Below are 47,326 nucleotides of genomic sequence, written 5' to 3'. Positions count from 1 at the left end.
TGCCGTTCGTGACGGCGCAGATCCGGTCTCCCTCGACGATGAGGCGGTGGTCCTCCACGACACCGCCGGGCAGCACGAGTCGGGCGCCGGCCAGGGCAGTTCGGTCACGGTCCGCGGTGGTCACGCGGTCACCTCCATGGTGAGCAGATCCCAGGCGAGCAGGCCGGCGCCCAGGGACGCGGCGGTGTCTTTGAGCATGGCGGGTACGACCTTGGGGGGCATCTGGAAGGTCAGGCGCTCGGTGACGGCCGCGCGCAGCGGAGTGAAGAGGGTGTCGCCGGCCTCGGCCAGCCCGCCGCCGACGATCACCGTGGACGGGTCGAGCAGGCTCTGGGCGAGGACGATGCCGTCGGCGAGGGCGTCGACGGCGCGCTGCCAGACCGCGAGGGCGCGGTCGTCCCCGGCGTCCACCGCGGCGGCGCAGGATGCCGCGTCGGCGTCGGGGTCGCCGCTGGCCCCGGCCCAGGCACGGGAGACGGCGGAGGCGGAGGCCAGCGTCTCCAGGCAGCCGCGGGCGCCGCAGCCGCACTGCGGGCCGCCCGGGCGGACCACGACGTGGCCGATCTCCCCGCCGTAGCCGTGCGCGCCCGCCTCGATCCGGCCGTCGATGCCGATGGCGCCGGCGATGCCGGTGCCCAGGGCGACGAACAGGAAGCGGTCGACGCCCCGGCCGGCGCCGAGGCGGCCCTCGGCCAGGCCGCCCGACCGCACGTCATGGCCGAGGGCCACCGGCATCGCGACGCCGTCGGGGCCCGCCAGGCGCTCGCCGAGGAGCCTGCGCAGGGGCAGTTCCCGCCAGCCGAGGTTGGCGGAGAAGACCGCGATCCCGTTCTTCTCGTCGATCGTGCCCGGGACGGCGACGCCGGCCGCGAGCGGGGCGACGCCGAAACGGCTGCGGCCCTCGTCCGCCAGGTCGGTGGCGAAGTCGAGGATGGCGGTCACGACGGCGTCCGTGCCGTGCTCCCGCCCGGTCGGTCGGCGTGCCTCGAACAGCACGGAGCCGTCCTGGGCGAGCAGCGCGGCCTTCATGCCGGTGCCGCCTACATCGAGTGCGATGACGTGCTTCACGGAGGACAGTTTCCCTTGGGTGGGTAGAAGAGGTCTAGTCCAGTTGTCGGATTGGTCTGGTCCATGTGGGGTGAGCTTTGTCGCAGCTGCGGCGGTGTGCGGCGCTTTGGGGTGGGGCGTACGGGGGGTGTCCCGGGGTGGTCCGGGGGTTGCCCCGGAGACGATCCCGGCGTGCGCGGTTGCGCATCGTGCAACGACCCGGGGCACTTCGGTAACTACTGCGGCGGGGTGCCCCAGTGGTGTGGACCAGTGGTCGGCAGGTTTGACAGTGTGGCGCCTCCCCCCTGCCGGAGTCCCTCGTTCCGGCGGCAGTTCTTCCCCTAAGGCGGTACCCGCGTTGAACAGGCGCGTCCACGTTCCCACCCGTGTGCTCGGTCGTGTGCTGGCCGGAGCACTGGCACTCACCGCGGTCGGCGCGTGCGGCGGGCAGGGCGAGGGGACCGTCACCCTCAAGCTGGTCGCCGCGGACTACGGGGAGAACCAGGAGACCGGCTCCGCGCACTACTGGGACGCGGTGGCCAGGGCCTTCGAGGCCGCCAACCCCGGGATCAAGGTCAGCGTCGAGGTGGACGGCTGGACCGAGATCGGCAAGAAGGTCGAGGACATGATTGCGGCCGGGAAGTCCCCGGACCTGCTGCAGACCGGCGGCTTCGCGGACCAGGTCGCCGCGGGCCGGCTGTACCCGGCGTCGGACGTCCTCTCGGTGGATACCCAGGCGAACTTCCTGGACACCTTCGCGCACGCCGGCCAGGTGCTCGGGACGCAGTACGGGATCCCGTTCGTGTCCTCGTCCCGGGTGCTCTTCTACAACAAGGCGATGTTCCGGCAGGCGGGGATCACGCAGCCGCCCGCCACCTGGAACGAGCTGAAGCAGGACGCGGAGAAGATCAGGGCCAAGGTGCCGGGCGTGACCCCGTACGGTCTCCCGCTCGGGCCGGAGGAGGCGCCGGCGGAGTCCATGCTGTGGACGCTGAGCGGCGGCGGGAGCATCTCCGACGACGTCGGCAACTACACCATCGACAGCGCCCAGAACCAGGCCACCTTCAGCTGGCTGAAGAGCAACCTGGTGGCGACCGGGCTGACGTACCCGGACCCGGGGAAGATGAACCGCACCCCGGTGTTCCAGGACTTCGCGGCCGGCAAGGTCGCGATGCTCAACGGGCACCCGACGCTGCTGCGGATGGCGACCGCGGGAAACATCGACTTCGGGACGGCGCCGATCCCGAAGAAGGACGGCGTCGGACGGACCGGGAGCCTCGGGGTCGCGGACTGGATGATGGCGTTCAAGGCGAACGGACACAAGAACGAGATCAAGAAGTTCCTGTCGTTCGTCTACAACCGGGACAACCAGCTGAAGTTCGACGAGCGGTACAACCTGCTGCCGGTCACCCAGGACGCGTTCGACCAGATGTCGACGGACCCGAAGCACGCCGACCTCAAGCAGTTCGCGGTCGGGCTGGCCAACGCGAGCTTCTACCCGTTCGGGGACCCGGCGTGGGGCGAGGTCAGCAATCGGATCAAGGCCGGGATCGGGCAGGCCGTGACGGGCGACCCGAAGCAGGTGCTCGGGGGGCTGCAGGACGCGGCGGTGAACGAGGCGACGCGGGTCCGCAAGTAGCGTCCGGCCGTGGGGCCCGGTCCCGGGGGTTCCGGGGCCGGGCCCCTGCGCGTCCGCGTCCGCGGGGGGAACGCGCTCGGGGGAACGCGTCCGGCGGGAGCGGGGAGCGTGATCAGGGGGAACGCGCTCAGGGGAGCGTGATCGCGTAGGCCTTGCGGAGCGTCTCGTGGACCGTCCAGGTGGTGCGGTCGCCCTCGCGCAGCACCGCGCAGTCGCCCGGACCGACCTCCAGGGTCGAGCCGCCCTCGACCTCGATGGTGGCCCGGCCGCTGAGGACCACGAACATCTCGTCGGCCTCGACGTCCGTGACCACGCCGGGGGTGATCTGCCAGATGCCGCGCAGCTGTCGGCCGTCGGCGGACTCGGAGAGGACCCGGCCGGTGACCTCGGGCGTGCCGGAGACGATCTGCGCGGGGTCGAGCGGGTCGGGTTCGAGGTCGGCGGCGGGGATGTGCACGGCGAAGCTGGGCGTGGTCATGGGGATGACGCTAGCCGGGCCGACGAAGCGGTGGGGCGAGCACTGTGTGTCGGGGTCGCGCGGGAGAATGACACTCCGTAGTGGCGGGCGGAGGTGTGCGCGGTGGGCGAGCTGAGCGAGCGGGATCGGGCGGTGCTGGCGCTGGAGGGGCGGCAGTGGCGAACGGCGGGGGCCAAGGAGCGGGCGATCAGGGAGGAGCTGGGGCTTTCCTCAACCCGGTACTACCAGCTGCTGAACGCGCTGCTGGACCGGGAGGAGGCGCTGGCGCACGCCCCGGTGCTGGTGAACCGCCTGCGGCGGGTGCGGGCCGCCCGGCGGGAGGCCCGCTGACGCGGGCGTTCGACGCGGGCGTTCCGCGCCGGGACCGGGGGTAAGGGCCTCGGTATGGGATTCGAAGAGACGTGGGTGCCGGGGACCGAGGCCGGGCGGGACGGGGTGCGGGCGATCCTGCGGGCGCCCCGGGACACCGTGATCGGCCTGGACTTCGACGGGACCCTGGCACCGATCGTGGCCGACCCGAGCCTGGCCCGCGCGCACCCCGGGGTGGCCGGCGCGCTGCGGGTGCTGGCACCCGAGGTGCGGGCCGTGGTGGTGGTGACGGGACGGCCTGCGGCGCTGGCCGTGGAGTACGGGGGACTGGCCGGGGTGCCCGGGGTCGTGGTGCTGGGACACTACGGCGCCGAGCGGTGGGAGGACGGCGAGCTGACGGCGCCGCAGGTGCACCCCGGGGTGGCGGGTGCGCGGGAGGCGTTGCCCGGGGTGCTGGCGCGGGCCGGGGCGCCCGAGGGCACCGGCCTGGAGGACAAGGGCCGTTCGGTCGCCGTGCACACCCGGCGGACGGCGGCGCCCGAGGAGGCGCTGGAACTGTTGCGGGCGCCGGTCGGGGAGCTGGCGGCCGAGCACGGACTGGTGGTGGAACCCGGCCGGCTGGTGCTGGAACTGCGGCCGCCGGGCGTGGACAAGGGGGCGGCGCTGACCGGCTTCCTCCGGGAACGGGCCGCCGGATCGGTGCTGTACGCGGGGGACGACCTGGGGGACGTGGCGGCCTTCGCGGCGGTGGAGAAGCTGCGGGGCGAGGGGATGGCCGGGCTGCTGGTGTGCAGTGCGGCGGTGGGGGACGCACCGGTGCGCGAACTCGCCGACCGGGCGGACCTGGTGGTCCCGGGCCCGGCCGGCGTGGTGGAACTGCTGGAATCGCTGGGTCAGGCGCTCACAGCGCGTTGAGCTGGTCGAGGAACCACTGCTGCGGGGGGAGCGCGGTGGCTGCCGCCGCGAGGCGCTTGGTCCGGTCGGCGCGTTCCGCCTCGGGCATGGTGAGGGCGGTGTGCAGCGCGTCGGCGGTGGCGATGACGTCGTACGGGTTGACCGTCAGGGCGTTGTCGGCGAGTTCCGCGTAGGCGCCGGCCTCCCGGGAGAGGACCAGGGCGCAGCCGCGGTCGGAGACCACGGGGACCTCCTTGGCCACCAGGTTCATGCCGTCCCGGATGGGATTGACCAGGGCCACGTCGGCCAGGCGGTAAGCGGCCAGGGAACGCGGGAAGTCGTCGTCGACGTGCAGGATCAGCGGCTTCCAGGTGGGGGTGGCGAACTCGGCGTCGATCTCCCCCGCGAGGCGCCGGACGGCCGCCGTGTAGTCCCGGTACTCGGCCAGGTCGGTCCGGGACGGGTAGGCGAACGCGATGTGGACCACCCGGTCGTGCCACTCGGGGCGGGTACGGAGCAGGTGCCGGTAGGCCTGGAGGCCGCGGACGATGTTCTTGCTCAGCTCGGTGCGGTCGACCCGGACGATGGTGCGGCGGTCGCCGACGGCCTCGCGCAGGATGGCGAGGCGCTCGTCCACGTCGGGCCGGCGGGAGCGTTCGCGCAGGAAGTCGGCGTCGGCACCGAGGGCGTGCACGCCGAGGCGGGTGGTGCGGCCGTCGAGGGTGACGGTGAGCGCCTCGTGGTCGACGGCGGCGCCGAGCAGGTCCTCGCAGCAGGCGGCGAAGGCGCGGGCCCAGCGCTCGGTGAGGAAACCGGCCCGGTCGGCGCCCAGGATGCCGGTGAGGACGTCACGGGCGACGTCGTCGGGCAGCATCCGGTAGTAGTCGGGCGGGGCCCACGGGGTGTGCGAGAAGTGGCCGATCCGCAGGTCGGGACGGGCGGCGCGGAGCAGGGCCGGGGCCAGGGAGAGGTGGTAGTCCTGCACGAGCACCGCGGCGTCCGGGGCGGCTTCGGCAGCCAGCGCCTCGGCGAAGGCAGCGTTGTAGGCCCGGTAGGCGGCCCACTCGGTGCGGAACCCGGCGTCGAAGGCGGGCGCGGTGGGGGTCGCGTAGAGCAGGTGGTGGACGAACCAGAGGGTGGAGTTGGCGACGCCGTTGTAGGCGCGGGCGAAGGTCTCGGGGTCGATGTCCAGCATCCGGACGGCCTGCCCGCCGACGTCGTGGCCGGCCAGGTCGAGGCGGCCGTCGGGGGCCTGCGCGGCGGCTCTGCGGTCCGCGGCGTTGAGGGCCGCGCAGACCCAGACGGCGTTCGGGTCGTCGATCGCGGAGAGGCCGGACACCAGCCCCCCGCCGCCGCGCCGCAGAGTCAGTGTGCCGTCGTCGGCGGTGCTGAAGGACACCGGTCCCCGGTTGGAGGCCACCAGGACGGGGGCGGTGCCGGTCGCACTCGAACGTTCGGTCGTGAGATCGCCCATGGTTGGGATGTTGCCGGGGCTCCGGCGTGGCAAACCCCTCAGTGCCGGGTGGCGTATTCGGGGACGGTGTGCATCGGGGGGCGTTCCAGGGCGGTGATCTCGTAGGTGCGGGGGGTGAAGATGGGGGTGTCCCCGGCCGGGGGCCGGGGGCGGGGGTCCGGGTCGCGGGTGAACTGGGTGAGCTGTGGGTGGACCAGGTCGGCGGAGGCCTTGAGCCGGTGGGCGCGGTCGAGGCGTTCGAGGGCGGTGCGGTAGATGGTGGCGGCCATCCGGCCGAGGGCCTGGCCGTCCTGGTGGCGGTGGTGCCGGACGCCGACGTCCACCTGGGCCAGGGCGTCCAGGCCGACCAGTTCCAACGCGTCCACCAGCAGGCCGAGTTCGACGCCGTACCCGGTCGGGAAGGGCAGCCGTTCGAGCAGTGAGCGGCGGGCCGCGTACTCGCCGCCGAGGGGCTGGACGAACCCGGCGAGCTCCGGCCAGTGGAGGTTGAGGAGGGGGCGGGCGACGAGTTCGGTGACGCGGCCGCCGCCGGCCGGGACGACAGCGCCGGACTCCGTCTCCAGCGGGCGGTCGTACATGGCCTTGACCAGGTGGATGGACTCGTCGGTCAGCAGGGGGCCGACGATGCCGGAGACGAAGGCCGGGTCGAACTCGCGCAGGTCGGCGTCCACGAAGCAGACGATGTCGCCGCGGGTGACCAGCAGCGACCGCCAGAGCACCTCGCCCTTGCCGGGGGCGGCGGGCAGCCGGGGCAGGATGGCGTCGCGGTGCTCCACCCGGGCGCCGGCCTCGGCGGCTACGGCGGCGGTGGCGTCGACGGAGCCGGAGTCGACCACGACGAGTTCGTCGACGAGCGGGAGGCGTTCCATCAGTTCGCGGCGGACGGTGCGGACGATGTCGCCGACGGTGGCCTCCTCGTCCAGGGCGGGGAGGACCACGCTGACCGTGCGCCCGGTGCGCTCCTTGGCCGCGAGGAGGGTGTGGACCGGCCGGTCGGCCGCGCTCCAGGATCGGCGGCGCAGCCAGGACGCCGCCTGCGGGAGCAGTGCGGGAGTCGGTTCGGCGGGCACGGAAGTCTCCTCGGCGGGTCGGGTGGGACGGGTCATCTCGCGTGGCGGACGGTCCCGTTCAGGATTGACGCCTTCGGATACAGTCTTCGTACAGCGGTCGGACCTTTGCACGCCGGGGTCACCGCTGAGCGCCACCACAATTTCACAAGCTCATCCAGAGGGACTGAGGGAACGGCCCGTTGACGTCCCGGCAACCTTCTCGCGCGGCTGTCGTCATACAGGCCCCGGCGGGACAGGTGCCAATTCCGGCCTGTGGCGCGACCGCGCTACGGGGAAGATGAGGAGAGAGGCCTCGCCATCATGGCTATCGACACTGTCGCACCTGTTTCCGTGGACCTCGGCCCGGCCGCCGCGCTGTCCTGTCGCGAGTGCGGCACCCGCTTCCCGCTCGGCCCCAGCTTCGCGTGCCTGGAGTGCTTCGGCCCGCTGGAGATCGCCTACGAGTTCGGCAGCGAGGGTGCGGAGGAGCTGCGCAAGCGGATCGAGGCCGGTCCGACGTCCGTCTGGCGCTACGCGCCGCTGCTGCCGGTGCCGGCCGACGTGGCGTCCAAGCCGAACCTGAACCCGGGCTGGACCCCGCTGGTGAAGGCGGACAACCTGGGCCGGGAGCTCGGCTTCACCGCTCAGCTGCACATCAAGGACGACTCCGGGAACCCGACGCACTCGTTCAAGGACCGCGTGGTGGCGTGCGCCATCGAGGCGGCGCGGGCGTTCGGCTACACCACGCTGTCCTGCTCCTCCACCGGCAACCTGGCCGGCGCGGTGGGCGCGGCGGCCGCCCGGGCCGGGTTCCGGTCCTGCGTGTTCATCCCGCACGACCTGGAGCAGGGCAAGGTCGTCATGGCCGGGGTGTACGGCGGCGAGCTGATCGGCATCGAGGGCAACTACGACGACGTGAACCGCTTCTGCTCGGAGTTGATCGGCGACCCGGCCGGGGAGGGCTGGGGCTTCGTCAACGTCAACCTGCGGCCGTACTACGGCGAGGGTTCCAAGACGCTGGCGTACGAGATCTGCGAGCAGCTCGGCTGGCGGCTGCCGGAGCAGATCGTGATCCCGATCGCCTCGGGCTCGCAGTTGACGAAGATCGACAAGGGGCTGCAGGAGCTGATCAAGCTCGGCCTGGTCGAGGACCGGCCGTACCGGGTCTTCGGCGCCCAGGCGGAGGGCTGCTCGCCGGTGTCGGCCGCCTTCAAGGCCGGCCGGGACGTGATCCGACCGGTCAAGCCGGACACCATCGCCAAGTCGCTGGCGATCGGCAACCCGGCCGACGGCCCGTACGTGCTGGACATCGCCCGCCGCACGGGCGGCGCGGTCGAGGACGTCACGGACGCCGAGGTCGTGGCGGCGATCCGGCTGCTGGCGCGGACGGAGGGCATCTTCGCCGAGACCGCGGGCGGGGTGACCGTCGGCGTGCTGAAGAAGCTGGTCGAGACCGGGCAGCTGGATCCGGCCAAGGAGACCGTCGCGATCAACACCGGCGACGGCCTGAAGACCCTGGACGCCGTCTCCGACGCCGGGATGACCGCCGTCATCCGCCCGACGCTGGACTCCTTCCGCGCCGCCGGCCTGGTGTCCGCCTGAACCTCCCCCGTCCCGGCCCCGCCACCCGGGGGCCTCGCCCCGCAAGGCCCCACCCCGCTAGGAGAGCCATGAGCGCCAACGTCCGCATCCCCACCATCCTGCGCACCTACACCGGCGGCGCCGCCGAGGTGACCGCCGAGGGCGCGACCCTGGCCGAGGTCATCGCCGACCTGGAGAAGAACCACGCGGGCATCGCCGCCCGCCTGCTGGACGACACCGGCAAGCTGCGCCGCTTCGTCAACGTCTACGTGAACGACGACGACGTGCGCTTCGCCGAGGGCCTGGCGACCGAGATCAAGGACGGCGCCGGCGTCTCGATCATTCCGGCGGTGGCCGGCGGCTGCTGAGCCGCGACTTCCCGCCATTCGGCCGCCCGTGCGTACGGAATTCCGTTCTCCGTACGCACGGGTGGCCGGTTGCATTCCGGCTGGAATCTTTCCGAGTCGAGTCGGAGTAGAGTGTCGCTCGGTTGGGAACAGGGGTTCCCTCTCGACCGCCCGCGCTGTTCAGCCCGGGCGCGTCCGGCCGGTGAGACCGGCCCGGCAATCATGTCAGGCCGATGTCAGAATTACCGCGGGGATTTGGGTAATTCGTCCGCTATGTCCGGCGTGAAATGCCGATATTTTTCCGATTCGGCCCGTCCTGTCCCTTGATCGGGCAGTGGAATTACCGGCGGCTGACCCTGTTGCAGAGGGCGTCGGTCCGGATACATTCAGCGGCGGTCGACGCAGTCACCCGCTCACCGGACGCCGTTCGGCGCCCCGCGCGGAGGGCTGCGGCGTGCACGGCTGCGCCCAGGGGGGGTTCCCCGGGCCGGCCTTCAAACCAACCCGGGCCCGCGACCTGCGGGCACGTGAAGGGCCAGCACAGCACTAGGGGAGTTCGGAATGGCTCAGGGCACCGTCAAGTGGTTCAACGCGGAGAAGGGCTACGGCTTCATCGCGGTCGACGGTGGTGCGGACGTCTTCGTCCACTACAGCGCGATCCAGATGGACGGCTACCGCACCCTCGAGGAGGGCCAGCGGGTCGAGTTCGAGATTTCCCAGGGACAGAAGGGCCCGCAGGCGGACATGGTTCGCGCGGCGGTCTGACCCCTTCCGACTCCAGGAGCTCGGCCCGGCCCAGGGCTGGTGACCACTCGCTTCTCGACGGGCCCGCACGACACGCGTCGTGCGGGCCCGTCGGCGTTCCCGGGTGTTCCCGGCGTTTCCGGCCGTTCCCGGACGGCCCCGGGGCGGGCTCCGTGGCGGCTCGCGGGTCGGCGGCGGGGCTTGCACTCGACCACCCGGAGTGCTAATCATTGGCGTTAGCACTCACAGCGTGAGAGTGACAGCGGACCGGGTCGGTGAGGCCCCCGGGAGCGGTAGGGGAAAAGACCCCCGCACACCAGGGCCGTCCGTCGCGGGCACCCCTTGGTCCGAGCAGTCGACCGTGTCCCGGAGGACCACTTCTGATGGCCAAGATCATCGCCTTTGATGAGGAAGCTCGCCGCGGCCTTGAGCGTGGCATGAACCAGCTCGCCGACGCGGTGAAGGTCACGCTCGGCCCCAAGGGCCGCAACGTCGTGCTGGAGAAGAAGTGGGGCGCCCCCACGATCACCAACGACGGTGTCTCCATCGCCAAGGAGATCGAGCTCGAGGACCCGTACGAGAAGATCGGCGCGGAGCTCGTCAAGGAGGTCGCCAAGAAGACGGACGACGTCGCGGGTGACGGCACCACCACCGCCACCGTGCTCGCCCAGGCCCTGGTTCGCGAGGGTCTGCGCAACGTCGCCGCCGGCGCCAACCCGATGGCCCTGAAGCGCGGCATCGAGAAGGCCGTCGCCGCCGTCTCGGACCAGCTGCTGGCCCAGGCCAAGGACGTGGAGACCAAGGAGCAGATCGCCTCCACCGCCTCCATCTCCGCCGCTGACACCCAGATCGGCGAGCTCATCGCCGAGGCCATGGACAAGGTCGGCAAGGAAGGCGTCATCACCGTCGAGGAGAGCAACACCTTCGGTCTGGAGCTTGAGCTCACCGAGGGCATGCGCTTCGACAAGGGCTACATCTCGGCCTACTTCGCCACCGACCTGGAGCGGATGGAGGCGACCTTCGAGGACCCCTACATCCTCATCGCCAACTCCAAGATCGGCTCGGTCAAGGACCTCCTGCCGCTGCTGGAGAAGGTCATGCAGAGCGGCAAGCCGCTCGTCATCATCGCCGAGGACGTCGAGGGCGAGGCCCTGTCGACCCTGGTCGTGAACAAGATCCGCGGCACCTTCAAGTCCGTCGCCGTCAAGGCCCCGGGCTTCGGCGACCGCCGCAAGGCCATGCTCGGCGACATCGCCATCCTCACCGGTGGCACGGTCATCTCCGAGGAGGTCGGCCTCAAGCTGGAGAACGCCGGCATCGACCTGCTGGGCACCGCCCGCAAGGTGGTCATCACCAAGGACGAGACCACCATCGTCGACGGTGGCGGCGAGAGCGACCAGGTCGCCGGCCGCGTGAACCAGATCCGCGCCGAGATCGAGAACAGCGACTCGGACTACGACCGCGAGAAGCTCCAGGAGCGCCTCGCCAAGCTGGCCGGCGGCGTGGCCGTCATCAAGGCCGGCGCGGCCACCGAGGTGGAGCTCAAGGAGCGCAAGCACCGCATCGAGGACGCCGTCCGCAACGCCAAGGCCGCCGTCGAGGAGGGCATCGTCGCCGGTGGTGGCGTCGCCCTGCTGCAGGCCGGTGTCGCCTTCGACAAGCTGGAGCTGGAGGGCGACGAGGCCACCGGTGCCAACATCGTCAAGGTCGCGCTGGAGGCCCCGATCAAGCAGATCGCGACCAACGCCGGCCTGGAGGGTGGCGTCGTGGTGGAGAAGGTTCGCAACCTCCCCGCCGGTCACGGCCTGAACGCCGCCACCAACGAGTACGTCGACCTGGTCGCCGTGGGCATCATCGACCCGGCCAAGGTCACCCGCTCCGCGCTGCAGAACGCCGCCTCCATCGCGGCGCTGTTCCTCACCACCGAGGCCGTCATCGCCGACAAGCCGGAGAAGGCCGCTGCGGCCGCCGGCGGCGGCATGCCGGGCGGTGACATGGACTTCTGATCCTGATCGTTCCGATCGGATCGGTGGTACCTCGTCCGCGTGGGCGGTTCCCTTCGGGGGGCCGCCCACGCGGCGTTTCGGCGTTGCGACGTGTCGACGGAGAATGGACGGATGGCTGCTGACGACATCGAGACCGCCCTGCACAACGCGCGGGCACTGATCCTGGCCGACCTCACCGCGCGGGACGTGGCGGACGCCGCCGTCGTCTCGCTGGTGGAGCAGGCCGTGACGCACCGCCGCTGGTGGCTGGAGCAGTGGCCGGACGGCACCGAGTACGTGCTCGGACTGGTCGCCCAGGACGTCCAGGACGCGCTGCTGGAGGCGTACGGGCGCTGGCCGCTGTGCAGCGAGTGCGCGGCCGACGGGGACCCGCACGCGCTGGGCGTGGAGCCGGAGCTGGGGCCCGATCCGCACTGGGTGTGCGGCAAGGAGGGCGCGGTGGTGGCGCCGGTCGGGAAGCTGCCCTAGGTCAGGCCTGGTCCTCCAGCCGCCGGAGTTCGGCCGTCAGGTTGGCGCGGGCGGCGTCCGTGAAGCGCTCGTGGGCGGCGGGGGTGCGGTAGAGCGCGGGCAGGGCCAGGAGCCCGCGCAGGACGGCGGCGCGGCCGGCGCGGAAGTCCGGCTCCGGGACGAAGCCGTACTCCTCCCGGACGGCGGCCGCGTACGCCGCGTACGCCTCGGGGGTGCCGCCGAGGACGGCGAGGTCCGCGTCGCAGAGCACCTCGCCGTCGCGGTCGCCGGGGGCCGGGTCGTGGCCGACGGTGAGCAGGACCAGTCGCTCGACCTCGGCGACCCGGGCGGCGGGCAGACCGGCGGCGGTGAGCGCGCGGACGGCCAGGGCGGCGCTGCGCTCCTCGTTCTCGGTGCGGTCGGGGCGGTAGACGGCGTCGTGGAACCAGGCCGCGAGGCGGACGGCGTCCGGGTCGGAGGCGTGCCCGGCGAGGTCGTCGACGTGCCGCAGGACCGCGCTCAGGTGCTCGGGGGTGTGGTAGCGGCGCTGGGGTTCCGACCAGCGGCGCAGCAGTTCCCGGCCGTACGGCCCGGGGTCGTCGGCGGCGCCGCAGCGGTGCAGCAGGGCGGTCCAGGCGGTGAGCAGGTCGTCGTCGGTGGGCATGACGGCCATTGTGGTGGGTCGGCCCGGGACTGGACCTATAGGTAGGTTGACGATATATGTAGTCGTATGACAGAACGCTCCATGCAGGAGCCCACGCTGCTGCTGCTCACCGCCCTGGCCGACGCGCCGAGACACGGCTACGCGCTCATCCAGGAGGTCGCCGCGATCTCGGACGGCCGGGTCAAGATGCGCACCGGCACCCTCTACGGCGCCCTTGACCGGCTGCTCGGTCAGGGCCTGATCGAGGTCGCCGCCGAGGAGGTGGTGGACGGTCGCGCCCGGCGCACCTACGCGCTGACCGGCGCCGGGCGGGAGGCGCTGGCCGCGGAGGCCGGGCGCCTGCGGGCGGTCGCCACCGAGGCCGAGCGCCGGTTGACGAAGATCCGGGCGATGCTGCCGGGGAGTGCCGGGTCGCAGGGGCGGCCCGCGTCGGGAGGAGGACTCTCATGACCATGCCGGTGATCGGTGCCGCGCCCTCGGTGGTGCTGCGGGCCGCGCTGCAGCTCTACCCGGCGCAGTACCGCCGGGAGCGCGGCGAGGAGCTGACCGAGGTGTTCGCCGACACGACGGCGGAGGGCGGTCGCGCGGCGGTCGCCCGGGAGGTGCTCGGCCTGGCCGTGTACGGGCTGCGGGTGCGGCTCGGGCTGACCGGCGCCTCGGCGGCCGGCCGGCTGCTCGCCCTGGCCGCGCCGATGATCGCCGGCGCGGTGGTCGGCGCCACGATGGTGCCCTGGCTGGCCACCGTGGACCGGACCACCAGCTGGCTCGCCTGGGACGACTCGTTGGGGAACCAGGTCCGGGCGTTCGCCCCGCCGGTGGCCGCGCTGCTGCTCGCGGTGGCGGCCCTGCTGGGGCGCTGGACGGCGGTGCGGGCCACCGCGCTGGTCCTGGGCGTCATCGGGCTGAGCCAGCTGGGCGAAGCCGTGTTCACCTCGCACTTCGACCTGTGGTGGGTCGGCTACGTCGGGATGGCCTCGCTGCCCTTCGTGGCGGCCGCGCTGCTGCTGGTCGCCGCGCCGACCGACCTGCTGCCCCGGCCGACCGGGCGGACGGCCGGGCTGGTGCTGGCCGCGGCGGTGGCGGGCGGACTGCTGGAGGCGGCCCAGAACTGGGACGACACCACCTTCCCGCTGGACCGGGGGTGGGTGGTGGTGATGCTCGTCGTCCCGCTGCTGCTGACCTTCGCCGGGCTGCGCGGCCGGACGGTGCCGACGGCCGTGGGGGTGACGGTGCTGGTGGTGACCGGGCCGGGGTGCCTGTTCAACATCTGGCGTGAGGCCCACGGGGTCTCGAACCTGCTCCCGGTGGCGGTGCCGGTGCTGGGACTGCTGGTGCTGGTGGCATTGGCGGTGCACCGGTCCGGCCGGCGGCCGGCCGTCGCGGCGGCCCACGGTCCGGCCTGACGGGGGTTGCCGGGGCCGGGGTGCGGGGGTAGGGGTGCGGTCTCGCCGGGCCCGGCGGCATGTGGCAACCTACTGATATGTCTAGACCAATTTTCGAAGTCATCGCGCTGACGCCCCAGGACGCCCAGGCCGCCGAATCGGGTGGCGCCGACCGGCTCGAACTGGTCACGGACATGGCCGCCGACGGACTCACCCCGTCCGTCGAGGACTTCGCCCGGATCCGGGCTGCCGTCGGCATCCCACTGCGCGTCATGCTCCGGGTCCGGGACGGCTTCACCCCCGGCGACCTGGACGAACTGTGCGCCCGGGCCGCCGCGCTGCGGGCCGAGGGCGCCGAGGAGTTCGTCCTCGGCTTCCTCGACGCCACGGGCGCCGTCGACCTCGCCGCCACCGCGGCCGTCGCCGAGGCGGTGGCCGGCTGCCGCTGGACCTTCCACCGGGCGATCGACCACAGCGCCGACCGGTCCGCCCTGCGGGCCGCCGTCGGCGCACTGCCCGGGCTGGACACCTTCCTCACCTCGGGCTCGGCCGCCGGGGTGGACGCCGGGCGCGCCGTGCTGTCGGGCGAACTGGCCCGGGCCGGCGAGCCCGGGTACCGGCAGCGGATCCTGATCGGCGGCGGCCTGCGGGCCGAACACCTGAAGGAGCTCCGGGCGGAGGGCTTCGACGCCTTCCACGTCGGCGGCGCGGTGCGGGCCGACGGCTGGCGCTCGCCGGTGGATCCGGCCAAGGTCGCCGAGTGGCGGGCTTCGATCGACGCCTGAGCGCCCACCGGTGGGGCCGGTCCCGCGGCGCGGGACCGGCCCGTCGTCGTCAGCGCAACTGCTCGGGCAGCGGTTCGCTGTGCAGCACGGTCAGCCCGGAGACGGCGCGGGTCAGCGCCACGTACAACCGCCGCAGTCCGGTCCGCTCGTCCGGCTCGCCGGCGATCACCGCGGCCGGCTCGTCCAGCACCACGTAGTCGTACTCCAGGCCCTTGGCCAGCGAGGCCGGGACGAGGGTCAGCCGGGCGTCGGCGCTGGTCTCGGTGCCGGGGGCGAGGTGCGGCAGGCCCGCCGCGGCCAGTGCCTCGGCGAACACCGGGATCCGGGCGTCGGCGGCGATCAGGCCGGTCGAGCCCTCGTGCTCCAGTGCCTCCCGGCAGGCGGCGACGACCGCCTCGACCGCGTCGGCCGGCTCCCCCTCGGCGATCCGGCGGATGGTCAGCGAACCGGGAGTGTCGCGGACCGAGGTGGCCGGGGCCAGGCCCGGGGCGATCGCCGGGAGCAGCCGGGAGGCGTACGCGATGACCTCCTCCGGCACCCGGAAGCCCTTGGTCAGCTCCTCGACGTGCGCCTCCGGCTTGCCCAGGTGGTGCAGGGCGTCCGGCCAGCTCGCGGTCGCCCACGGGGTGGTGCCCTGGGCGAGGTCGCCGAGGACGGTCGCCGAGCCGGTGGTGCAGCGACGGCCGACCGCGCGGTACTGCATCGGGGAGAGGTCCTGCGCCTCGTCCAGCACCACGTGGCCGAGCGAGGGCGTGCGCTGCACCAGGTCGTTCGCCTCGTCCACCAGGACGGCGTCGGCCTGCGTCCAGCGGGCGGTCTTCACCGAGCGGCCGGGCTTGGGCCACAGCACCGCCTGCTGCTCCTCGGGCGTCAGCACGCCCTCGGCGCAGGCGGCCAGGAACTCCGGGTCGGAGAGCAGCCGCAGCACCAGCTTCGCCGGGTCGACGGCCGGCCAGCACTCCTTGACCACCGCCTTGACCGCGGTGTTGCGGGCCACCGCGTCCTGCACCCGGTCGTCCGGGGCCTCGCCGCCCTGCTCCATCTTCAGCAGCACGGCGTGCGCGATGCGCTGCGGCAGGGCGTCCCTGGCGGCGCCGTAGCGGACCTCACGGGCCTTCAACTCCTCGATGATCTCGATGAGTTCGTACACCGGGACGCGCCAGCGGCGGGAGCCGCGGACCACCACGCAGGGCTCGGTGGGCAGCGCGATGCCCGCCCGCACGGCCCGGCGCAGCACCTCGGCCATCCGGGCGTCGCCCTTCAGCCGGGCCGACTCCGGGCCGTCCTCGCCCCGGACCTCGACGTGCCCGACCAGCTGCTGCACGGTCGCCTGGGCGACGTCCAGCTCGCCGAGGGCGGGCAGCACCTGCTCGATGTAGGACAGGAAGGCGTTGTTCGGCCCGATCACCAGGGTGCCGGTCCGGGCCAGGCGTTCGCGGTGCGCGTACAGCAGGTACGCGACGCGGTGCAGGCCGACGGCGGTCTTCCCGGTGCCCGGCGCGCCCTGGACGCAGATGGTGCCCGTGATGTCGGAGCGGACGATCTCGTCCTGCTCGGGCTGGATGGTGGCCACGATGTCGCGCATCGGGCCGACGCGGGGCTTCTCGATCTCGGCGGCGAGCAGCGCGGAGGAGGTGTCGGTCTCGGCCGGGTCGGTGAGGTGCTCGTCCTCGTAGGCGGTGAGTTCGCCACCGGTGTAGCCGAAGCGGCGCCGCCGCTCGACGTCCATCGGCTCGGTGCGGCTGGCCCGGTAGAACGGCTGGGAGACCGGCGCCCGCCAGTCGATCACCATCGGGTCGCCGTCGGCGTCGTGGACGTGGCGGCGGCCGATGTAGAAGTTCTCCCCGCCCCCGCCTTCGGAGAGCTCCTCGCTGATCGGGTGCAGGTAGTCGAGGCGGCCGAAGAACAGCGGGGTGTGGGAGAGGTCGGCCAGGGCGGCGATCCGGGCCTCGATCTGGTTGTGGAGGACGGCGGCGGACACCCAGGTGCCGGTCACGTCGCGCAGGTCGAGCGACTCGACGTCCTCACGCATCGCTCGCAGCGCGGCCCGGGACGAGGCCAGGTGGTCGCGTTCGCGCTGGAGGGGGTCGGTGGTGGTGGGGGTGGCGGGCACAGCGAACCTTTCCGGCTGTCCCGGTGGCGGGCGCAGCGGATCGATGGAGCTCACGGTGGGGTACGGCCGACCGGTTGCCGTACGGTCGGCGCCTCCCCCGGCTGCCTGCGGGACTTCAGCAGGTACCACGGTTCGGGAGGGGGCAGACGGACGATCTTAGACCTGTCGGGCCCGGTGTTCCAGCTCCGCAGGTCAGGGTCGGGGGCGGGCGGCCTCGGGGTTCGCCCTCCGGGGTCCCCGGGGGCGCCGTACATCCTGAGGACGAGCCCCGCTGCGGCGGATACGGCCTTTGGAGTGATGCCGGCGGCCGGTCGGGTGCCTACCGTTGAAGACATGAGCACCCAGAACAGAAACCCCCGGACCGGTCCGGCCGGCGCCACCGCCGCCGCCGGGCGCCACCACAACCGGCTGAGCACCGCCGTCCGCAACGTCGGCATCGCCCTGGACACCGCCGCGCGCGTGATCTTCCTCGGGCGCGACGGTGTCCGCTACTGAGCGTTCCCCCGGTTGCGGCCCGTCGGCTACAGCACGTCGTCCGCGTCGATGATCCGGTACGCGTAGCCCTGCTCGGCCAGGAAGCGCTGCCGGTGGGCGGCGAAGTCCTGGTCCACGGTGTCCCGGGCGACCACCGAGTAGAAGTGGGCCGAGTGGCCGTCCGCCTTGGGGCGCAGCACGCGGCCGAGGCGCTGGGCCTCCTCCTGGCGGGAGCCGAAGGTCCCGGAGACCTGGATGGCCACCGTGGCCTCGGGCAGGTCGATCGAGAAGTTCGCGACCTTGGAGACCACCAGGACGCCGATCTCCTTGTTCCGGAAGGCGTCGAAGAGCTTCTCGCGCTGGGCGTTGCTGGTCTCGCCCTTGATCACCGGGGCGTCCAGGGCCTCACCGAGTTCGTCCAGCTGGTCGATGTACTGGCCGATGATCAGCGTCTGGTCCTTCTCGTGCTTCTTGACCAGCGCCTCCACCACCCGCCGCTTGGTCGCCGTCGTGGCGCAGAAGCGGTAGCGCTCCTCCGGCTCGGCGGTCGCGTAGGCGAGCCGCTCGGAGTCCGTCAGGGTGACCCGGACCTCGCAGCAGTCGGCCGGCGCGATGTAGCCCTGCGCCTCGATCTCCTTCCACGGGGCGTCGAAGCGCTTGGGACCGATCAGGCTGAACACGTCGCCCTCGCGGCCGTCCTCGCGCACCAGCGTCGCCGTCAGGCCGAGCCGGCGGCGGGCCTGCAGGTCGGCGGTGAACTTGAACACCGGCGCGGGCAGCAGGTGCACCTCGTCGTAGACCACCAGGCCCCAGTTGCGGGCGTCGAACAGCTCCAGGTGCGCGTAGACGCCCTTCCGCTTGGTGGTCATCACCTGGTAGGTGGCGATGGTGACCGGGCGGATCTCCTTCCTGGTGCCGCTGTACTCGCCGATCTCCTCCTCGGTGAGCGAGGTGCGCTTGACCAGCTCGTGCTTCCACTGGCGGGCCGAGACGGTGTTGGTGACCAGGATCAGCGTGGTCGACTTGGCGTGCGCCATCGCGGCCGCGCCGACCAGCGTCTTGCCGGCACCGCAGGGCAGCACGACCACGCCGGAGCCGCCGTGCCAGAAGCCCTCGACGGCCTGCGCCTGGTACGGGCGCAGCTGCCAGCCGTCCTCCGCCAGGTCGATCGGGTGGGCCTCGCCGTCCACGTACCCGGCGAAGTCCTCGGCGGGCCAGCCGAGCTTGAGCAGCACCTGCTTGATCTGTCCGCGCTCGGAGGGGTGCACCACCACGGTGTCCGGGTCGATCCTGGCGCCGACCAGCGGGGCGACCTTCTTCGAACGCAGCACCTCCTCCAGCACCGGCCGGTCGGTGGTGGCCAGCACCAGCCCGTGCGTCGGGTGCTTGAGCAGCTGGAGCCGCCCGTACCGGCCCATGGTGTCGGCCACGTCCACCAGCAGTGCGTGCGGCACCGGGTAGCGCGAGTACGTCACCAGGGCGTCCACCACCTGCTCGGCGTCGTGCCCGGCCGCCCGGGCGTTCCACAGCCCGAGCGGGGTCACCCGGTACGTGTGCACGTGCTCGGGTGCCCGCTCCAGCTCGGCGAACGGGGCGATGGCGCGACGGCAGTCGGCGGCCTTGGGGTGGTCGATCTCCAGAAGAAGAGTTTTGTCGCTCTGGACGATGAGCGGTCCGTCGTTCACGCGGGGGAGCCCTCCACTGGCTGACAGGGTGGTTTGACGCAGACCCTCCAGTGTCGCGCATTCCGCCGCCGTCGTGGAGGGACCGTGTGGAAGGGCCGTGTGGACGGGCCGTGTGGACGGGCCGGTGTGGGGCTACTTCCACTCGTAGAAGGTGCCGGTGGACTTCCCGCTGGCGTCGGTGTCGAACTCGAAGACGCCGGCGATGCCGTTGAGGCGTTCGAGGGCGGGGGAGACGGTGGCGAAGAAGAGCGCGCCGCGGAAGCTGGTGCCGCCGTCCTTCGTCATGTGGCCGACGCCGCTGCCGTGCCAGGTGACGGTGTCGCCGTCGGCGGTCATGTCGATGCCCTGGCCCTCGCCGTAGAGCGTGCCGTCGGGCCGGGCCTCGGCCTCGTAGGTGCCGAAACCGCTGACCGCGGTGCCGAAGTAGTCGCCGGTGCCGCGGAACGAGACCTCGACGGTGACGTGGCCGTCACCGGCGGAGAGGACGCGTCGGCCGGTCTCCTGGCTCGCTGTGTCGCCGATCTTGTCGCCGAGCATGGGTTTCCTCCTGTCGGGATCCCCCTGTTCCAGACTGCGCCGGGCGCGGGCGGCGGGCAACGGCGCGCAGTGACCACCGTGCGTGCTCGCTCGTTGAGCAGGTCATGAAGAAGTCGAAGCGCGTTCTCACCGCACTCGCCCTGATGGGTACGGCCTTCGCCGCCACCGCCTCCTCCGCGGGCTCCGCCCACGCCCTCGCGGGCATCGGCGAGGGGCCCGGCGGCCTGCTCGCGGCGCCCGGGTTCCTGATCGCCGACCAGGTCGGCGGCGGCTCGCTGCCGATCGGGCAGGGGGAGATCGGCAGCCTGGCGGACAAGGCGGTCCAGGAGAAGATGAAGGAGTCGAAGGGGCACTGACGCCCCGTCATCACCCTCCCCGTCGCCCCGTCGCCCCTGCGCTCCGGTGCGCGTCGGCTACTCGTCGAGTTCCGCGACGCCGGTGATGCGGTGGAGGGCGAAGGTGCGCAGTTCGTCGGCGTGGTGGTCGAAGGCGGTGACGAAGCCGCCTTCGACCTTGACCGGGTCGATGATCCGCTGGCTGGCGATGCCCTCGGCGTTGAGGTAGCCGATCCACATGCGCTCGCCGAGCAGGACGGCCGTCTGCAGGGAGGCCAGCGTCTCGGCGGCGGCGGTGCGGGGGAGTTGGCGCGGGTCGGCGGTGGGTTCGCGGCGGGTGGCGGTGGCGGCGCGGTCGCCGGCCCGGATGGCCTTGACGGCGGCGGCGAGGAGCACGTCGTCGGGGGTGGGCGGGCCGTCGGGGACGGGGACGGGCGCGCTGCGGGGCGGGGTGCGGTGGCTGTCCGGGCGGGTGATCAGCACGTCGCCCTCGGCGGACTCGGCGGCCGGTGCGTAGCCCATGGTGCGCAGCGTGGTGAGCAGGACGTCGGGGGCGGCCTGGGCGGCGAGGACGGTGGGGGCGAGCAGCCGTAGCCGCAGCTCGGCGGAGCGGCGGTCGGCGAGGACCTCGTTCAGCAGCGACGGGTCGTCGCAGCGCAGGTAGGAGGAGGCGGAGCCGACCCGCAGGATGCCGTGCCGGCGGGCGACGTCGTCGATCAGGTACGTGAGCGGCTGGGGGACGGGCGTCCGGCTGTGCTGCTCCAGGAAGGTGCGCAGGTCGGCGGCGGTGCGTCCGGCGTCGAGGGCGCGGCGGACGGACACCGGGGTGAAGCGGTAGACGGTGGCGCCGCCCTTGGACTCGATGTCGGCGCACAGCGCGAGGGCGTGGGCGAGCGGGGTGAGCAGCGGGCCGGGGGCGACCGCGGTGAGGTCCGGCTGGAGGATCACGTGGTCCAGCGGCCGGGGGAGCAGTGGGGCGAGCACCGCGGCCGGGTCGGCCTCGGCGGTGAGCAGGGCGCGGGCGGGGGCGGCGAGGGCGCCGCGGCCGGTGACGCCGAGGAGTTCCGCCTCGTCGAGGGTCCAGCCGGTGAGTTCGTCGCGCAGTTCGCGGCCGTCCGGGCCGGTCGGGCCGCCGCGCAGCGGGCGCTGCCACCGCAGGGTGGGGAGCAGTTCCGCGGCGGTGGCCGGGGTGCCGGGCGGGAGTTCGGCGAGCAGGGCGAGGGCGGCGCGGCGGACGGACGGGGCGAGGGTGCGGTCGAGTTCGGGGCCGAGGGCGGCGCGCGCCCTGCCCTTGCCGTCCGGGGTGCCGGCGAGGGCGGGGACGCGGGTGGCGGCGAGCCAGGCGGTGGCCAGGACGGTCCACCGCTCGGCGGTGTCCAGCTGCAGCCAGGCGTCGTACCCGGGAGTGGGGGCCCAGCGTTCGTCCACCTCGCCGTCGGGGGCCAGCAGGCCCGCCGTGTAGGCGAGTTCGAGCCAGAAGGCGGCCTGCTGCTCGGTGGTCTCCAGGGCCTGGGCGGCGCGCTTGAGGTCACGGACGCCGAGGCCGCCGGCGCGCAGGGTGAGCGGCGGGGTGAGGCCCCAGCCGTCCAGCAGTTCCTCGACGGTCCGGACGGCGGTGTGGGCCTGGCCGGCTGCGGCGCCGTCCACAGCCTGTGGATCGCGCGGGGTGGCGGCGGGCTCGGGCTCGGGCTGGGCCGGTTCGACGGTGCGGTGGGTGCGGCCGCCGCGCAGGTGGAGGGCGAGTTCGCGGGGCAGCACGACACTGCCGGGGCTGGTGGGCAGCAGCAGGCCGCGGGCGAGCAGCCATTCGACGGGGCTCTGCGCGTCCTCGGCGGTGACCGGGCGGGCGGCGTCGGGGACGGTGCCGGTGGGCGGGCCCCAGACCAGCCGGTCCAGCAGCCGCAGCGCGGGCTCGGGGGCGGTGTCGAGCAGGGCGGCGCAGCGGACGCGGTCGGTGAGCAGCGCGGTGAGCGCGGCGATCGCGGTGACCGGGTCCGGGGTGGGGGGCTGGCCGGCCGAGGCGAGCAGCTGCTGCAGCCGGGCCGGGGACATGCCCACGGTGGCGTCGGCGAAGGTCGGGCCGAGGCCGGTACGGCCGGGGTTGGCCGCGGTCGGGGCGAGCGCCTCGCGGACGGCGAGGACCAGCCGCAGGCCGTTGTCCGGGCCCCAGAGCAGCGACCGGTCGCGCAGGGTGGCGATCGCGCGGGGCAGCGCGGCGGCGACGGCGGACCGGTCGGCCGGGGTGAGCGGGGTCGCGCCGGGGTGCGGCCTGACCTTGGCAGGGCCGGTCAGCAGCGAGCGGACCGTGCTCACGGAGGTGCCGTCGGGGGCGGTGGCCAGCGCCTCGGCGGCCTGCAGGGTGAAGCGGTCGAGCCGCTCCAGGGCGCGCAGCGCGGAGGCCCGGGAGGAGAGCCGGGCGGACAGCTGGGTCAGGTCGCCGGGGACGGGGTTCAGCAGGTCGGGACGGGAACGGAGCAGGGCGGCGAGCGCGTCGTCGGGACGGGCGCGCAGCTCCTCGGCGAGGGTGCGCGGGCCGGTGGCGGACCTGCCCCGGCGTTGGGGGCCCTGCTGTGTGGTCATTCGACCTAGGTTAGTCGGGCGGGCGGACGGCGAGGTGTCCTCGTGCCGCCCGGGACGGGCCCGGCATCCGGGACGGGCCGCCGACCCGCGCCGGTCGGCCCTGCTCCGCACTGGGGCGGCTCTGCTCCGGTCCGCCCTGCTCCGCCTCGCTCCGCCCCGCCCGTCGGACTCGCGTGGTCGGGGGCGGGGTGGGTAGCGTCACGCCGAGGGCGGTTCGGTGGGCGGCCGCGCTCTTCATGGGCGGGCCGGGCGAGGCGGGGTGTCGGTGATGACGGACGGTGAGTGGTGGCGCAAGAGCGGGCCGTGGAGCGAGCGCTCGGTCGGGGGCGCGGAGGACGGTGCCGCGCGTGGCGGTGCCGCGCACGGGGCTCCGGCGGGCGCCCGGGACGACGCTGGCGCCCCTTCCGCACCTCCGGCGCCGTCGGCACCGCCCTCGTTCGTCAAGGACCCTGACAGCGTGTACGACCCGCCCGCGCCGAGTGCGGGTGGGATCCCCTCCGTCCCGTTGAACCCGCCGGACGCGGTCGACGCCGAGGCGCGGGCGGCCGCGATCCCGCCGCCGACGGTGAGCAGCACCGGCCCGTGGACCATGACGGTGTTCGACTTCTCGGACGGGCCGGAGCCCGCGCCGCAGCCGGTCCCCGAGCAGCGTGCGGGGGAGGCGGCGGCCGTGGCCGGGGAGGCGTCCGGGACCGCCGGGCAGCCGGTGCAGCCCGGGGCGGACCGGAAGGCCCAGGGGAAGTCGAAGAAGCTGCGGAAGGCCAGGGGCAAGGCGGCTCCCGAGGCCCCCGCCGCCGGGGCGAGGGGCGCGGCAGGGAAGGCCGGGGCAGGGAAGGGGGCGAAGGGGAAGGGGGTGGCGAACGACGCGGGGGCCCGCAAGCCTTCCCCGCTGATCCTGCTCTCCAGTGCCCTGTTGGTCGGCGGCGCCGTCTCCGGCTTCTTCCCGGTCATGCTGGCGGGCTGGGGTCTCGGCTATCTGTCCCGCCAACTCTCCGACCTGACCCGCAAGTTCGTGATCCTCGGGATCCCGCTGATCACGATGAGCGCGACCACGCTGATCGCCATGCAGCACGCCAAGCAGGGCGGCGCCCAGGGCGGCGGACTGCAGTCGGGTTCCCCGCTGGGGCAGATCGGCTGGTCGTCGGCCCCGAACGTGCTGCGGGTGTCGGCGGTGATCTCCGCGGTGGTTCTGCTGCTGGTCGGTATGCGCCGCCGTCCGCCGCAGCAGGGCTGAGGCGGGGCGGCGGGCGGGCGTCGGTCCCCCGTCTCAGTCGTCGGCGAGGTGGACGAGGCGGCGGAAGGTGTCCGGGTCGGCGAGGTGGTCGGTGATCCAGCGGGCGACGGTGGCCCGGGTCGCCGTGCCGGCGCGGGGGAGCGGCCGGTCGTAGCAGACCTGGGGGTTCGCGGACGGCGGGCCGTCCTTGAGCATCGGTACGCGGACGACCGTCCAGGCGATGTCCGACTCGGCGAGGACCGCCTCCATCCGGGCCAGGTCGTGGTGGACCTCCCGGTACAGCCGTTCGACGACGAGCCTGGTCACGATCCGCTGGGCGAAGGGCAGCCGCCCGGTGTCCAGGCCGGCCGAGCTCATCGTCACCAGGTGTCGGGCGCCGCCGGCCCGGGCGGCGGCCGTCAGCGCCCGGGCGCCGTCGGAGAAGACGTTGGTGGCCTGGCGGCCGGTGCTGCCGAGGGTGGCGACGACGACGTCCTGGCCGTTCAGCGGCCCCCGCAGGGTGTCCGGTCGGTGGACGTCGGCGGACTCGGTGCGCGGGGTGCCGTGCGCGAACTCCGGTAGCCGGTCGGGGGTGCGCGCGACGGCGGTGACGGAGTGGCCGGCGGCGAGTGCGAGGTCGACCACCAGGCGGCCGGTGCGGCCGGTGGCGCCCACGACTGCGATCCTCATCGGTTCCTCCTCGGGTCCGGCACGCCCGTGCCGGCTCTTGTGATTCATTCAGACGGACTGTATGAATGAAATCAGTGAACCACAGCACACCGTGAGAGCAAGCCGGAGAGCAAGACCGGAAGCCGGACCGAAGGAGCGATGGGACATGGGATTTCGACAGGCTCGGTACCCCGACCTGAACGGCAAGGTCGTGGTGATCACCGGTGGCAGCCGGGGCATCGGAGCGGAGACCGCCCGCGGCTTCGCCCGCCAGGGCTCGGCCGTCGCCGTCCTGGGCCGCGACGAGGCGGCGCTGGCGAAGGTCGCCGGGGAACTGCGCGCGGACGGCGCCAGGGCGCTGGGGCTGGTCGCCGACTGCACCGACGCGGCGGCGCTCGGCGCCGCCGCCGACCGGATCGAGCGGGAACTCGGCCCGGTCGACGTCCTGGCCGCCTTCGCGGGCGGCGACGGCTACCCCGTACCGACCGTCCGCGAGACCGAGGAGCACTGGCGGGCCGTCCTGGACGGCAACCTCAACGCCACCTTCCTCACCGTCCGGGCCTTCCTTCCAGGGCTGTTGGCACGTCGCAGCGGTTCGGTCGTGACCATGGCCTCCACCGCGGGCCGGCTGCCCAGCGGCTCCTCCGCCGCGTACGCCGCGGCCAAGGCGGCCGTGCTGATGTTCACCCGCCACCTCGCCGTGGAGGTCGCAGGCGAGGGCGTCCGGGTCAACGCGATCGCGCCCGGGGCCGTCCGCACCGAGCGGACCGCCGCCCACATGCCGCCCGACGTGCAGGCCGCGGTCGCCGCCGCGCACCCGCTGGGGCGCCTCGGCGAACCGGAGGACCTCGCCGCGGCCACGCTGTTCCTGGCCTCCGAGGCATCGTCCTGGATCACCGGGCAGACCCTGGACGTCAGCGGCGGCCGGGTCATCCTCTGAGCGCGGCGACGGACCGGCCCGTGTGAACCGACCGGCCCCGGCCCCGGCTGCGGACCCGGCCCGGCTGCGGGGTGGTGCCGGGGCGCGCCGGCCCCGGAGGATCGATCGGCGATACTGCCAGTTCACGCGGAACTGCCGGTTCGCGCGGACGGTCGACGCGGAGCGAGTGGAGGCGAGCGGGATGAGTCCCCGGGGCTACCGGATGGGACAGCGGCAGGCGGAGGTCGACGAGACCCGGGCCCGGATCGTCGCCGCCGCCCGGGCCCACCTGGCCGAGACCGGCGCGGTGTCGCCGGACGCGGTCGCCCGCCGCGCGGACGTCGCCCGGGCCACCGTCTACTACCAGTTCGGTTCCAAGGTGGGCCTGCTGGAGGCGGTCTGCGACGCCCTCGCCGCCCAGGGCGGCATGGCCCGGCTCGCCGAGGCGTTCACCCTGGCCGACCCGTGGGCGGCGGTGGACCGCTTCGTCGAGGTGATGGGCGGCTTCTGGGCGGTCGACCGGGTGTGCACCCGCCGGCTGCGCGCCCTCGCCGCCCTCGACGACGAGGTCGGCCGGGTCATCGCCGACCGTGACGCCCGCCGTCGCGAGGGTGCCGCGGTCCTGACCGGGCGGCTGCCGGACGCCCCGGCCGACGCGGCGCACCTGCTCTTCGTGCTGACCTCCTTCGAGACCTACGACGCCCTGGCGGCTGAGGCGGCGGCCGAGCCGGAGGGTGACCTGACCGCCGCCGTCCCCGCCGTCACCCGCCTGGTCCGCGCCGCCCTGGGTGCGGACCGGGCGGGGGCGTAGGGCCCGCGGGCCTCAGCGCAGCGGGAGCGCCTTCACGCCGGAGAGCAGCGGGATCAGCTGGTAGTTCCCGTCCCCGGCGCCGCAGGAGGGCTTGGTGTCAGGGGTGTCGGAGATGTTCGTCCCGGCCTTGAACCGACCGTCCCCGCTCGCGGTGAAGGTCGTGAAGTGGTCGTGGAAGCGGTCGAAGTAGTACATGCACTGGTGCAGGTTCAGGTACCGCCCGGCGGTCAGGTCCAGGGGCGTGGCGCTCGACAGCAGCGGAACGGAGTGGTCGACGCCGCCGCCGTCACCGCAGCTCGGGGCGCCGGCGAGTGCGGCGCAGGAGCGGGGGGACAGGCGCATCGGGGGAGTCTCCGTGGTGCGGTGCGGCCGCTCTGAGCGAGCGGCCGTCACGCACGAGGCTTCCCCGGGTGCCCGGCGCTCCCGGCCGGCGCTCCGGAGGTTCACCTGAACGACCGGCTGCCCCGATGCCCGGTGTTGACGTCGAGGTCAACTGGCCTGTCCGGTGGTGGTGCTGAGGATCCCGGCGAGGACGGCCGCCGGGTCGTCGGTGGGCAGGGCGTGCCCGGTGTCCGGGACGAGGTCGACCCGGGCGGCCGGGGCGAGACGGTGCAGCCGGGCGGCGACTTCGCGGGCGTCGTGCAGGGCGCTGCGCTCGCCGAGGAGGAAGAGGGCGGGGGCGCTCAGCCGGCCCAGTTCCTCGTCGGTGAGGGTGGTGGCCAGGGGCAGTCGGCGGCGGAAGCCCATCGAGGCGCGCATCAGGGTCATCAGCTCGGTGTCCAGGATCGCGCTGTTGCCGACGAGCCCGGCCAGCCGGGGCCGGAGGGGGCGCGGGGCCAGGGCGGCGAGGCCTCCGGCGATGAGCCAGGTGTAGAAGCGGCGGCCCGGGTCGGCCAGGCCTGCCGGGTCGACCAGGGTGAGGGTGGTGGTCCGCCCGGGGTGGTGGATCTGGTGGTTGAGGGCGATCCAGCCGCCGTAGGAGCAGCCGACCAGGTGGACGGCGGGCAGGTCGAGGGTGGTGAGGAGGTCCTCCAGCCAGGCGGCGGCGTCGCGGCCGTCGCGGACGGGGGCGGTCTGCACGCTGGCGCCGGGTTCGCCGATGGTGTCGACGGCGATGACGGGGTGCCGTCGGGCGAGGGCGTCGAGGTAGCCGTGCCACATCAGGGCGTTGCCGCCCGAGCCGGGCAGCAGGACGATCGGCTGCCCCTCGGCGGGGCCGGTGCGGTGGATGCGGGTGGTGCCGAAGCCGGTGGGGACGTCGACCGAGGTCCGCGCCCCCGGCCACAGCTGGGTCAGCGCGCGCTCGTAGGCGGCGTGGAAGCGGGCTTCGGCCTTGCCGTTCCTGAACTCGCTGATTCGCATGGTACATGTGTATCACAGGCATGATACGGGTGTATCAGGAAATGGGGCCCGACCGCGGGCCCGGTCAGGGAGGCCGGAACCATGACCGCGAAGGTCGACCACGAGGAGCGCCGACGGCAGATCGCCGAGGCCCTGCTGCGCATCGCCGACACCGAAGGGCTGCAGGCGGCCAGCATGCGGGCGGTCGCGACGGAGGCCGGCGTCTCACTGCGGCTCGTGCAGTACTACTTCACGACCAAGGAGGGCCTGCTGCTGGACGCCCTGGCCAGGCTCGGTGCCCAGCTCCAGGCCCGGATGGAGCGCTGGATCGGCGAGGAGCGCGCCCCGCGCGAGGTGGTCACCGCCATCCTGTCCTGCATCCTGCCGACGGACGCCGAGAGCCGCCGGATCACCAGGACGTACGCCGCGTACTACGCGCTCGTGCTCAACGACCCCGCGGTACTGGAGAAGCAGGCCGCGCAGCCCCCGGTCGTACTGGAGGGCTTCCTCGCCAAACAGCTCCGTACGGCGCAGGGGGCCGGTCGGATCGACGCCCGCCGGGACGTCGGGGCCGCCGCCGCCGGGCTGCTGGCCATGGTCAACGGACTCGGATCGAGCGTTCTGGGCGGTCAGCGCAGCGGCGAGGAGGCACTGGCGATCCTCACGTACCACCTGGACGAGCTGTTCCGGGTGTCGTGAGCCCGGCGGCCCCGCGCGCTCGTCGGCACGAGGGGACGCCGGTGCGAGGAGCCGCCGGTGCGGCCTACAGCCGGTCGGCCAGGGCCCGGTGGATCCGTTGCCAGGCGTCGGCGGTGGCGGCGGCGTCGTGCCCGTCGGCCCGGTCGGCGGCGAAGCCGTGGCCGGCACCCGGGTAGGTGACCAGCTCGTGGGCGACCCCGGCCTCGGTGAGCTTCTCCTCGACGGCCTTCCACTCGTCGAGCGGCAGGATGTGGTCCTGGTCGCCGTTGAAGCCCAGCAGGAACACGCCGTTGGCGGCGATACGGTCGGCGGTCTCCAGCGGCGGCACCGGGCCGACGAGCGGGAAGCCGGAGTTGAGCATCCAGCCCGGGTAGAACACGGCGGCCAGCTCGAAGCGCAGCTCGGTGGCGGCGCGGACGGCGATGTGACCGCCCATGCTGGTGCCCAGGAACGCCACCCCGTGGACGCCGGCCGCTTCGCGTGCGGCGGCCAGCGCGTCGGTGGCGTCGGCCACCAGCCGGTTGCGGTCCAGGGCGCGCATCAGGACGAGCCCCGCCTCCCGCTCCTCGGCGCTGTAGCCGAGTTCGGTGCGACGGGCGTCGCGCCAGTAGAAGTCCGGTGCCAGCGCGACGTATCCGAGGGCGGCCAGCTCGGCGCAGATCCCGCGGACGTAGGCGTTGACCCCGTACAGCTCGGCGCAGACGACGACGGCGCCGCGCACCTCGCCGTCCGGGTGGTGGACGTAGGCCTCGATGCCGCCCGACGCCCCGATCTCCTGCCACTGACCTGTCATCAAATCCCCCGTGGTGTGGGCCGGATGGGTCCGGCCGGATGGTGTCGGCCGACATCGTAGACGGTCGTCGCGCATGGGCCGGCCCCCCGCGCGGGCCGGGGGTTAACACCCGTACGGGACGGGTGCTTCCCCCGTTCTCCGAGGCCGCGTGCCGGACCAGACTCGGGGCATGTCCACACAGACCGTGACGACGGCCGTCGCCCCCGCTCCGCAGGCGGAGCGCAGCGCCGGCAGCGACTTCGCCCGACTGAGCCGCCGGATGGCCGCCGAGGGCCTGCTCGACCGGCGCCCCGGTTACTACGCCGTCCGCATCGCCCTGGTGCTCGCCGCGTTCCTCGGCGGCTGGTACGCGGTGTTCGCGCTGGGCGACACCTGGTGGCAGCTCGGCCTGGCGGCGGCGATGTCCGTCGTCTTCGCCCAGGTCGCCCTGCTGTCGCACGACCTCGCGCACCGCCAGGTCTTCAGCCACCGGCTGCCGAGCGAGATCGGCGGCCGGATCGCCGCGAACCTGCTGATGGGCATGAGTTACGGCTGGTGGATGAACAAGCACACCCGCCACCACGCCAACCCCAACCACGAGGAGCGGGACCCGGACGTCGCGCCCGACCTCCTGGTGTGGTCCCAGCGGCAGGCCCGGCAGGCGAACGGGATCGCCCGGTTCATCGGCCGCCGGCAGGCGTACCTGTTCCTCCCGCTGCTCCTGCTGGAGGGCCTCAACCTGAGCTTCAACAGCTTCCGCGCGCTGCGCAGCCCCACGATGAAGCGGCCGGTGCTGGAGGGCGTGCTGCTGGTGGTGCACTTCGTGGCGTACTTCGGCCTGGTGTTCACGGCGCTGCCGACGGGGAAGGCGGTCGCGTTCCTGGCCGTGCACCAGGCGCTGCTCGGGGTGTACCTGGGCTGCGTCTTCGCGCCGAACCACAAGGGCATGCTGATGGTGACGCCGGAGCTGAAGCTGGACTTCCTGCGCCGCCAGGTGCTGACCTCGCGCAACGTGCGGGGTGGTGCGGTCATCGACGCGGTGATGGGCGGCCTCAACTACCAGGTGGAGCACCACCTGTTCCCCAGCATGCCGACCCCCGCGCTCGGCCGGGCCGCCCGGATCACCCGGGAGTTCTGCGTGGAGGAGGGGATCCCGTACTACGAGACGGGCCTGCTGCGGTCGTACCGCGAGGTCTTCGCGCACCTGCACCGGACGGGGGAGCCGATCCGCTTCGGCGAGTGAGGCAGGGGCGGACGGGTCAGGGGGCGGGGACAGGGGAGTGGGAGTGGGAAGTCGGTGGGGCCGACTTCCCACTCCGGTTGGCGGCTTCAACCCCGGCAGGGCACCGGGTTGTCCGGGGAGTCGAGCCACACCGTCCGGCCGTCGGGCGTGACGGTGAGGCCGAAGCCGTAGCGCTCGACAAGCGGGAAGGCCCCGGGCACCTGCGCCCCGATGGAGAACATGGCCGGCCGGCGGGTTCGAGCACACCGCCTGGCGGTCGGGGACGAGGGCCGGTCAGCTCCGCGACCGCATCGAGGTACTCGGGACCGTGAGAGGACTCCCGTTCAACGGTGTCGAGTTCAGGAACCGCACCGAACGCGTACGTGAGGTTCTCGGCGGGTCCAGGGAAGGTCTCGATGTCGAACGGTACGACTCGAATCGTCATCCAGGGCAACTCGGAGTCTTCGATCAGAGATGAAAGCTGTTCCTTGAGGATCTTCGTGCCTCCGAACCGGACGGTGCCGCGTGAACCGTCACCCCATGAAGCCGACCGACCCGCGGATCCGCAACTACACCGACGACCACATCCGCACCCTCCTGGCCGAAGCCCAGGAGCGCGGCAAGAAGTTCGGCCTGATCTGGCCCTCGGCGGGCACCGACATGACCCTCGACGGCCGGGTCCTGGTCCGCTTCGGCACCGCCCCGGCCTCCACCCTCCTCAACCTCCTCACCCTCCTCCTCGACGCCGACCGCGAGACCTGGTGCGATTCCTGATCGGTACGGCCTTCGCCGTCCTCCTCGCCCTCGCCTTCGCGACCGTCGCCCTGGGCGTGGTCACCGCCCTCCGCGCGGCCCCGCCGGACGAGGACGTGTAGGAGCATGCAGAGGAGGGCCGTCGTCACCCCCGTCGACCACGGCCCTCCTGCTCTCCGACTCTCTCCCGCTCAGCTGTTCTTCTCGAATCCGGCGAGCAGGGCGCGCGGGTCGAAGGTGACCCGGATCCGGGCGATCTTCCCGTCCTCGACGTGCATCCAGTTCACCGTCGGGGTCGGCTCCGCGATGCTGGTGTTCAGTTCGAACCAGGTGATCACCTCGTCGCCCTCGGCGACCCGCACCTTCACGTCGATCTTCTCCAGCACCCGCCCGAGTCCCTGCAGCCCGGCCAGTGCCTGCTCCACGCCGGTGGCCGTCCCCAGTGCCCCGACGAAGTCCACGTCGTCGGCCAGCAGTCCCCGGAGGGTCTCGAAGTCGCCCGTCTCCCAGGCGGTGAAGTAGGTCTCGGCAAGCTCGCGTGCGTTCTTCGTCGTCGTCATGCCGCCATCCTTCCGCCGCCCGATCCATCCGTCCAACAGATGGATCGGATGCCAGCTATCATCATCAGATATGGAGATGCACCAGCTGCGGTACTTCGCCGCCGTCATCGACGAAGGCTCCTTCACGGCGGCCGCAGCCCACCTGCACGTCAGCCAGTCCGGCATCAGCACCCAGGTCGCCAAACTGGAACGCGAGTTGGGGCAACAGCTGCTCGACCGCACCGGCCGCCGGGTCCGGCTCACCCCGGCCGGCGAGGCGATCCTCCCGCTGGCCAAGAGCGCCCTGGCCACACTGGACGCCATCCGCCACACCGCCGCCGAGTACGCCGACGCCGTACGCGGCCGGGTCCGCCTCGGCATGATCATGGGCTGCTCGATCCCGCCGTTCCTGGACACCGTCGCCGACCTCGGCCGCACCCACCCCGGCATCGAACTGAGCCTGCACGAGGGCCACTCCGACCTGCTCCAGGCGCAGGTCCTGTCGGGCTCCCTCGACCTCGCCCTGATCGGCTACGCGGGCGAGGCCGCCACGGGCCTGGACGTCGACATCGTCATCGACGAGCAGGTCGCCGCGGTCGTCCCGGCCGGGCACCCGCTCGACCGGCCCGGACTGACCCTCGCCGACCTGCGCGGCGAGAAGATCCTCTGCCTCTCCCGGGGCACCGGCATCCGCGCCGCCTACGAGCAGTCCTGCGCGCAGCAGGGCCTCGACCCGCGCGTGGACATCGACGCCAGCTCCCCGGCGACCGTCCTGCGCCTCGCCGAACGCGGCGCCGGCGTCGCGGTGCTCAGCCCCTCGTCCGTCGAGGGCCCCGGCCTGAGCACCGTCCCGATCGCCGACGCCGCCGTCCGTTCCTGTCTCGGCCTTGTCGGCCGCCCCGGCGAGCAGTCCCCGGCCGTCCGCGTCCTGCGCGCCAAGCTCTCTGCCGCGCTGGGGAGTGCCTAGGGCCCCTGGGCCCTGTCCGGCGGATCTTGCGGGGCATGCGACGCCGGCAGGTGCCAGGGCTAGCCCTTCCAGTGCGGGTCGCGGCCGGAGGCGGCCAGCGCGCGGTGCCAGGCGGGGGCGTCGTCCGGCAGTGCCACCGCCCCGGCGAAGCCTTCGTACTGCCGGTACAGCTCGGCGTTCTCGGCGACGATCTCGGCGACCAGGACGGCGAGTTCCTCGTCGACCGCGATCTCCCCGCCGGTCGCGCGGGCGACGTCCCACCCGTGCAGGAGGAGTTCCAGGACCAGCATCCGGGCGATCCCCACCGCCGGCACCGGGGAGCCGCCGAGGTCGACGTCCCCCTCCCAGGCGGCCGGGTCGGCCCAGGCCGCGACGGCGCGCTCCAGCTGCGCCGCGTAGTCGGCCGACCAGCCGGGCTCGGCGGCGAAGTCGCGGTCGACCAGCTCCTTCGGCAGCTCGGTGCGCCGGGCGCGGTGCTCCAGGCCGTGCGAGGTGTAGAGCACCCAGTGGTTGATCAGCGCCCGGGTGTCGAAGTCCGTGCAGGGCGTCGGGGCGTCCAGCGGCCGGTCGGCCGGGACGGCGGCGGCGACTCCGGCAGCGGCGGTGGCGGCGCGGGCCAGGAAGGGGTGCATCGGGTGGACGTTCATGCTCCCGATCGTCCGCCGCGCCCCGCTCCCCGGTCTTGAAGAAACGCGACGCTAGCCTGGCCGTCATGGACTCTGCGGACTCTCCCGATCTCGGCCGCGGCGTGCTGCACCCGGCCCGGGCGGCCGAGTTGATCAGCGTGGAGCGGCTGGCGCCCGATCCCGGGGTGACGCGGTTCGTCGAGTACTACTGGCTGGTGCGCTGGGACCTGCACGGCCTGCCCGCGTACGAGCAGAAGGTGCTCGCCCACCCCAACGTCCACCTGGTGTTCGAGGCCCCGCGGGCCAGGGTCTACGGGGTGGACCGCTCGCTCTTCGTCCGCCGGCTGGAGGGCGCCGGGCACGTGCTGGGCGTGAAGTTCCGCCCGGGCGCCTTCCGTTCCTTCGCGGGCCGCCCGGTGAGCGTGCTGGCCGACCGGTCCGTCCCGGCCGCCGAGTTCTTCGGCGCCGCCGCAGACCGTCTCAACGCGGCACTGCTGAGCGGCGACGCGGGCGACCCGGCGGCCCTCGCGGACGGCTTCCTGCTGCCCCGGCTGCCCGGGCCGGACCCGGTCGCCGACGAGGTCGCCGCGATGGTGGACCGGATCACCGGCACGCCGGACCTGTGCCGGGTGGACGACCTGGCCGGGGAGTTCGGCCTCGGCGTCCGCCGCCTGCAGCGCCTGTTCGCCGAGTACGTCGGTGCCTCCCCGAAGTGGGTGCTGCGTCGCGCCCGGCTGCACGAGGCAGCGGAACGGGCCGGTCACGGCGGCGAGTTGGACCTGGCCGCACTCGCCGCCGAACTGGGCTACGCGGACCAGGCCCACCTCACCCGCGACTTCACCGCGGCCGTCGGCGAGCCCCCGGCCCGTTACGCGGCGGCGGGCTGAGCGGCCTCCGTCGCGGCGGCGGCCTCGGCCGCGGCCCGGCCCTTCGCACTGGCCCGCTTGGCGTAGGCGATGGTGAAGTAGACCAGCCCGCCGAGCACCACGTACGGAAGGATGTTGTTGACCGTCACCACCGTGCCGTGCGACAGGGTGTAGACCAGCACGATCCGCAGCACGGCCTCCAGGACGAAGGCCACGCCCCAGACGATGGTGAGGTTGCGCTGGACCTTGCGGAAGCCCGGGTACTGCCACATCGAGTTCCACCAGGCGACCATCTCCGGCGTGCCGTCGGTGGCGAACTTGCGCCCGAAGTAGAACATGATCGGCTTCGGCGCGGCGAGCGAGACCAGGTAGAGCACGCCGAGCAGGCCGGAGACGAAGGAGTCCTTCGCCAGCAGCATCTTCGGGTCCTGCGGGCCGATCAGCGCGACGACCAGGGTCAGCCCGACGAAGACCAGGGAGACCACGGCGAACTCGTCGATCCGGCGGTGCCAGGCGAGGTAGATCACGGTGTCGATCACCGGGCCCAGGCCGGAGAGCAGGATGGCGGTGGATTCGCTGTAGCCGTGGTCGTGCAGCTGGTTGTAGATCAGGATCGGCGCGACGACGTTGAAGCCGATGCTGATCATCCAGCCGAGGGCGGCGGCCTTCCCCTTGCGGGCAGGAGCCTGTGGAGCTGCGGTAGTTGACACTGTGTCGTCCCCCGGGAGTGAGCGGTGATTTTTCGTCTCATTCTGACGGAGCGGCAGGTCAGGCGCCCAAGCCGGAGCCGAATCGTGATCGATCGTGCCCGAGCGGGCCGCTGATCAGGCCCTTGATCGGGTCCTCGTCCGGGCCGCCGGTCACGCCCTCGACCGAGTTCCCGGGCGGGCCGCCGCTCACGCCCCGAGGAAGCGCTGCAGTTCGTCCAGCACGTAGTTGGCCCCGGTGTAGCCGATCCCCTGGAACCACAGCTGGTCGTCCACCGGGAACGCCCGGTGCGCCCGGACCGCCCCCAGTGCCTGCCAGCCCGGGCTCGCCAGCGCGGCGTCGAGGCCGGACCGCTCCGGATCGCCGTAGACCGCGTACAGCAGCAGGTCGCCGTCCGCCTTCCCGATCTGGTCGAGCGGGACCTCGAAGTCCGACTGGTCGACGTTCTGCGGGTCCGGCCGCCCGACCTGGGCGTCGGCGAGCACCGTCCCGGGGAAGCTCTGCCGGCCGTACAGCCGGATCCCGCCGCCCTCCACGAACCGGACCAGGCTCACCTTGCGCCCGGACGGCTTCGCGGCCGCCAGCGCCTGCGCGACCTGCCCGGCGTGCTTCTGGTAGGCGCCGACGAAGGCTGCCGCGGCGTCCTGCCGGCTCAACGCCTGGGCGTGCAGCTGGAAGTCGGCCTTCCAGGGGGCGCCGGTGGTCTGGGTGAGCACGGTCGGGGCGAGTTCGCGCAGCTGGTCGTACCGGTCGCCGTCGCGCGCCTGGTTGGAGAGGATCAGGTCCGGCCGCAGGGCCCGGACGGTCGGCAGGTCGGGCGAGCCGGCCGGGCCGACCAGCCGGATCCCGGCGGTCCGGGTGGCCGGCCAGTAGTCGGGGTAGCGGGTGTCGCGGGCCGGGAGGGCGGCGCCGACCGGGGTGATGCCGAGGGTCAGTGCGGAGTCGAGCACGTCGGTGTCCAGCACGACCACCCGCATCGGCCGGCCCGGCACCAGCACCGGTCCGGTGACGGTGTTCACGGTCACCGGCGGTACCGGCGGGGCGGTCGGGGAGGCGGTGGCCGACGCGGTGCCGGCGTCGAACCCGTCGGCGGTGGCCGGAGCCGGGGGGCGCGTGGCGCCGCCCGTGCACGCCGCGAGCGCGGCCCCGCCGAGGCCGGCGAGCAGGGTACGGCGGGCGATCCGGTGCATCGGCGGTCCTCGGGAGGCTCGGTGAGCGAGGCGGTCGGGGTGCCGTCGATTATGTCCGAAATGGGGGCTTCGGTGACGTCGTGCCTGCCGTCAGGCGTCCACCACCGCCGTCGCCGTCGCCGCCCACGGGGCACCCGGAACGACCAACGGCGTGCCCGTCACCGGATCCGGCACCACCACCGAGTCGAGGCCGAACACGTCCCGCACCAGCTCCGCCGTCACCACCTCGCCGGGCGCGCCCTGCGCCACCACCCGGCCGTCCCGCATCGCCACCAGGTGGTCGGCGTACCGGGCCGCCTGGTTGAGGTCGTGCAGCACGGCGACGACCGTCCGCCCGCGCTCGACGTTCAGCCGGCGCACCAGGTCCAGCACCTCCACCTGGTGCGCGATGTCCAGGTAGGTGGTCGGCTCGTCCAGCAGCAGGATGTCGGTGCCCTGGGCGAGCGCCATCGCGATCCAGGCGCGCTGGCGCTGGCCGCCCGACAGCTCGTCCATGCTGCGCTCGGCCAGGTCCGCGGTCGAGGTGCGCTCCAGTGCCTCGGAGACCGCCGTCTCGTCCTCCGACGACCACTGCTGCCACCAGCTCTGGTGCGGCTGGCGGCCGCGCGAGACCAGGTCGGCCACCGAGATGCCCTCCGGCGCGGTCGGCGACTGGGGCAGCAGTCCGAGCCGCTGGGCGATCCGCTTGGTCGGGATCCGCGCCAGCTCCTCGCCGTCCAGCAGCACCGCGCCCCGGACCGGCTTCAGCAGTCGGCCGAGGGCCCGCAGCAGGGTCGACTTGCCGCAGGCGTTCGGGCCGACGATCACCGTCACCCGCCCGTCGGGGATGCGGACGTCCAGGCCCTCGACGACCGTGCGCGCCTCGTAGGCCAGGGTGAGGCCCCGGGCCTCCAGACGGTGAGCGGACATCAGGAACCTCCACGACGGGATCGGATCAGCAGCCACATCAGGTACGGCGCGCCGACCATGCCGGTCACCACGCCCACCGGCAGTTCGGTCGGCGCCAGCAGCCGCCGGGCGATCAGGTCGGCGAGGACCACCACCAGCGCGCCGGTCAGGGCCGAGCAGAACAGCGGGACCTGCGCCGAGCGGGCCAGCCGCAGCGCGATCTGCGGGGCCATCAGCGCCACGAAGTCGACCGGCCCGGCGGCCCCGGCCGCGCAGGAGGCCAGCACGATGCCCAGCAGCGCCATGCCGAGCCGGATCCGGTCCAGCCGCAGCCCGAGGCCCACGGCGGTCGCGTCGTCGAAGGAGATCGACCGCTGGGCGCGCGCCGCCCACAGCGCGACCGGGAGGGAAGCGAGCAGCACCCAGGCGAGCCGGCCGGCCTGGTCGTAGCCGGAGCCGTTCAGGCTGCCCGTCATCCAGACCTTGGCGGCTTGGGCCTGGAAACCGTCCCCCTTGGTGAGGAACACCGAGGTCAGCGAGGACAGGGCGACGCTGATGCCGATGCCGATCAGCACGAACCGCTGGGCGTGCAGGCCGCGCCGCCAGGCCAGCGCGTACACCAGCAGCCCGGCCGCCAGGCCGCCGGCCACCGCCGCGTACGGCGCCTGGCCGGTCGAGCCGACCACGCCGTACGCCGTCAGGCCGACCACCGTGGCGGTCGCGCCCCAGGTCACGCCCACCACGTCGGGGCTGGCCAGCGGATTGCGGGCGACGGTCTGGATCAGCGCCCCGGCCAGGCCGAGCGCCGTGCCGACCAGCAGCCCGACCACCACCCGGGGCAGCCGGAACTCGCCGACCACCAGCTGGTCCGGGCTCGGCTGCCCGAGCACCACCCTGACCACCTCGGCCGGCGACACCGTGGACTCGCCCAGGCACAGCGAGGCGACCACAGTCCCGGCGAGCGTCACCAGCAGCCCGAGGGCGACGAACGCCGAGCGGCGGTGCAGCAGGAAGGAGGCCCGCCCGGCCCGCACCGCGGAGTAGCCGCGCAGCGACACCCCACGGGTGCCGGAGAAGGAGGCGTTCATGCGGCGACCACCTTCCGCCGACGGACCAGGGCCACCAGCACCGGGACGCCGACCAGCGCCGTCATCACACCCGCCGGGACCTCCGACGGCGGGAACAGGACCCGGCCGAGGGTGTCGGCGAGCAGCAGCAGGGCCGGACCGAGGACGGCGGAGAAGGCCAGGACCCAGCGGTGGTCGGCGCCCGCGACGGCGCGGGCCGCGTGCGGGACGGCCAGGCCGACGAAGGCGACCGGGCCGGCCGCAGCGACCGCCGAGCCGGTGAGGACGGTCGCGCCGAGCGCGCCGGCCGCCCGGACCAGGCCGGTCCTCGCGCCCAGCCCCTTCGCGGTGTCGTCGCCGAGCGCCAGTGCGTCCAGCCCGCGCGCCACCGCGACGACCAGCACCGTGCCGACCGCCAGGAAGGGCAGCAGCTGCCAGGCGACGTCCGAGGTCCGCCCGGAGAGCGAGCCGACGTGCCAGAAGCGGAACCGGTCCATGGTGGCCGCGTCGGTGGTCAGCACCAGGGTGTTGAGCGAGGCGATGAACGCGGACGTCGCCGAGCCGGCCAGCGCCAGCTTGATCGGCGTCGCCCCGCCCCGACCGCGCCCGGCGAGCCCGTAGACGATCACGGTGGCGATCACCGCGCCCGCGAAGCCGAACCAGACGTACCCGGTGAGGGTGGAGACGCCGAAGCCGGCGATGGCGACCACCACGCCCGCCGCCGCGCCCTGGGAGACGCCGAGGATGCCCGGGTCGGCGATCGGGTTGCGGGTCAGGCCCTGCATGACGGCCCCGGCCAGGCCGAGCGCTGCGCCGACGGCCAGGCCGACGACGGTGCGCGGCACCCGCAGCTCGCGGATCACCACGGCGTCGGCGGTGTCGCCGCCGTGCAGCAGGGCGTCCAGGGTGTCGCCGAACGGGACGTTCCGGCTGCCGACCGCGAGGCTCAGCAGCACCGCGACGGCCAGGACGGCCAGCGCGGCGGCGAGCCACAGTATTCGGTGCCGCGGCGCGCGGTGCGGCGCGCCGGGGGGTGCGGTGGTGTCGTCGGTCATGGGCCCTCTCCGCAGACAACTCAGGCAAACCTAAGTTCCGCCGCGAAGGCGGGGCAAATTGCCTCGTGGTCCCGGCCGTCCGTTGGATAGCCTGGCGACATGCCCGAGACCTCGAAGGCCCCGCTCACCGTCGGTTTCGACCTCGACATGACGCTGCTGGACACCCGGCCGGGTATCCGCGCCACCTACCTGGCGCTCTCCGCCGAGACCGGTACCGCCATCGACGCCGACCTGGTGGTCACCCGCCTGGGCCCGCCGCTGCTCGACGAGATCCGCAACTGGTTCCCCGAGGAGGAGGTCGAACGGGCCGCGACGCGCTACCGCGAGCTGTACCGCGACCATGCCTTCGCCCCGACCGTGGCCCTCCCCGGCGCGCACGCCGCCGTCGAGGCGGTCCGCGCCCACGGCGGCCGGGTCGCCGTGATCACCGGCAAGTACGAGCCGAACGCCCTCCTCCACCTGGAGCACGCCGGGATGAAGGCCGACACGGTGATCGGCGACCTCTGGGCGGAGACCAAGGGCGAGGCGCTGCGCGAGCACAGCGCGAGCATCTACGTCGGCGACCACCTCGGCGACATCCGGGGCGCCCGGCACGCGGACGCCCTCGCGGTCGGGGTGGCCACCGGCCCCTACGGCGCGGACGAGCTGCACGAGGCCGGGGCGGACGTGGTGCTGGCGGACCTCACCGGCTTCCCGGACTGGCTCGCCCGCCACCTGGCCGGCCAGTCGGCCGGGCCCCGTCCGGCCTAGGCCTCGGCCCGGCGGCGCTGGGCGCGCGCGTTCAGCAGCAGCCCGGTCAGCGCGGCCAGGAAGCCCGCCGGCATCAGCATGCTCAGCCAGTACGCGGCCGTCGGCAGCGGCGTCAGGTGCAGGAACAGCGGGACGAAGGTGACCAGGGTGGCGAGTGCGCCGAGCCCGAAGACGACCGCTCCGGCCTTGACGTACACGTCGCCGGGGTCGGCGCTCTGGCTGCTCACGTCTGCTCACTCCTCGGGGCGGTGCCGGACCGCACCCAGTCTGGCAGAGCGCGCCGGCGGACCGTCCACCGGAGCGGCTTCGTCACGTTGTGCAGTTTCCCGGCAGCTCAACGTTTTGATCCCTGCTGGGCGGGGGTATGCAGGGGGTGCCGAGGGGCGCCGCAGGTGCGCCCCGTGTCCTCAGACCCGGGGGTGTGAGCCGATGGACAGCGCAGCGACGCGACCCGGCCGTGCCAGTACCGGGTCGCCCGTGACCGCGAGATCCCCGCATCCCACGGCCCCCGGCGGGCCCCGGAACGCGGATCCCTCGCGGAACGCGGACGAGGCAGTCACGGACCGTTAGTCTGCTCCTGGCAGCGTGCCGACCGTGAGCGCCCGCGGGCGTCGAGCCGAGGTCGCCCGCATCTTTCCCACCACCCAGTGATCCCCGGCCAGGGCCGGGATCCCTCACACCCATTCGAGGACTGTTCGAGATGCCCACCGGCCAGGTCAAGTGGTTCAACGAGACGAAGGGCTTCGGCTTCCTGTCGCGCGACGACGGCGGCGACGTCTTCGTCCACACCAAGGCGCTGCCCGCCGGTGTCACCGTGCTGAAGCCGGGCCAGCGGGTCGAGTTCGGCGTGGTCGCCGGGCACCGCGGCGACCAGGCGATGGCCGTGCAGCTGCTGGAGGCACTGCCCTCGGTGGCCGCCGCCCAGCGCAAGAGCGCCGACGACATGGCCCCGATCGTCCAGGACCTGATCACCACCCTGGACGCGGTGCTGCCCGGCCTCCAGCGCGGGCGTCACCCGGCCAAGCCGACCGCCCAGAAGCTGGCCGGCCTGCTGCGCGCGGTGGCCGACCAGTTCGACGTCTAGGCCTGCCCGGCCCCGGGACCAGTCCCGGGACATCGACCGTTCAGGACACCGGCGAGGACTGCCCGAACGCGAGCGCACCCGGGTCGAGCGGGGGCACCAGCCCCTCCGCGGCGGCCCGGGTGAGCAGGGCGCGGACGGCCGCGTAGCCCTCCTCGCCGAGGTCCTCGGTGAACTCGGTGACGTACAGCCCGATGTGCTGCTCCGCGACGTCCAGGTCCATCTCCTGGGCGTGCTCCAGCACGTACCCGCGGCTCGCCGCCGGGTCCGCCCAGGCCTGCCGGACGGAGGCGCGGACCGCGTCCGTGACCGCCCGCAGCCGCTCGGCGCCGAGCGAGCGCCTGGCGACGATCGCGCCCAGCGGGATCGGCAGACCGGTCTCGGCCTCCCAGGCCTCGCCCATGTCGGCGAGGCTGTGCAGGCCGTACTGCCGGTAGGTGAAGCGGGCCTCGTGGATCACCAGGCCGGCGTCCACCCGCCCGTCCCGGACCGCGGGCATGATCTCGTGGAACGGCAGGACGACGATCTCGCCGAAGCCGCCGGGCACCGCCTTCGCCGCCCACAGCCGGAACAGCAGGTACGCGGTGGAGCGCTCGGAGGGCACCGCGACGGTCTTCCCGGCGAGGTCCGCGGGGGACCCCACGCCCGGCAGGGTGAGCACCAGCGGGCCGCAGCCGCGCCCGAGCGCGCCGCCGCAGGGCAGCAGGACGTACTCGTCCAGGACCCACGGCAGCGCGCCGTAGCTGATCTTCAGGACGTCCAGCTCGCCGCGCTCGGCCATGCCGTTGGTGACGTCGATGTCGGCGAAGGTCACCTCGGGAGCGTCCGCCCCGGGCACCAGGCCGTGCGCCCAGGCGTGGAAGACGAAGGTGTCGTTCGGGCAGGGCGAGTACGCGATGCTCAGCCGTTCAGCCACGGCCGGCCTCCTTGATCGGTTCGTGCGGCGCGGCCGGGTCCGGCACGCGCAGCGCGGCCAGTTCGTGGACGGGCAGCGCGGCGAAGGCCCGCTCCAAGGCGGCCAGCGCCTCGCCGATCCGCCACGCGGCCCGGTCGCGCGGGCCCACCGGATTGGACACGGTGCGCAGTTCCAGGACCGGCACGCCGTACCGGGCGGCGGCCTCGGCCACGCCGAAGCCCTCCATCGCCTCGGCGGCGGCGCCCGGGTGGCGGGCGGCCAGCACGGCGGCCCGCTCGGCGCTGCCGGTGACGGTGGAGACGGTCAGCACCGGGCCGGTGACGGCGCCGGCCAGCGCCTGCGCGACGAGCGCGACGGCGGCCGGGGGCGGGGTGTGCCGGACGGTGCCGAAGCCCAGCTCGGTGACGTCGGCGAAGCCCTCGGGGGTCTCGGCGCCGAGGTCCGCGGCCACGACGGCGTCGGCCACCACGGTGGCGCCGACCGGGGCGTGCGGGGCGAAGCCGCCGGCGATCCCGGCCGAGACGGCCAGCGCGTACGGGTGGGCGGCCAGCGCGGCGGAGGTGGCGGCCGCGGCGGCGGCCGGGCCGACCCCGGCGGCCAGCACGTCCACCGGAGCGCCCAGGGCCCGCTGCAGCGTGCCGCCGGGCAGCGGGACGGCGGCGGACCCGCCGGGCAGGCCGCGCAGCACCGCCTCGGCCTCGGCGGCCACCGCGACGACGACGAGCAGCCGGGCCCGCGCGGGGCCCGGCTGCCCGTGGTCGCCGTCGACGACGGGGTGCGCGGTCATCGCGGGACCGTCAGCTGTCCTGGGTGTTCAGCTGGAAGTACCAGACGGCGATCGGGTTGTCCGAGTTCTTGTCGCCCTCGACAACGGTGACCAGGGTCTTGCCGCTGGCGTTGAGCACCCGGTTCGCCTGCTGGGCACCCGACCAGGTCGAGCCCTTGGCGTACGAGGCCAGGCTGGTGCGCCCGCCGCTGCTGGACGCGCCGCCGTTGGTGAAGGCCCACCAGCCCGACTTGGCCACGTTCGGGGAGACCCCGACGCCGACCTGGTCGCTCGCCACCACGTCCGAGGTGGGCAGCGTGCCGTTCTTCAGGGCCTCGGTGGCCTTGTCCTGGCACTCCTGCTGGAGGTCCTCGGTGATCGCGCTGCCGCCGTTCCAGCACAGCGGCTCCGCGAGGATCGAGGAGTTGCCGACCGTGAGGGTGGCCTGGTGGGAGATGTGCGCGGTCTGGCCGGAGGCCACGGCGACGGAGGTGCCCACCGTGGCCGCGCCGACCACGACGACGGCGCCGAGGGCGGCGATGGCACGGGAATTGAGGCTCATGCGTCAGAATCTACCGGGCCCGGCCGATCACGCTACGCGGGGGTCGGCCACCGCGTGTTGCCGCGCCCCGCCGGGTCACGCCACCCGGGGCGCCGCCGGATGCCGCCGCAGGCCCACCCGGAAGAGCGAGTGGAGCGTCCACAGCAGCACCAGGCCGACCACCCCGGCGGCGATCGACAGGCCCAGCTTCCCGTTCAGCGGCAGCAGGATGCCGACCGCCCCGCCCGCCACCCAGGACAGCTGCATCAGGGTCTCCGAACGGGCGAAGGCGGAGGTCCGCACCGCCTCCGGGACGTCCCGCTGGATCAGCGCGTCCAGCGCCAGCTTGCCCAGCGAGGCCGCCATCCCGGAGACGCCCGCGACCAGGACCACCGTCACGACGCCGTACCAGAGCGCGGCCGCCGCCGTCACGCACGTCGCCAGCAGCAGCATCGAGGTGACCGTCGCCTCCGGGCCGCGGGTGCGCAGCCAGGAGCCGAACACCGAGCCGAGCGCGTTGCCCGTCCCCGCCGCCAGCGCCACCAGCCCGAGCGCCACCGTCGGCTGCAGACCGCCGATCGGCTCCTCCCGCAGCAGGAAGGCCAGGAACATCACCAGGAACCCGACCAGCCACTTCATCGCCGACATCGCCCGCAGCGCCAGGATCACCGACGGGCCGACGGTGCGCAGCGAGGCCTTGACCGGCGGCGGTTTGTGGTGGATCAGGTGCGAGCCCTCGCCGTGCACCTCGGCGTGCAGGACGGCGCGCTGCTCGCCCTTGGCCGAGTCCACCTTGTGCGGCAGGTGGAAGGCCATCAGGGTGCCGATCACGAACACCAGGAAGGCGCCGCGCAGCGGCCAGCCCGGGCCGATCAGGTGCAGCAGCCCGCCCACCCCGGCGGCCACCCCGGTGGCCAGCAGCCCGGCCAGGGTGACCCGGGAGTTCGCCTTCACCAGGGAGAGCCGGCTCGGCAGCAGCCGGGGCACCACGACGCTGCGCACCACCCCGTACGCCTTGGACGCCACCAGCACGCCGAGCGCCGCCGGGTAGAGCGCGATGCCGCCGCCGGTGATCACCCCGGCCATCGTCCAGGCCAGTACCGCCCGCGCCAGCATCGACATCGCCATGGCCGCCCGGCGGCCGTGCGGCAGGCGGTCCAGCAGCGGACCGATCACCGGCGCCAGGAGGGCGAACGGGGCCATCGTGATCAGCAGGTAGAGCGCCACCCGGCCGCGGGCCTCGCCGGTGGGCACCGAGAAGAAGATGGTGGAGGCCAGCGCGATGGTGATCAGCATGTCGCCGAAGGAGTTGAGCGCGTGCAGCTCGATCAGCTTGGCCAGGCCTGACTCGCCCGCGCCCTCGGCCGCGGTGGCCCGACGGATCCGGCGGCCGGTGCCGTGCACCACCTTGCCGGTGCCGGCGCCGGCGGCGGAGGCGGTGCGGACCAGGAAGTGGCGGCGGGGCTCGGGGGCCTCCCCCTCCTCCTCCAGGTCCTCGTCCAGGGCGGCGAGCCGACGGGCGTGGGCGCCGTCCGGCCCGGGGGCGCCATCGGCTGCGGCTGCCTCTCCGGCGGCGGCCGGGGGTACGTCGGTGGCCGGGGGCGCGTCGGCCGGGGCCGGGGGGTCCGTGGCCGTCTTGACCAAGCTCACGCGGGTGGCGGGCGCCCCGGCTCCGCCCGCCGGCTGCGGTTCGTCCGCGCCGGGGACCGGAGGCTGCTGTCGCGGCACAGCGTTCGCCTCGTCGGGGCTGCCGGGCTGCGAGGGGCGCAGTGCGTGCTGCGACGGGTTGTCATCCGCCACAAGCCCATCCTGCCCCAGATTCGCCGCGCCGACGCGGGTTTGCGCTCCGCTCGGCGCGGTCGTTCCGGGCCCGTGGAACGTCCGCGTCCGCCCCGGACTGTGCCCGGGCGCCGGGCGGCGGGTAGCCTGCCCAAAGTCCGCCCGCCGGGACGCCGGGGCGCCGGCAGGCCGGTCGAGCGGCGCGGCCGGTACCCGAGGGGGCCTCCGGTCCCGCAGAATGGACGAGGGACTACCGAGCCGCGACGGGACAGGCAACACGCCGTGGGCGACAGAAGAACTGGGAGAGAATCGACGCCGTGAGTGCTGCGATGCGAAGCCGTACCCCCGACCGGCTCTGTGCCGAGGCCGTCGAACTCGCCCGCCAGGCAGCCGAGGAGGCCGTCGGGCCGGAGGCCGTCGGGCCACACCTCGGTGTCCAGGCGGACGCCGACCGCGTCGTCACCCACACCTTCGAGTGCCTGGACGCCGCCTACCGCGGCTGGCACTGGGCGGTCACCGTCGCCCGCGCCCCGCGCGCCAAGAACGTCACCCTGGACGAGGTCGTGCTGCTGCCCGGCCCGGACGCCGTCCTCGCCCCCGAGTGGGTGCCGTGGAGCGAGCGCCTGCGTCCGGGCGACATGGGCCCCGGCGACCTGCTGCCGACCGGCGCCGACGACCTGCGGCTGGAGCCCGGCTGGAGCGGCGAGGACGAGCCCGCGCCGAACTCCGCGGTCGCCCTCGTGGACGACGAGGACCTGGTCGTCACCGACCCGCACGTCCAGCCCGCCCCGGCCCGCGCGCAGATCAACGCCGTCGCCGAGGAGCTCGGCATGGGCCGCAGCCGGGTGCTCTCCCGGCTCGGCCTGCACTTGGCCGCCGAGCGCTGGGAGAAGTCCCACGGCCCGCAGACCCCGATGGCGCAGGCCGCCCCTGCCTCCTGCGGGAGCTGCGGTTTCCTGATCCCGATCGGCGGCTCGCTCGGTCAGGCTTTCGGCGTGTGCGGCAACGAGTTCGGTCCGGCCGACGGCCAGATCGTCTCCTTCTCGTACGGCTGCGGCGGGCACTCCGAGGCGGCCGTCATCCCGGCCCCGCCGGCGCCGTCCGAGCTGATCCTGGACGAGCTGGTCGTCGAGCCCCTGCAGCTTCACCCGGACCGCACCTCCGGCTCCGTCGAGCCCGACGCCCCGGCCGAGGAGCTCGGCCACTCCTGATCGCCTTCGCACGGCCCGCCCCGGTGACGCTCCGGGGCGGGCCGTCGGCGTTCCCGGGCGAAGAGCCCCGGTCCCGCCCGGTTCCTCCCGGACCTTCCCCGTCACTCCCCGTCACCTCCGGTCGCTCCCGGCGCCGGCACCGCGTGCGGGCTCCGGTCGGCGACGCCGCCGCCGCGGGGGCCGTGGTCGGGAGCAGTCGGTGGGGCAGGGAAGAATGCCCTACGACGTACAGGGCGGCGGAAGGCGGCAGGTCCCGTGGAACCTCGGATCATCGGCAGCGGCACGGACGAGCACCCCGCGGACTCCTTCGGGACCGCCGCGCTGCGGCACCGGGTGCTGGACGCCTGGGCCGCCTCGCCGGCCCGGTTCCGGGAGGACGCCAACGCCGAGGAGGAGCTCGCGCTCGGCGGCTACCGCGACCGCCTGGTGGTCGAGTTGGCGCAGAACGCCGCCGACGCGGCGGTCCGCGCCGGCCGCGGCCCCGGGCGGCTGCGGCTGACCCTCGCCGACGGCGTGCTCGCCGCCGCCAACACCGGCGCCCCGCTGGACGCGGCCGCCGTCGAGTCGCTGTCCACCCTGCGCGCCTCCTCCAAGCGCGGCGAGCAGCCCGCCGTCGGCCGGTTCGGGGTCGGTTTCGCCGCCGTCCTCGCGGTCACCGACGAGCCCGCCGTGCTGAGCGCCACCGGCGGGGTGCGCTGGTCGCTCGGCGAGGCCAGGTCGCTCGCCGAGGCGCAGTCCGCGCTGACCGACGAACTGCGTCGCCGGGACGGCCACGTGCCGTTGCTGCGGCTGCCGTTCGCGGCCGAGGGCCCGGCCCCCGACGGCTACGACACCGTGGTCGTGCTGCCGATGCGGGACGCCTCCGCCGAGGACCTGACCCGCCGTCTGCTGGCCGGGATCGACGACGCGCTGCTGCTCACCCTGCCCGGCCTCGCCGAGGTCGTGGTGGAGACCCCGGACGGCACCCGGACGCTCACCCGGGCCGCCGCCGAGACCCGCCCGGACGGCGTCACCGAAGTCACCGTCACCGACGACGCGGGCGGGCGGCTGCGGCGGACGATCTGGCAGACCGCCGGCGCCTCCGGCAGCCTGGACGCCGAATTGCTGGTCGACCGGCCCACCGAGGAGCGCGCCCGCCCGTACTGGACGGTGACCTGGGCCGTCCCGGTCGGCGCGGACGGCGCCCCGCAGCAGCCCGGCAACGCGTCCGTGCTGCACGCACCGACCCCCAGCGACGAGCCGATCGGCCTGCCCGCGCTGCTGATCGCCTCCTACCCGCTGGACTCCACCCGCCGGCACGTCGCGCCCGGCCCGCTGTCCGACTTCCTCACCGAGCGCGCCGCCGACAGCTACGCCGACCTGCTGCGCGCCCGCGGCGCCGACCTCGGCTCGCTCGGCCTCGTCCCC

Annotated in this window: 51 protein-coding genes, 2 pseudogenes and 1 riboswitch (1 of these 54 only partly in view); of the genes and pseudogenes, 26 read left to right on the top strand and 27 right to left on the bottom strand. The window is 73.8% G+C overall.

What is annotated here, in order from left to right; genetic code table 11:
- Positions 1–120: 120 nt before the first annotated feature.
- Positions 121–1,068 carry an ROK family protein gene (locus tag AB0D10_RS18545; protein ID WP_360257286.1) on the bottom strand — a complete coding sequence of 316 codons (948 nt, stop codon included), beginning with the start codon at positions 1,066–1,068 and terminating at the stop codon, positions 121–123.
- A gap of 379 nt (positions 1,069–1,447) precedes the next feature.
- On the opposite strand from AB0D10_RS18545, the gene AB0D10_RS18540 reads away from it, so the two are divergent.
- Complete coding sequence (locus AB0D10_RS18540) at positions 1,448–2,686, top strand: extracellular solute-binding protein (protein ID WP_360257283.1); 1,239 nt, start codon at positions 1,448–1,450, stop codon at positions 2,684–2,686.
- A 127-nt stretch (positions 2,687–2,813) separates the two neighbouring features.
- Here the strand turns inward: AB0D10_RS18540 and AB0D10_RS18535 are convergent, their stop codons facing one another.
- Positions 2,814–3,164: a cupin domain-containing protein gene (locus tag AB0D10_RS18535; RefSeq protein ID WP_360257281.1), complete on the bottom strand. Its 351-nt coding sequence runs from the start codon at positions 3,162–3,164 to the stop codon at positions 2,814–2,816.
- Positions 3,165–3,266: 102 nt separating this feature from the next.
- Between AB0D10_RS18535 and AB0D10_RS18530 the strand changes: the two genes are divergently transcribed.
- Together AB0D10_RS18530 and otsB are read left to right on the top strand one after the other, a co-directional pair.
- Positions 3,267–3,494 (top strand): DUF3263 domain-containing protein, encoded by a 228-nt coding sequence (locus tag AB0D10_RS18530; protein ID WP_350630003.1) that lies wholly within the window; start codon positions 3,267–3,269, stop codon positions 3,492–3,494.
- 54 nt (positions 3,495–3,548) lie between these two features.
- Positions 3,549–4,388 carry a trehalose-phosphatase gene (gene otsB / locus AB0D10_RS18525; RefSeq protein WP_360257279.1) on the top strand — a complete coding sequence of 280 codons (840 nt, stop codon included), beginning with the start codon at positions 3,549–3,551 and terminating at the stop codon, positions 4,386–4,388.
- Here the strand turns inward: otsB and AB0D10_RS18520 are convergent.
- A complete protein-coding gene (locus tag AB0D10_RS18520) occupies positions 4,375–5,841 on the bottom strand; it encodes a trehalose-6-phosphate synthase (RefSeq protein ID WP_360257276.1) in 1,467 nt (488 codons plus the stop codon). The two genes, otsB and AB0D10_RS18520, sit on opposite strands and share 14 nt — an antisense overlap.
- A 38-nt stretch (positions 5,842–5,879) precedes the next feature.
- Positions 5,880–6,887: a glucosyl-3-phosphoglycerate synthase gene (locus tag AB0D10_RS18515; protein ID WP_360257309.1), complete on the bottom strand. Its 1,008-nt coding sequence runs from the start codon at positions 6,885–6,887 to the stop codon at positions 5,880–5,882.
- 171 nt (positions 6,888–7,058) lie between these two features.
- A riboswitch (SAM riboswitch) is annotated at positions 7,059–7,195 on the top strand.
- 16 nt (positions 7,196–7,211) lie between these two features.
- On the opposite strand from AB0D10_RS18515, the gene thrC reads away from it, so the two are divergent.
- The 5 genes from thrC to AB0D10_RS18490 all read left to right on the top strand — a co-directional run bounded on the left by thrC (position 7,212) and on the right by AB0D10_RS18490 (position 12,036).
- Positions 7,212–8,492: a threonine synthase gene (thrC, locus tag AB0D10_RS18510; protein WP_360257274.1), complete on the top strand. Its 1,281-nt coding sequence runs from the start codon at positions 7,212–7,214 to the stop codon at positions 8,490–8,492.
- A gap of 68 nt (positions 8,493–8,560) precedes the next feature.
- Positions 8,561–8,839: a MoaD/ThiS family protein gene (locus AB0D10_RS18505; RefSeq protein WP_360257271.1), complete on the top strand. Its 279-nt coding sequence runs from the start codon at positions 8,561–8,563 to the stop codon at positions 8,837–8,839.
- Between the two features lie 540 nt (positions 8,840–9,379).
- Entirely contained in the window at positions 9,380–9,583 is a 204-nt protein-coding gene (locus AB0D10_RS18500; protein ID WP_030289665.1) for a cold-shock protein, read from the top strand.
- A 362-nt stretch (positions 9,584–9,945) separates the two neighbouring features.
- Entirely contained in the window at positions 9,946–11,568 is a 1,623-nt protein-coding gene (gene groL, locus AB0D10_RS18495; RefSeq protein WP_360257269.1) for a chaperonin GroEL, read from the top strand.
- A 111-nt stretch (positions 11,569–11,679) separates the two neighbouring features.
- On the top strand, positions 11,680–12,036 hold the full coding sequence (locus AB0D10_RS18490) for a hypothetical protein (RefSeq protein WP_360257266.1): 357 nt from the start codon (positions 11,680–11,682) through the stop codon (positions 12,034–12,036).
- A 1-nt stretch (position 12,037) separates the two neighbouring features.
- On the opposite strand, the gene AB0D10_RS18485 is transcribed toward AB0D10_RS18490, so the two are convergent.
- The gene (locus tag AB0D10_RS18485) at positions 12,038–12,679 is read right to left on the bottom strand and encodes a hypothetical protein (protein WP_360257263.1); all 642 of its coding nucleotides are present in this window, start codon (positions 12,677–12,679) and stop codon (positions 12,038–12,040) included.
- 66 nt (positions 12,680–12,745) lie between these two features.
- Here AB0D10_RS18485 and AB0D10_RS18480 point away from each other — a divergent pair, with 66 nt between their 5' ends.
- From AB0D10_RS18480 to AB0D10_RS18470, 3 genes are all read left to right on the top strand, one after another.
- Positions 12,746–13,129, top strand: a complete 384-nt coding sequence (locus AB0D10_RS18480) for a PadR family transcriptional regulator (protein ID WP_360257260.1) — start codon at positions 12,746–12,748, stop codon at positions 13,127–13,129.
- A complete protein-coding gene (locus tag AB0D10_RS18475) occupies positions 13,126–14,082 on the top strand; it encodes a hypothetical protein (protein ID WP_360257258.1) in 957 nt (318 codons plus the stop codon). The genes AB0D10_RS18480 and AB0D10_RS18475 overlap by 4 nt, the downstream gene beginning before the upstream one ends.
- A 77-nt stretch (positions 14,083–14,159) precedes the next feature.
- Positions 14,160–14,846, top strand: coding sequence for a copper homeostasis protein CutC (locus AB0D10_RS18470; protein WP_360257256.1), 687 nt, complete (start codon positions 14,160–14,162; stop codon positions 14,844–14,846).
- A 49-nt stretch (positions 14,847–14,895) separates the two neighbouring features.
- On the opposite strand, the gene AB0D10_RS18465 is transcribed toward AB0D10_RS18470, so the two are convergent.
- Positions 14,896–16,959 carry an AAA family ATPase gene (locus AB0D10_RS18465; protein WP_360257254.1) on the bottom strand — a complete coding sequence of 688 codons (2,064 nt, stop codon included), beginning with the start codon at positions 16,957–16,959 and terminating at the stop codon, positions 14,896–14,898.
- A gap of 333 nt (positions 16,960–17,292) precedes the next feature.
- On the opposite strand from AB0D10_RS18465, the gene AB0D10_RS18460 reads away from it, so the two are divergent.
- Positions 17,293–17,454 carry a hypothetical protein gene (locus AB0D10_RS18460; RefSeq protein WP_360257252.1) on the top strand — a complete coding sequence of 54 codons (162 nt, stop codon included), beginning with the start codon at positions 17,293–17,295 and terminating at the stop codon, positions 17,452–17,454.
- A gap of 26 nt (positions 17,455–17,480) precedes the next feature.
- On the opposite strand, the gene AB0D10_RS18455 is transcribed toward AB0D10_RS18460, so the two are convergent.
- Both AB0D10_RS18455 and AB0D10_RS18450 read right to left on the bottom strand, forming a co-directional pair.
- Positions 17,481–19,118: a DNA repair helicase XPB gene (locus AB0D10_RS18455; protein ID WP_360257249.1), complete on the bottom strand. Its 1,638-nt coding sequence runs from the start codon at positions 19,116–19,118 to the stop codon at positions 17,481–17,483.
- Between the two features lie 132 nt (positions 19,119–19,250).
- Positions 19,251–19,655, bottom strand: coding sequence for a hypothetical protein (locus tag AB0D10_RS18450; protein ID WP_360257247.1), 405 nt, complete (start codon positions 19,653–19,655; stop codon positions 19,251–19,253).
- A 104-nt stretch (positions 19,656–19,759) separates the two neighbouring features.
- Between AB0D10_RS18450 and AB0D10_RS18445 the strand changes: the two genes are divergently transcribed.
- Positions 19,760–20,011: a hypothetical protein gene (locus AB0D10_RS18445; RefSeq protein ID WP_360257245.1), complete on the top strand. Its 252-nt coding sequence runs from the start codon at positions 19,760–19,762 to the stop codon at positions 20,009–20,011.
- A gap of 57 nt (positions 20,012–20,068) precedes the next feature.
- On the opposite strand, the gene AB0D10_RS18440 is transcribed toward AB0D10_RS18445, so the two are convergent.
- Entirely contained in the window at positions 20,069–22,570 is a 2,502-nt protein-coding gene (locus AB0D10_RS18440; protein ID WP_360257243.1) for a helicase C-terminal domain-containing protein, read from the bottom strand.
- Positions 22,571–22,838: 268 nt separating this feature from the next.
- On the opposite strand from AB0D10_RS18440, the gene AB0D10_RS18435 reads away from it, so the two are divergent.
- Positions 22,839–23,804: a hypothetical protein gene (locus AB0D10_RS18435; protein WP_360257241.1), complete on the top strand. Its 966-nt coding sequence runs from the start codon at positions 22,839–22,841 to the stop codon at positions 23,802–23,804.
- Positions 23,805–23,837: 33 nt separating this feature from the next.
- On the opposite strand, the gene AB0D10_RS18430 is transcribed toward AB0D10_RS18435, so the two are convergent.
- Positions 23,838–24,473: an NAD(P)-binding oxidoreductase gene (locus tag AB0D10_RS18430; protein ID WP_360257239.1), complete on the bottom strand. Its 636-nt coding sequence runs from the start codon at positions 24,471–24,473 to the stop codon at positions 23,838–23,840.
- A 145-nt stretch (positions 24,474–24,618) separates the two neighbouring features.
- Between AB0D10_RS18430 and AB0D10_RS18425 the strand changes: the two genes are divergently transcribed.
- From AB0D10_RS18425 to AB0D10_RS18415, 3 genes and pseudogenes are all read left to right on the top strand, one after another.
- Positions 24,619–25,392, top strand: a complete 774-nt coding sequence (locus AB0D10_RS18425) for an SDR family NAD(P)-dependent oxidoreductase (protein WP_360257236.1) — start codon at positions 24,619–24,621, stop codon at positions 25,390–25,392.
- Positions 25,393–25,573: 181 nt separating this feature from the next.
- Entirely contained in the window at positions 25,574–26,182 is a 609-nt protein-coding gene (locus AB0D10_RS18420) for a helix-turn-helix domain-containing protein (RefSeq protein WP_360257234.1), read from the top strand.
- 87 nt (positions 26,183–26,269) lie between these two features.
- Positions 26,270–26,368: pseudogene (locus AB0D10_RS18415) on the top strand (methylmalonyl Co-A mutase-associated GTPase MeaB); the annotation flags it as partial.
- A gap of 303 nt (positions 26,369–26,671) precedes the next feature.
- Here AB0D10_RS18415 and AB0D10_RS18410 read toward each other — a convergent pair.
- Positions 26,672–27,544 carry an alpha/beta fold hydrolase gene (locus tag AB0D10_RS18410; RefSeq protein ID WP_360257231.1) on the bottom strand — a complete coding sequence of 291 codons (873 nt, stop codon included), beginning with the start codon at positions 27,542–27,544 and terminating at the stop codon, positions 26,672–26,674.
- A gap of 81 nt (positions 27,545–27,625) precedes the next feature.
- Between AB0D10_RS18410 and AB0D10_RS18405 the strand changes: the two genes are divergently transcribed.
- Entirely contained in the window at positions 27,626–28,222 is a 597-nt protein-coding gene (locus tag AB0D10_RS18405; protein WP_360257228.1) for a TetR family transcriptional regulator C-terminal domain-containing protein, read from the top strand.
- A 64-nt stretch (positions 28,223–28,286) separates the two neighbouring features.
- Here the strand turns inward: AB0D10_RS18405 and AB0D10_RS18400 are convergent, their stop codons facing one another.
- Complete coding sequence (locus AB0D10_RS18400) at positions 28,287–29,015, bottom strand: dienelactone hydrolase family protein (protein WP_360257226.1); 729 nt, start codon at positions 29,013–29,015, stop codon at positions 28,287–28,289.
- A 169-nt stretch (positions 29,016–29,184) separates the two neighbouring features.
- On the opposite strand from AB0D10_RS18400, the gene AB0D10_RS18395 reads away from it, so the two are divergent.
- Positions 29,185–30,237, top strand: a complete 1,053-nt coding sequence (locus AB0D10_RS18395) for an acyl-CoA desaturase (protein WP_360257224.1) — start codon at positions 29,185–29,187, stop codon at positions 30,235–30,237.
- Positions 30,238–30,323: 86 nt separating this feature from the next.
- On the opposite strand, the gene AB0D10_RS18390 is transcribed toward AB0D10_RS18395, so the two are convergent.
- Together AB0D10_RS18390 and AB0D10_RS18385 are read right to left on the bottom strand one after the other, a co-directional pair.
- Positions 30,324–30,458, bottom strand: coding sequence for a hypothetical protein (locus AB0D10_RS18390; RefSeq protein ID WP_360257222.1), 135 nt, complete (start codon positions 30,456–30,458; stop codon positions 30,324–30,326).
- A gap of 65 nt (positions 30,459–30,523) precedes the next feature.
- Positions 30,524–30,718, bottom strand: a pseudogene (locus tag AB0D10_RS18385) (Scr1 family TA system antitoxin-like transcriptional regulator); the annotation flags it as partial.
- 38 nt (positions 30,719–30,756) lie between these two features.
- On the opposite strand from AB0D10_RS18385, the gene AB0D10_RS18380 reads away from it, so the two are divergent.
- Positions 30,757–30,990 (top strand): hypothetical protein, encoded by a 234-nt coding sequence (locus AB0D10_RS18380; RefSeq protein WP_360257220.1) that lies wholly within the window; start codon positions 30,757–30,759, stop codon positions 30,988–30,990.
- Positions 30,991–31,160: 170 nt separating this feature from the next.
- On the opposite strand, the gene AB0D10_RS18375 is transcribed toward AB0D10_RS18380, so the two are convergent.
- Complete coding sequence (locus AB0D10_RS18375) at positions 31,161–31,529, bottom strand: nuclear transport factor 2 family protein (RefSeq protein WP_360257217.1); 369 nt, start codon at positions 31,527–31,529, stop codon at positions 31,161–31,163.
- Positions 31,530–31,599: 70 nt separating this feature from the next.
- Between AB0D10_RS18375 and AB0D10_RS18370 the strand changes: the two genes are divergently transcribed.
- Positions 31,600–32,475 (top strand): LysR family transcriptional regulator, encoded by an 876-nt coding sequence (locus AB0D10_RS18370; protein WP_360257215.1) that lies wholly within the window; start codon positions 31,600–31,602, stop codon positions 32,473–32,475.
- 59 nt (positions 32,476–32,534) lie between these two features.
- On the opposite strand, the gene AB0D10_RS18365 is transcribed toward AB0D10_RS18370, so the two are convergent.
- Complete coding sequence (locus AB0D10_RS18365; RefSeq protein ID WP_360257213.1) at positions 32,535–33,122, bottom strand: TIGR03086 family metal-binding protein; 588 nt, start codon at positions 33,120–33,122, stop codon at positions 32,535–32,537.
- Positions 33,123–33,187: 65 nt separating this feature from the next.
- Between AB0D10_RS18365 and AB0D10_RS18360 the strand changes: the two genes are divergently transcribed.
- Positions 33,188–33,988 (top strand): helix-turn-helix domain-containing protein, encoded by an 801-nt coding sequence (locus tag AB0D10_RS18360; RefSeq protein ID WP_360257210.1) that lies wholly within the window; start codon positions 33,188–33,190, stop codon positions 33,986–33,988.
- Here the strand turns inward: AB0D10_RS18360 and AB0D10_RS18355 are convergent.
- The 6 genes from AB0D10_RS18355 to AB0D10_RS18330 all read right to left on the bottom strand — a co-directional run bounded on the left by AB0D10_RS18355 (position 33,970) and on the right by AB0D10_RS18330 (position 38,875).
- A complete protein-coding gene (locus AB0D10_RS18355) occupies positions 33,970–34,677 on the bottom strand; it encodes a VC0807 family protein (RefSeq protein WP_360257207.1) in 708 nt (235 codons plus the stop codon). The genes AB0D10_RS18360 and AB0D10_RS18355 overlap by 19 nt on opposite strands.
- A 58-nt stretch (positions 34,678–34,735) precedes the next feature.
- The gene (locus tag AB0D10_RS18350) at positions 34,736–34,867 is read right to left on the bottom strand and encodes a hypothetical protein (protein WP_360257204.1); all 132 of its coding nucleotides are present in this window, start codon (positions 34,865–34,867) and stop codon (positions 34,736–34,738) included.
- A complete protein-coding gene (locus tag AB0D10_RS18345) occupies positions 34,864–35,865 on the bottom strand; it encodes an iron-siderophore ABC transporter substrate-binding protein (protein ID WP_360257202.1) in 1,002 nt (333 codons plus the stop codon). The genes AB0D10_RS18350 and AB0D10_RS18345 overlap by 4 nt, the downstream gene beginning before the upstream one ends.
- 90 nt (positions 35,866–35,955) lie before the next feature.
- On the bottom strand, positions 35,956–36,774 hold the full coding sequence (locus tag AB0D10_RS18340; protein WP_360257199.1) for an ABC transporter ATP-binding protein: 819 nt from the start codon (positions 36,772–36,774) through the stop codon (positions 35,956–35,958).
- Positions 36,774–37,841, bottom strand: coding sequence for an iron chelate uptake ABC transporter family permease subunit (locus tag AB0D10_RS18335; protein ID WP_360257196.1), 1,068 nt, complete (start codon positions 37,839–37,841; stop codon positions 36,774–36,776). Before AB0D10_RS18335 ends, AB0D10_RS18340 begins: the two co-directional genes overlap by 1 nt.
- A complete protein-coding gene (locus AB0D10_RS18330) occupies positions 37,838–38,875 on the bottom strand; it encodes an iron ABC transporter permease (protein WP_360257194.1) in 1,038 nt (345 codons plus the stop codon). Before AB0D10_RS18330 ends, AB0D10_RS18335 begins: the two co-directional genes overlap by 4 nt.
- 99 nt (positions 38,876–38,974) lie before the next feature.
- On the opposite strand from AB0D10_RS18330, the gene AB0D10_RS18325 reads away from it, so the two are divergent.
- The gene (locus AB0D10_RS18325) at positions 38,975–39,625 is read left to right on the top strand and encodes an HAD family hydrolase (protein ID WP_360257192.1); all 651 of its coding nucleotides are present in this window, start codon (positions 38,975–38,977) and stop codon (positions 39,623–39,625) included.
- Here the strand turns inward: AB0D10_RS18325 and AB0D10_RS18320 are convergent.
- Positions 39,622–39,852: a hypothetical protein gene (locus tag AB0D10_RS18320; RefSeq protein ID WP_360257189.1), complete on the bottom strand. Its 231-nt coding sequence runs from the start codon at positions 39,850–39,852 to the stop codon at positions 39,622–39,624. The genes AB0D10_RS18325 and AB0D10_RS18320 overlap by 4 nt on opposite strands.
- A gap of 473 nt (positions 39,853–40,325) precedes the next feature.
- Here AB0D10_RS18320 and AB0D10_RS18315 point away from each other — a divergent pair, with 473 nt between their 5' ends.
- Positions 40,326–40,709 carry a cold-shock protein gene (locus AB0D10_RS18315; protein ID WP_360257187.1) on the top strand — a complete coding sequence of 128 codons (384 nt, stop codon included), beginning with the start codon at positions 40,326–40,328 and terminating at the stop codon, positions 40,707–40,709.
- A gap of 40 nt (positions 40,710–40,749) precedes the next feature.
- Here AB0D10_RS18315 and AB0D10_RS18310 read toward each other — a convergent pair whose 3' ends face one another.
- The 4 genes from AB0D10_RS18310 to AB0D10_RS18295 form a co-directional block, all read right to left on the bottom strand.
- Positions 40,750–41,622 (bottom strand): 1,4-dihydroxy-6-naphthoate synthase, encoded by an 873-nt coding sequence (locus AB0D10_RS18310; protein ID WP_360257185.1) that lies wholly within the window; start codon positions 41,620–41,622, stop codon positions 40,750–40,752.
- Complete coding sequence (locus AB0D10_RS18305; protein WP_360257182.1) at positions 41,615–42,409, bottom strand: futalosine hydrolase; 795 nt, start codon at positions 42,407–42,409, stop codon at positions 41,615–41,617. Before AB0D10_RS18305 ends, AB0D10_RS18310 begins: the two co-directional genes overlap by 8 nt.
- 10 nt (positions 42,410–42,419) lie before the next feature.
- Positions 42,420–42,950 carry a hypothetical protein gene (locus AB0D10_RS18300; RefSeq protein WP_360257180.1) on the bottom strand — a complete coding sequence of 177 codons (531 nt, stop codon included), beginning with the start codon at positions 42,948–42,950 and terminating at the stop codon, positions 42,420–42,422.
- A 75-nt stretch (positions 42,951–43,025) separates the two neighbouring features.
- Positions 43,026–44,378, bottom strand: coding sequence for an MFS transporter (locus AB0D10_RS18295; protein ID WP_360257307.1), 1,353 nt, complete (start codon positions 44,376–44,378; stop codon positions 43,026–43,028).
- A 659-nt stretch (positions 44,379–45,037) separates the two neighbouring features.
- Here AB0D10_RS18295 and AB0D10_RS18290 point away from each other — a divergent pair.
- Positions 45,038–45,919 carry a DUF3027 domain-containing protein gene (locus tag AB0D10_RS18290; protein ID WP_360257305.1) on the top strand — a complete coding sequence of 294 codons (882 nt, stop codon included), beginning with the start codon at positions 45,038–45,040 and terminating at the stop codon, positions 45,917–45,919.
- A 255-nt stretch (positions 45,920–46,174) separates the two neighbouring features.
- Positions 46,175–47,326, top strand: partial view of a molecular chaperone Hsp90 gene (locus AB0D10_RS18285; protein ID WP_360257178.1) — the beginning only. 2,145 nt of this gene lie beyond the right edge of the window; 1,152 of the gene's 3,297 nt are visible here — the first part of the coding sequence; the start codon lies at positions 46,175–46,177; the stop codon falls past the right edge of the window.

Origin of the sequence: Kitasatospora sp. NPDC048545, from assembly GCF_040651155.1 — a bacterium.
Classification (GTDB): domain Bacteria; phylum Actinomycetota; class Actinomycetes; order Streptomycetales; family Streptomycetaceae; genus Kitasatospora.
The sequence above is the reverse complement of the archived record's forward strand: the minus strand, read 5'-3'. Positions and strand labels throughout refer to the sequence as shown.

Bases quoted from the DNA above. Each gene is read 5' to 3' on its own strand.
- AB0D10_RS18475 (WP_360257258.1), top strand. From the start codon at position 13,126: ATGACCATGCCGGTGATCGGTGCCGCGCCCTCGGTGGTGCTGCGGGCC.
- otsB (WP_360257279.1), top strand. From the start codon at position 3,549: ATGGGATTCGAAGAGACGTGGGTGCCGGGGACCGAGGCCGGGCGGGAC.
- AB0D10_RS18360 (WP_360257210.1), top strand. From the start codon at position 33,188: ATGGACTCTGCGGACTCTCCCGATCTCGGCCGCGGCGTGCTGCACCCG.
- AB0D10_RS18410 (WP_360257231.1), bottom strand. From the start codon at position 27,544: ATGCGAATCAGCGAGTTCAGGAACGGCAAGGCCGAAGCCCGCTTCCAC.
- AB0D10_RS18460 (WP_360257252.1), top strand. From the start codon at position 17,293: ATGAGCACCCAGAACAGAAACCCCCGGACCGGTCCGGCCGGCGCCACC.
- AB0D10_RS18340 (WP_360257199.1), bottom strand. From the start codon at position 36,774: ATGTCCGCTCACCGTCTGGAGGCCCGGGGCCTCACCCTGGCCTACGAG.
- AB0D10_RS18440 (WP_360257243.1), bottom strand. From the start codon at position 22,570: ATGACCACACAGCAGGGCCCCCAACGCCGGGGCAGGTCCGCCACCGGC.
- AB0D10_RS18425 (WP_360257236.1), top strand. From the start codon at position 24,619: ATGGGATTTCGACAGGCTCGGTACCCCGACCTGAACGGCAAGGTCGTG.
- AB0D10_RS18300 (WP_360257180.1), bottom strand. From the start codon at position 42,950: ATGAGCCTCAATTCCCGTGCCATCGCCGCCCTCGGCGCCGTCGTCGTG.
- AB0D10_RS18400 (WP_360257226.1), bottom strand. From the start codon at position 29,015: ATGACAGGTCAGTGGCAGGAGATCGGGGCGTCGGGCGGCATCGAGGCC.
- thrC (WP_360257274.1), top strand. From the start codon at position 7,212: ATGGCTATCGACACTGTCGCACCTGTTTCCGTGGACCTCGGCCCGGCC.
- AB0D10_RS18430 (WP_360257239.1), bottom strand. From the start codon at position 24,473: ATGAGGATCGCAGTCGTGGGCGCCACCGGCCGCACCGGCCGCCTGGTG.
- AB0D10_RS18315 (WP_360257187.1), top strand. From the start codon at position 40,326: ATGCCCACCGGCCAGGTCAAGTGGTTCAACGAGACGAAGGGCTTCGGC.
- AB0D10_RS18520 (WP_360257276.1), bottom strand. From the start codon at position 5,841: ATGGGCGATCTCACGACCGAACGTTCGAGTGCGACCGGCACCGCCCCC.
- AB0D10_RS18380 (WP_360257220.1), top strand. From the start codon at position 30,757: ATGAAGCCGACCGACCCGCGGATCCGCAACTACACCGACGACCACATC.
- AB0D10_RS18435 (WP_360257241.1), top strand. From the start codon at position 22,839: ATGACGGACGGTGAGTGGTGGCGCAAGAGCGGGCCGTGGAGCGAGCGC.
- AB0D10_RS18490 (WP_360257266.1), top strand. From the start codon at position 11,680: ATGGCTGCTGACGACATCGAGACCGCCCTGCACAACGCGCGGGCACTG.
- AB0D10_RS18325 (WP_360257192.1), top strand. From the start codon at position 38,975: ATGCCCGAGACCTCGAAGGCCCCGCTCACCGTCGGTTTCGACCTCGAC.
- AB0D10_RS18480 (WP_360257260.1), top strand. From the start codon at position 12,746: ATGACAGAACGCTCCATGCAGGAGCCCACGCTGCTGCTGCTCACCGCC.
- groL (WP_360257269.1), top strand. From the start codon at position 9,946: ATGGCCAAGATCATCGCCTTTGATGAGGAAGCTCGCCGCGGCCTTGAG.
- AB0D10_RS18500 (WP_030289665.1), top strand. From the start codon at position 9,380: ATGGCTCAGGGCACCGTCAAGTGGTTCAACGCGGAGAAGGGCTACGGC.
- AB0D10_RS18290 (WP_360257305.1), top strand. From the start codon at position 45,038: ATGCGAAGCCGTACCCCCGACCGGCTCTGTGCCGAGGCCGTCGAACTC.
- AB0D10_RS18335 (WP_360257196.1), bottom strand. From the start codon at position 37,841: ATGAACGCCTCCTTCTCCGGCACCCGTGGGGTGTCGCTGCGCGGCTAC.
- AB0D10_RS18535 (WP_360257281.1), bottom strand. From the start codon at position 3,164: ATGACCACGCCCAGCTTCGCCGTGCACATCCCCGCCGCCGACCTCGAA.
- AB0D10_RS18450 (WP_360257247.1), bottom strand. From the start codon at position 19,655: ATGCTCGGCGACAAGATCGGCGACACAGCGAGCCAGGAGACCGGCCGA.
- AB0D10_RS18445 (WP_360257245.1), top strand. From the start codon at position 19,760: ATGAAGAAGTCGAAGCGCGTTCTCACCGCACTCGCCCTGATGGGTACG.
- AB0D10_RS18505 (WP_360257271.1), top strand. From the start codon at position 8,561: ATGAGCGCCAACGTCCGCATCCCCACCATCCTGCGCACCTACACCGGC.
- AB0D10_RS18305 (WP_360257182.1), bottom strand. From the start codon at position 42,409: ATGACCGCGCACCCCGTCGTCGACGGCGACCACGGGCAGCCGGGCCCC.
- AB0D10_RS18375 (WP_360257217.1), bottom strand. From the start codon at position 31,529: ATGACGACGACGAAGAACGCACGCGAGCTTGCCGAGACCTACTTCACC.
- AB0D10_RS18420 (WP_360257234.1), top strand. From the start codon at position 25,574: ATGAGTCCCCGGGGCTACCGGATGGGACAGCGGCAGGCGGAGGTCGAC.
- AB0D10_RS18405 (WP_360257228.1), top strand. From the start codon at position 27,626: ATGACCGCGAAGGTCGACCACGAGGAGCGCCGACGGCAGATCGCCGAG.
- AB0D10_RS18345 (WP_360257202.1), bottom strand. From the start codon at position 35,865: ATGCACCGGATCGCCCGCCGTACCCTGCTCGCCGGCCTCGGCGGGGCC.
- AB0D10_RS18390 (WP_360257222.1), bottom strand. From the start codon at position 30,458: ATGTTCTCCATCGGGGCGCAGGTGCCCGGGGCCTTCCCGCTTGTCGAG.
- AB0D10_RS18485 (WP_360257263.1), bottom strand. From the start codon at position 12,679: ATGCCCACCGACGACGACCTGCTCACCGCCTGGACCGCCCTGCTGCAC.
- AB0D10_RS18365 (WP_360257213.1), bottom strand. From the start codon at position 33,122: ATGAACGTCCACCCGATGCACCCCTTCCTGGCCCGCGCCGCCACCGCC.
- AB0D10_RS18370 (WP_360257215.1), top strand. From the start codon at position 31,600: ATGGAGATGCACCAGCTGCGGTACTTCGCCGCCGTCATCGACGAAGGC.
- AB0D10_RS18395 (WP_360257224.1), top strand. From the start codon at position 29,185: ATGTCCACACAGACCGTGACGACGGCCGTCGCCCCCGCTCCGCAGGCG.
- AB0D10_RS18330 (WP_360257194.1), bottom strand. From the start codon at position 38,875: ATGACCGACGACACCACCGCACCCCCCGGCGCGCCGCACCGCGCGCCG.
- AB0D10_RS18470 (WP_360257256.1), top strand. From the start codon at position 14,160: ATGTCTAGACCAATTTTCGAAGTCATCGCGCTGACGCCCCAGGACGCC.